The organism is Streptomyces sp. 3330 (assembly GCF_031456635.1).
Taxonomy (GTDB): Bacteria; Actinomycetota; Actinomycetes; order Streptomycetales; family Streptomycetaceae; genus Streptomyces.
Window position 1 is genome coordinate 115344 of the sequence record NZ_JAVDVA010000015.1, and the last position, 57033, is coordinate 172376.

Sequence of the window (57033 nt, forward strand, 5' to 3'; positions counted from 1 at the left end):
TCTCCTTGCCGGGCGCGGCGTCCGTCGTGGTGTCGGCGTTCGCCTCGGCGGCCTCGACTTCGGCGACTTCCTCGTCGCCGGGGGCGTTTTCGAAGGGTTCGCCGAGGTAGGCGGCGACGACGCGTTCGTCACCCTGGACGGTGGCGCTGTCGCCTTCGACGAGTTTTTCGCCCTGGACGAGTACGGCGACCCGGTCGCAGAGGTTGAAGATGAAGCGCATGTCGTGCTCGATGACGAGGACGGCGATGCCCTTGTCGCGGATGGCGAAGACGAGTTCCTCGGTCGCGCGGGTTTCCTGGGGGTTCATGCCGGCGGTGGGCTCGTCGAGGAGGAGCAGGCCGGGCTCGCTGGCGAGTGCGCGGGCGATCTCGAGCTTGCGCTGTTCGCCGTAGGGCAGGTTGCGGGCGAGGTGGTCGGCCTTCTTCTCGAGGCCGATGAACTCCAGGAGTTCCATGGCCCGTTCGCGGGAGGCGGCCTCGGCCTTGTGGAAGGAGGGAAGGCGCAGGACCGCCGACCAGAAGCCTTCCTTGGTGCGGGTGTGGCGGCCGACGAGGACGTTCTCCAGGACCGTCATGTTGGAGAACAGGCGGATGTTCTGGAAGGTGCGGGCGATGCCGGCGGCCGTGACCTTGAAGGACTTGGGCGGCAGGACGGCGCCCTTGTAGCGGACTTCGCCCTCGGTGGGGATGTAGAGGCCGGTGAGGCAGTTGAAGAAGGTGGTCTTGCCGGCTCCGTTGGGGCCGATGAGGCCGACGATCTCTCCGGCGTTGACGTGGAGGTTGACGTCGCGGACGGCGGTGAGGCCGCCGAAGCGCATGGTGACGCCGCGGGCGTCGAGCACCGTCTCGCCGACAGGGGCGACAGGGGCGTCCTTGGTGGTGGTGTCGGTGGTCATGGTGGTCAGGCCCCTGCCTTGGTCAGGACGGTGGGAGCTTCCGCGTCCTCGTGGAATTCGAGCTGGCGGCGCCTGTTGGGGATGAGGCCCTCCGGGCGGAAGCGCATCAGCAGGATGAGGGCGAGACCGAAGGCGAAGAGCTGGTAGTCGCCGAGGAACTGGAGCTTGTTGGGGATGAGGAAGAGCAGTGCCGCGCCGATGAGGGGTCCGCTGATGGTGCCCATGCCGCCGAGGACGACGGCGGCGAGGAGGAAGGCGGAGTTGGGCGGGATGGGACCGGCGAAGAGGTACTGCTCGGGGGTCACCGTGTAGGTGACGTGGGCCTGGACGGTACCGGCGAGTCCGGCGAGGGAGGCGCCGACGGCGAAGGCGATGAGCTTGACGCGGAAGCCGTTGATGCCCATGGCCAGGGCGGCGGTCTCGTCCTCGCGGATGGCGACCCAGGCGCGGCCGATACGGGAGTCGCCGCTGCGCCGGAAGACGAGGACGACGATGGCGGTGATGACGAGCATCAGGAAGAAGTAGTTGGCGAACCGGCCGATGGTGAATCCGGCGATGGCGTGCTCGGCTCCGAAGTCGAACCCGAGGATGTTGAGGTTCGGGATGGAGGAGATGCCGTTGGAGCCGTTGGTGATGTCGGGGCCAGAGGTGCCGTCGAGGTTGTTGGCGGTGATGCGGAAGATCTCGCCGAAGCCGAGGGTGACGATGGCGAGGTAGTCGCCGCGCAGTCGCAGGGTCGGGGCGCCGATGAGGACGCCGAAGACGAGGGAGGCTGCGGCGCCGACGAGGACGGCGGCCCAGAACGGGAAGTGCACGTCGAAGGGCGAGCTCGGGGAGCCGGAGACCATGGCGGCGGCGTAGGCGCCGACGCCGAGGAAGGCGACGTAGCCGAGGTCGAGCAGTCCGGCGAGGCCGACGACGATGTTGAGGCCGAGGGCGACGGTGCCGAAGATGAGGATGTAGACGCCGACGGTGGCGTACTGGTCGTCGGTCTGGGTGAAGGGGAACATCGCGGCGGCGACGAAGGCGCCGCAGATGGTGATGTTCTGGTGCCGGGCGGTGATCTGGCTGGCCTGGGCGACGAGGCCGGACTTGTTCAGTGCGGCGAAGCCGAAGGCGGCGGTGATCAGGAAGCCGATGAAGAGTTCGTCGTACTCGGTGCCGATGCCGTAGGTGAAGACGGTGAGGCCGAGGCCGAGGATACCGACGATGATCAGGATCTCGGCGTAGGAGGGCAGGGTTCCGACGGGGCGGGCGGTGCCGCCGGCGAAGGCTGCCTTGGTGGTGTCGCGGCCGGCGCGGAGGCGGTGGCGGACGAGCTCCCAGCCGGTGTCGTCGGGGTCGTGGGGTTCGGGTTCGGGGCGCTCGAAGGGGAGGGCGAGGGCGCCGAGGAAGGCGGTGAGGGCCGCGAGGGCGGCGATGTAGCCGCCGGGCTCGAGGTTGACGACGCCGCCGAGGTCGACGGTGATCGCGATGACCGTGTACCAGACGGTGGCGAAGGCGGCGAGTGCGGCGAACTTGATGGCGCCGTCGCCGCCGGCCGGGGTGAGCCAGCGCAGGCCCTTGACGCCGTAGGACGAGAGGCCGAAGAGGGTGGTGAGGGCGCCGCCGATGAGGGCGAGGACCTGGAGGCCGCCGGGGTAGCCGTAGACGGTGAGGTCGCCGGGGAAGGCGGAGGTCCACGTCCAGGCGAGGAAGGTGGAGACGACGGTGAGGGCGCCGCCGCCGGTGGCGAGGGCACGGCCGAGGTGCGGCGGGATGCCGATGAGGCCGGTGGCCGGCCCGGAGGCGGGGGTGCTCGGGGTCTCGGGTGCGGTGGTCTGTGTGGTCATCGGTGTCACGCCCTGTCCGCGACGCGCTCGCCGAGCAGGCCCTGCGGCCTGAACAGCAGTACGAGGATGAGAAGTACGAAGGCCCAGACGTCTGCCCAGGACTGGCTGCCGAACTTGTCCATGCCGGGGATGTCGGCGATGTAGGCGGTGGCCAGGGTTTCGGCGATGCCGAGGACGACGCCGCCGATCATGGCGCCGTAGATGTTGCCGATGCCGCCGAGGACGGCCGCGGTGAAGGCCTTGAGGCCGAGGATGAAGCCCATGCGGTAGTCGATCTGGCCGTACTTCAGGCCGTAGGCGACGCCGCCGACGGCGGCGAAGACGGCGCCGAGGGCGAAGGCGATCACGATGATGCGGTCGGTGTTGACGCCCATGAGCTTGGCGGTGTCCGGGTCCTGCGCCGTGGCCTGCATGCCGCGTCCGGTGCGGGTCTTCATGACGAAGTAGGCGAGGACGGCCATGCTGATGGGGGCGGCGGCGAGGAGGAAGATGTCACCGGTCTGGATCGTGACGTCGCCGATGTGGAAGGGGCCGCCCTCGATCTGGGGGAAGGTGCGGGCCGAGGTGGCCTCGGGGTACCAGGCCCAGACCGCCTGCTGGAGGGCCAGGGACAGGCCGATGGCGGTGATGAGGGGGGCGAGGCGGGGTGCGCCGCGCAGGGGGCGGTAGGCGAAGCGTTCCGCTCCGATGGCGACGAGGACGGCGACCAGGATGGCGCCGATGAGCATGAGCGGCAGGGCTATCCACATGGTCGTGCCGTTCGGCAGTACCCAGAGGTAGACGGAGAGAGCCCCGAATGCGCCCGTCATGAAGATCTCGCCGTGGGCGAAGTTGATGAGCTGGACGATGCCGTAGACCATTGTGTAGCCAATGGCGACCAGCCCGTACATGGATCCCAGTAGCAGGCCGTTGACCAGCTGCTGCGGCAGTTCGTTCACCGCATGTCCTCCGAGACGTTCGGATGTTTTCGACGGATGTGTCCGGATGTGAGTCCGCGCGGGGCGCCAGTGGAACAGCGCCCCGCGCGGCTCGTGTGATGCGGGTGGGTCAGCCGGTGTAGGTGCCGGACTTCACCGGCTTCCAGGCGCCGTTCTCGACGGCGTAGACGGTGAGCTGCTTGTTGGTGGCGTCACCGAACTCGTCGAAGGAGACCTTGCCGGTCACACCGTCGAAGGAGACGTTCTGCATGGCGGCGGTGACCTTGGCGCGGGCGTCGTCGGGAAGCTTGCCGTCGTTGTCGTCGACGACCTTCTTCACGGCCTCGATGATCGCCCAGGCCGAGTCGTAGGAGTAGCCGCCGTAGGCCTCGTAGGCCTCCTTGTAGCCCTCGGTCTTGTAGTTGGCCACGAACTCCTTGGCGGAGGCCAGCTCCTCGACGGGGGCGCCGACCGAGGTGGCCAGGTCGCCGGTGGCGGAGGCGCCGGCGAGCTTGATGAAGTCGGCGCTGTAGATGCCGTCACCGCCGACCACGGGGATCTTGGCGCCGGCGGCCTTGATCTGCTTGCTCAGGGGGCCGGCCTGCGGGTACTCGCCGCCGTAGTAGACGACGTCGGCGCCGGAGTTCTTGACCTTCGTGGCGATGGCCGAGAAGTCCTTGCTGTCCGGGTTGATGTGCTCGGTGCCCGCCACGGTGCCGCCGAGCTTCTTGAACTCCTCGGTGAAGGTTCCGGCGAGGCCGGCGCCGTAGGTCTTCTTGTCGTCGATGACGAAGACCTTCTTCTTCTTGGCGTCGTTGATCAGGTACTGCGCGGCGAACGGGCCCTGGATGGCGTCCGTGGTCGCGGTGCGGAAGTACGACTTGTAGACGCGCTTCTTCGAGGTCGCCCAGTCGGTGCCCTGGGTGAGCGCCGGGTTGGTGTTGGCCGGGGAGACCTCGACGAGCTTGGCGTCGTCGAAGACCTTCTGCATCGACTCGGCGACGGAGGAGTTCAGCGGGCCGACCACGCCGAGGACGGATTTGTCGGCGACGAGCTTGGTGGCGTTCTGCTGGCCGGAGGACGGCTGGGCCTGGTCGTCGAGCGCCTCGATCTTGAAGGTGACGCCGTCGACGTACTTCTGCTTGTTGGCCGTCTTGGCGGCGAGGTCGACGGAGTTCTTGATGCCGAGGCCCAGCGCGGACAGGTCGCCGGTCAGCGGGGCGTCGATACCGATGGTGACGGTGGTGCCGCCGCTGTCGGAGCCCTTGTCGTCGCTGTCGCGCGAGCCGCAGGCGGTGAGGGTGAGTGCTCCCGCGGACAGCGCGGCGGTAATGGCGATGAGCGAACGTTGACGCACGTTCCAGTCCTTTCCCTGGGCGGCCCTCCCCCCTGGAAGAAGCCGAGTCGAGCGCTGCGCCGAAGGGGTATTCCAGCCGCGCGGTGACTGGGCGTGACTCTAAGCGGGTGAAGCTGACGGGGAGGAGGGTCTGACCGATGCTGTGACGCTCTTGTTATGACACGAGGTAATGCAGAGCGGTACTTGGTGGGTGGAACAGCTGAATTCAGGCCGATTCGCCCTGTCCGCATGTTGAGAACGTGCAGGACGAACCCGGGTACGTTCAGGTGTCTCGGGCGTTTTGCTGATGACTTGATTCGTTGCTACAGGCGACTTGTAGGGCTTCGGAGAGGTCGTGCGCATACCGCGTGCCGAGGATGAAACTGTGGACTTGTATTGCGCGCGCATTACGTAGAGTTACGTCCACGAAAGGAAGTCCGACGTTCTTCGGCACTTTTCCGCATTCCGTTACCTGCATGGTGATGACGACCTTGCGCGCGGAACCCGCTTTTGTTCCGAAGGGTGCCGGGGGCTCCGAGGTCAGGGAAAGCCCGCTGTAGGGCTGGGCGAGGCGCGTCACGGTGACCGGCGGGCCGGACTCCACGCCGAGCAGCAGCTCGAAGGCGAAGGTGCGCGGTCGGCCGCCGGGCGGTACGGCGACCTCGCCGAGGTAGCTGACGTCCACCACCTGGGACGGGAACGGCGGTGCGGGGACAGCCGGTTGGGCGTCCGGGGGTCGGGTGGCGCAGAGGTAGCCGCCGCCCGTGAGGAGGAGTCCTGCGGCGAGGGCGGCCGACGCGGCCCGGCGGTGGGACGCGCGGCGGGGGACGAGCCGGCGGAGCAGGCGGGCGGCGGGAGTCGGGGCGGTGGCGGGGCGGTCGGCTCCTGGGGCGCGGCCGGTGTCGGGGGTCTCCCAGGCGTGGGTGCCGTCGCCGGGCTCCACGGGGCCCACGCCGCTCACTGCCAGGGCCCCTCGGTCGGGCCGCCCGAGCGGTACCGGTCCGCGCAGCCCCCGGCCGCCTCACGGTCTATCAACTCGTCTGCGGCTGCAGTCCCTTGACGCTTCTTCACGGCCCGCGCGGCGTCCACGACGGTCCGCAGGATCTCGTACTGACCGTTGGACAGCCCCATCGACTGGTAGTCCCCGTAGGCGGTGCTGTCCAGGACCTCGCGCGACCAGTGGGCGACGATGCGGGTGCACAGTTCCTCGGGTGAGGCGGGTGAGGCGGGTGAGGCGGTGGACGGGGGCGGTGGCGGGCTGCCGCCGGCGCCGGCGCTCCCGGAGGCTCCGCAGCCGGTCGCCAGCAGGGCCGCCAGCAGGGCCGCCGACCGGACCGAAGCCCGCGCCGGTCCCTGCGGCCGCCCCGCCGCCCCCGCCCGGGGGGCTCCTGCCGTGGTCATGTCCCGACGCTAGGCCGCCGTGGTGGCGGTGGGCAACGGGCACGCACGCGTGAGCCCCTGGAGCGGGGCGCCGTCAGTCCGCGGCGCGCACCTGCGCGCCGTCGCCGGCCCGTACGTCCCGCAGCAGACAGGTGAGCCGCGCGGTGCACACGCGCCGTCCGTCCTGGTCGCTGATCACGATCTCGTACGTCGCCGTGGAGCGCCCCTGGTGCACGGGCGTGGCGACGCCGGTGACCAGGCCGGAGCGGACCCCGCGGTGGTGGGTGCAGTTCAGGTCGACGCCGACGGCGATCTTGGTGCTGCCGCCGTGCAGCATGGAGCCGACCGAGCCGAGGGTCTCGGCGAGGACCGCGGAGGCGCCGCCGTGCAGCAGGCCGTAGGGCTGGGTGTTGCCCTCGACCGGCATGGTGCCGACGACCCGGTCGGCGGAGGCCTCGACGATCTCCACGCCCATGCGGGTGCCGAGGTGCCCGGCGGAGAACAGGGCCAGTAGGTCGATGCCGAGGGCGGCGTACTCGTCGATGACCTCTTGCGGGAACTTCACGTGCTGCTGCTCGCCCATGGGGCCCGGCTCCGTTCGTCGATCACAGTCCAGCGTGACTTAAGCAAACGCTCAGTCGGTGGCCGATTGTTCCAGACGCACGATGACGGACTTGCTGGCCGGGGTGTTGCTGGTGTCGGCGGTGGCGTCCAGCGGGACCAGGACGTTGGTCTCCGGGTAGTACGCGGCGGCGCAGCCCCGGCTGGTCGGGTAGAGCACGACCCGGAAGCCGGGCGCCCGCCGCTCCACGCCGTCGCGCCATTCGCTCACCAGGTCCACGTACGAGCCCTCGGCGAGCCCCAGCGTGCGTGCGTCCTCGGCGTTGACCAGGACGACCCGGCGGCCGTTCTTGATGCCCCGGTAGCGGTCGTCGAGGCCGTAGATCGTGGTGTTGTACTGGTCGTGCGAGCGCAGCGTCTGCAGCAGCAGCCGGCCCTCGGGCAGTTGGGGGTACTCGACGGGGGCCGCGGTGAAGTTGGCCTTGCCGGTCGGGGTGGGGAAGCGGCGCTCGTCGCGCGGGGCGTGCGGGAGGGTGAAGCCCTCGGGGCGGGCCACGCGCGCGTTGAAGTCGTCGAAGCCGGGGATCACACGCGCGATGCGGTCACGGATCGTCGCGTAGTCCTTCTCGAACTCCTCCCACGGCACCCTGCTGTCCTCGCCGAGCACGCGGCGCGCGAGGCGGCACACGATGGCGGGCTCGGACAGCAGGTGCGCGCTCGCGGGCGCGAGGCGGCCCCGTGAGGCGTGCACCATGCCCATGGAGTCCTCCACGGTCACGAACTGCTCGCCGCCGCCCTGGAGGTCGCGCTCGGTGCGGCCGAGCGTGGGCAGGATCAGGGCCCGCGCGCCGGTCACCACGTGCGAGCGGTTGAGCTTCGTCGACACGTGCACGGTCAGCCGGGCGCGCCGCATGGCCGCCTCGGTGACCTCGGTGTCCGGGGAGGCGGAGACGAAGTTGCCGCCCATCGCGAAGAACAGCTTCGCCTCGCCGTCGCGCAGGGCGCGGATGGCGCGGACCACGTCGAAGCCGTGCTCGCGCGGGGGTGCGAAGCCGAACTCCTTCTCCAGGGCGTCCAGGAAGGCCGGCGCGGGCCGTTCGAAGATGCCCATGGTGCGGTCGCCCTGCACGTTCGAGTGGCCGCGCACCGGGCAGACGCCCGCGCCCGGACGCCCGATGTTGCCGCGCAGCAGAAGGAAGTTGACGACCTCGCGGATCGTCGGCACGGAGTGCTTGTGCTGGGTGAGGCCCATGGCCCAGCAGACGATGGTGCGCTCGGAGGCGAGCACCATGCGCAGGGTCTCCTCGATCTCCGCGCGCGTGAGGCCGGTCGCGGTGAGCGTCTCGTCCCAGTCGGCGGCGCGCGCCGCGTCGGCGAACTCCTCGAAACCGTGGGTGTGTTCGGCGATGAACGCCTCGTCGAGCGCGCCGTCGGTGCCGAGGACGAGCTTGTTGAGGAGACGGAAGAGGGCCTGGTCGCCGCCGATGCGGATCTGGAGGAACAGGTCGGTGAGGGAGGCGCCCGCGGTCAGTCCCTTCGGGGTCTGCGGGTTCTTGAAGCGCTCCAGGCCGGCCTCGGGCAGCGGATTGACGCTGATGATCTTCGCGCCGCCCGCCTTGGCCTTCTCCAGCGCGGACAGCATGCGCGGGTGGTTCGTGCCCGGGTTCTGCCCCGCGACGATGATCAGGTCGGCCCGGTAGAGATCCTCGAGCAGGACGCTGCCCTTGCCGACGCCGATGGTCTCCGACAGGGCCGAGCCGGACGACTCGTGGCACATGTTGGAGCAGTCCGGGAGGTTGTTCGTGCCCAGTTCGCGGGCGAAGAGCTGGTAGAGGAACGCGGCCTCGTTGCTGGTGCGGCCCGAGGTGTAGAAGACGGCCTCGTCGGGGGAGGCGAGGGCGGCGGTCTCCTCCGCGATGATGTCGAAGGCGCGCTCCCAGGTCACCGGCTCGTAGCGCTCCGCGCCCTCGGGCAGGTACATGGGGTGCGTGAGGCGGCCCTGCTGACCGAGCCAGTAGCCGCTGCGCCCGGCCAGGTCGGCGACGGGGTGCGCGGCGAAGAACTCGGGCGTGACCCGGCGCAGGGTCGCCTCCTCGGCGACCGCCTTCGCGCCGTTCTCACAGAACTCGGCGGCGTGCCGGTGCTCGGGTTCGGGCCAGGCGCAGCCGGGGCAGTCGAAGCCGTCCTTCTGGTTGACGCGCAACAGGGTCAGCGCGGTGCGCTTGACCCCCATCTGCTGCTGGGCCATCCGCAGGGAGTGCCCGACGGCCGGCAGACCCGCCGCCACGTGCTGGGGCTCGGTGACCTGGGGAGCGTCCTGGACCGGATCGGCCTTGGGCGGCTTCGTTGCCATCGCGCGCTCTCCTTCTCGCCTGTGCCACACACCTCCTCGATCCTCGCACGAGGCGCCCGCACCGTTCACCCGCGGGCCGGTCGCCGGGCGGGAGCACAGTTTGCGGCCGACGGCCGACCGCCGGGGCCCCCGAGCCGTGGCGGCCGGGACCGAGTGTCAGTGGGGCGTGGCAGGATCGGGGGCGTGGCAGAGACAGCAGCGAAGAAGACCGACACCCCCGCCAGCCGGCCCCGCCTGATGCTCATGGACGGGCACTCGCTGGCCTACCGCGCGTTCTTCGCGCTGCCCGCGGAGAACTTCACCACCGCGACGGGCCAGCCGACGAACGCGATCTACGGTTTCGCGTCGATGCTGGCCAACACCCTGCGTGACGAGGCGCCCACGCACTTCGCGGTCGCGTTCGACGTGTCGCGCAAGACCTGGCGTTCCGAGGAGTTCACCGAGTACAAGGCGAACCGTTCCAAGACACCGGACGAGTTCAAGGGCCAGGTCGAGCTGATCGGCGAGCTGCTCGACGCGATGCACGTGTCCCGGTTCGCCGTGGACGGCTTCGAGGCGGACGACGTGATCGCCACGCTCGCCACCCGGGCCGAGGCCGAGGGCTTCGAGGTGCTGATCGTCACCGGCGACCGTGACTCCTTCCAGCTGGTGTCCGAGCACACCACCGTGCTCTATCCGACGAAGGGCGTCTCGGAGCTGACCCGGTTCACCCCCGAGAAGGTCGTCGAGAAGTACGGGTTGACGCCCGCCCAGTACCCCGACTTCGCGGCGCTGCGCGGCGACCCGTCCGACAACCTGCCGGGCATCCCCGGAGTCGGCGAGAAGACGGCCGCGAAGTGGATCAACCAGTTCGGTTCGTTCGCGGAGCTCGTCGAACGCGTCGAGGAGGTCAAGGGCAAGGCCGGGCAGAACCTGCGCGACCACCTGGAGGCCGTCAAGCTCAACCGCCGCCTCACCGAGATGGTCCGCACGGTCGAGCTGCCGAAGACGGTCGTCGACCTGGAGCGCGCCCCGTACGACCGCACGGCCGTCGCGATGATCCTGGACACCCTGGAGATCAGGAACCCGTCCCTGCGCGAGCGGCTGTTCGCCGTCGACCCGGGCGGCGAGGAGGCCGAGGCGACGCCGGTGATCACCGGCGGGGTGGAGCTGGACGGCACGGTCCTGGGCACCGGCGAGCTGGCCGGCTGGCTGGCGGAGCACGGCGCCGACACCCTCGGCGTCGCGACGGTCGACGCCTGGGCGCTGGGCGCCGGCTCGGTCGCCGAGGTCGCGCTCGCCGCGGCCGGGGGAGCGGCCGCCTGGTTCGACCCGGCGGAGCTCGACGAGGCCGACGAGAACGCGTGGGCGGCCTGGATCGCCGCCGAGGACCGCCCCAAGGTCCTGCACAACGCCAAGGGCGCCATGCGGGTCTTCGCCGAGCACGGCTGGTCCGTCGCCGGCGTCGGGATGGACACGGCGCTCGCCGCGTACCTGGTCAAGCCGGGCCGCCGCTCCTTCGACCTGGACGCGCTCTCCCTGGAGTACCTGGGCCGTGAGCTGGCCCCTGCCGCCGCGGCCGACGGCCAGCTCGCCTTCGGCGCGGACGACGGCGCCGAGGCCGAGGCCCTCATGGTGCAGGCCCGCACGATCGTCGACCTCGGCGAGGCGTTCCGCGGCCGGCTGGAGGAGGTCGGCGCGGCCGACCTGCTGCGCGACATGGAGCTGCCGACCTCCGCCCTCCTGGCCCGCCTGGAGCGGCACGGCATCGCCGCCGACCGCGCCCACCTGGAGGCCATGGAGCAGATGTTCGCGGGCGCCGTCCAGCAGGCCGTGAAGGAGGCGCACGCGGCGGCCGGACACGAGTTCAACCTGGGCTCGCCCAAGCAGCTCCAGGAGGTCCTCTTCGGCGAACTGGGCCTGCCGAAGACGAAGAAGACCAAGACCGGCTACACCACCGACGCCGACGCGCTGGCCTGGCTGGCGGGGCAGACGGACAACGAGCTGCCGGTCATCATGCTGCGCCACCGCGAGCAGGCGAAGCTGCGGGTCACCGTCGAGGGCCTGATCAAGACGATCGCCGGGGACGGCCGCATCCACACCACGTTCAACCAGACGGTCGCCGCGACCGGCCGCCTGTCGTCCACGGACCCGAACCTCCAGAACATCCCCGTCCGCACCGACGAGGGCCGGGCGATCCGCCGCGGCTTCGTCGTCGGCGAGGGCTTCGAGTCCCTCATGACCGCCGACTACAGCCAGATCGAGCTCCGCGTGATGGCCCACCTGTCGGAGGACGCCGGCCTCATCGAGGCGTTCACCTCCGGCGAGGACCTGCACACCACGGCCGCCTCCCAGGTGTTCGGCGTCGAGCCCGGCGCGGTGGACGCGGAGATGCGGCGCAAGATCAAGGCGATGTCCTACGGCCTGGCGTACGGCCTGTCGGCGTTCGGTCTGTCCCAGCAGCTGAACATCGACGCGGGCGAGGCCCGTGGCCTGATGGACGCCTACTTCGAGCGCTTCGGTGGCGTCCGGGACTACCTGCGCCGCGCGGTCGACGAGGCGCGGGCGACCGGCTACACGGCGACGCTCTTCGGCCGCCGCCGCTATCTGCCCGACCTCAACAGCGACAACCGTCAGCGCCGTGAGGCGGCCGAGCGGATGGCCCTCAACGCGCCGATCCAGGGCACGGCGGCGGACATCGTCAAGATCGCCATGCTCCAGGTGGACGCGGCGCTGCGCGCGGCGGAGCTGAAGTCGCGGATGCTGCTCCAGGTCCACGACGAAATCGTCCTGGAGATCGCCCCCGGCGAGCGCGCGGCCGTCGAGGAGTTGGTCCGCCGCGAGATGGCGGGCGCCGTCCGGCTGCGGGCCCCGCTGGACGTGTCGGTCGGCGTGGGCGCGGACTGGGAGTCGGCGGCGCACTAGGCAGCGGCGCGGGAGCGGCCCGCCGCGACCGCAACAGCAGGAGGCAAGGGGCTCCGCCGGCAGCGGCGGGGCCCTTCGCGCGTCCCGTGCGAGCCGGTGCCGTGCGAGCCGCTGCCGGGGAAGTCGGCGGGGCTCCGGCGCCGCCCGCGCGGAGCCCGGTCACCGCCGGTGCGTCCCCCGAAGGGCCCTCACCCGCGTGGCCCCCGAGAACAGGCCTCCGCCGGGTCCGGGCCACCAGGATGCCGCCATGGGTATACGCATGCTCCACCGCCGGAAGGCCCACGCACGCGTTCTCGCCACGTCGGCCGCGGGCCCGCGGTCCTGGCCCCGTGCGGCCTCCCGGACGCGGCCCCGCCCCGCCCTCGCGCCCGGCGCGGCCGTCCCCCGCATCCCGTGGGCTCCCGGCCCGGCCCTGCGCGCGGCCGCCGCCCGGCTCCGCGGCCCGGCTCCCGGCCGGTGGCGGCCCCGGTCGCTGCCCGGCCTGCTGTCCCGCTCGCTGCACCGCCTTCTGCCGGGGGCCCTGAGCCGGTTCCTCGCCGGGTTCGTCCCCCGGGACGACAGCCGGCGGCTCGTGTGGGCCGAGGCGGTACGCGGTCACCTGGGCCTGGCCCTCGGCGTCCTCGGCCGTCTCCGCGGACCCCGTTCGGTCCGCCGCATCCCCCTCTACGTCGCGCCGGCGATCCCCTTCACCGAACGCCCGGACGACTCCGCCGCACGCTGACCCCGTCCGTCCCCGTCCCCGCTTCCGGCTGCCCGGCAGGGGCACCGGGGGCGGCCGGGACGGCCGAAGGAGCCGGACGGGCCGGGCGGGTCGGCGGGGCCGGGCGCCACAGCCGTACTCCGGCCGCGTACAGCAGCACCCCCACCACCAGCCCCGCGCCCGCCCCGAAACACAGCGTCGGGATCAGCTCCCACGGCTTCGCCTCGCGCGCACCCCAGTACTCCCACCACCGCGTCGCCCGCCGCACCGCCGCGACCAGTGCGCACCCGCCGATCACCGCACCCGCACACCAGCGGTCCCGCACCGACAGCACCGCGACCCCGGCCGGCTCCCCGGCCGGCGCCCGGCGCAGCGCGTACGTGACGCACACGGCGAGCACGACCGCCGCCACCGCCGAACCCCCGTACTGGAGGTACCAGTACAGCGGCGAGCCGGCGATGTCCTCGCCGAGGACGGGGAACAGCCGCATGCCCCAGCGGTCGAGGTGGGTGAACGCGTCCCACACCACATGGGTCAGCGCGCCGAGCACCGCGGAGACGTACCACCACAGGACGGTCGACGGCCGTACCCGCGCGCGGGGCGCCCCGCAGCGGGTCAGCGCGGCCGTCCGGCCCTGCCGGGACCGCGGCAGCAGCGCCACCAGCGGCTCGCGCACCAGCAGCCAGAGCCCCACCAGCACCCAGGCGACGCCGACGTCCACCGTGAAGACGCCGGGGAGGGAGTGCGTGACGTCGCCGAACTCCATGGCCCCGGACAGGACACTCGCCGCGTAGTAGGTCATGTCGGGAGCGAAGGAACCGGCGACCAGAGCGCCCGGGACGAGCGGCCCGCGGCCGGTGCCGTCGGCGCGCAGGGCGGGCAGCACGGCCGCCGCGTGACTCAGCGTGAACGGCAACGCGGCTCCCGGAGACGGATGTCGACGGGCCGGGCGGCCCGGTGATCTACGACGTCCAGTATGCCGAGCGCGGTTCCGGGCGGACGGCACATGGAGGGCTGGTGAAATCGGCACCCGAACGGGTGCCGGTGCAAAAGAAGTTGTCGTAGGGTCGCCTGGGTCGGTGTGCCCACGGGCACGTCGAACGGCAGAGCGGAGCAGGGCGAACCGCCCATGAGTGCAACCCTCGGGGCGGGTTGATCGTCACACCGGTGACGGCGGCAGGAGCGGCGACGGCCACTACAGGGGCAGCAGCCGCGACGGCAGGTGCAGGCGAAGACGGACGTACCGCGTCCACGGGAGGGTTTCACTTCATGTCGGCGCATTTCGGCACGAGGCTGCGCAAGGGAGCGGTCAACACGACCGTGGCCGCACTGGCGGTGGCGGCTCTGGCCGCGTCCCAGGCACCGGACGTCACGGCCGACGGCCACGGCAGACAGACCGCCGCCGACACCCCGTCGTCCGCCGACAACGGCACCGGCATCGGTGACAGCGCCACCGGCAACTCGCCGTACTACACGGACCTGCCGCCGCTGAAGAGCCCGAACCCGGCGCCGAGCGAGAGCACCTCCACCGGCCCGGCCGCCACCGGCACCACGGAGGCGGGCATCCCGGCGACCGTCCTGGACGCCTACAAGAAGGCCGAGGCGGAGCTGGCGCGGTCCAAGCCCGGCTGCAACCTGCCCTGGCAACTCCTCGCCGCCATCGGCAAGGTGGAGTCCGGCCAGGCCCGCGGCGGCAGTGTGACCGCGGACGGCACGACCATCTCGCCGATCCTCGGCCCGGTCCTCAACGGCGTCGGTTTCGCGAACATCAGCGACACCGACAACGGCGCGTACGACGGCGACAGCACCTACGACCGCGCCGTCGGCCCGATGCAGTTCATCCCGTCCACCTGGGCGTGGGCGGGCCGCGACGGCAACGCCGACGGCAAGAAGGACCCCAACAACATCTACGACGCCGCGCTCGCCGCCGGCCACTACCTGTGCCGGTACGACTGGGACATGTCGGTCACGTCCGGCATGCGCAGCGCGATCCTCAGCTACAACAACTCGACGGACTACCTCAACACCGTCCTGTCGTGGCTGGAGTACTACCGCAAGGGAACGCACGAGATCCCCGACGGCACCGGCACCGTGCCGGACAACCGCAGCGACGACGGCACGAGCTACACGCCCACCTCGCCGTCCGTCCCCACGACGCCGAGCACGCCCAGCACGCCCTCGACCCCCGACAAGCCCAACACCCCCACGAAGCCCACCCCGACCCCGACGCCGACCCCGACGCCCACGCCGACCCCGACGCCGACCGAGACGGTCGGCCATCTCGAGGACGCGGGCACGGCGAGCCTCACCGCGATGGCGGGCGACGCGTTCACGGAGCGCGTCAGCACCCGCGCGGAGACGGCGGCCGGCAAGGCCGTCGCCAAGGTCAGGATCCGGTTCACCGTCGTCGGCGACACCGACGCCACCTTCGCGGGCGGCGAGAACGTCGCCACGATCGTCACCGACGCCAAGGGCGTGGCCCTGGCGCCCGCCCTCCAGGCGGGGGAGAAGACCGGCGGCTTCATCGTCCGGGCCACGGTCCTCGGCCGCACGCTCTCCGCACTCGACTACAAGGCCACCGTCACCGCCCGCGCCGCCGACACCCTCGCCCGCACCGGCAGCGCCGAGCTGACCTGCGCCGCCGGCGGCGAGTTCGCCGACCAGGTCGAGGTGAAGGCCACCTACCAGGGCACCGTGGCGGACAAGGTCGCGGCGACCGCCACCCTGATCAAGTCGTCCGACGACCCGACCGCGAACGACAAGGGCCCCTACTTCAAGGACGCCGCGGGCAACCCCGTCCGCACCCTGGACCTCCGGACGGACGCGAACGGTCTGCTCCAGCTGCCCAAGCTGTACGCGGACGACACCGCGGGCACCTACCTGCTCCGCATCACCACCACCGGCGGAGCGACCCTGACGGTCGAACTCACCGTCACGGCCGCCGAGACCTCGACCCCCAGCCCCACGCCCAGCGAGTCGGGGACGACGGCCACCGCCTCGTAACCGCCGCTGCGGGCCCCGGCCCCGAACCCCGCTCCGGCCTCCTCTGCACGACGACGCGGCGCCCCGGTCTCCACCGGGGCGCCGCCGTCGTGTGCGACGTGTTCTCATCTCGCCCGCCCGTTGCTACCGTGCCCGACCTGACGTCCCGTCAGCTCCGGGAGGACCGTATGCGTGCCCTGATCGCCGCCGCGACCGGACTCGCCGTCGCGCTCGCCCTGGTCCTCACCCTCACCGCGCTGGGCACACCGGCCGGCACGACCTCACCGAAGCCCCTGCTGACGACGGTCCCCGCACACCCCTAGCCGCCCCGCTCCGCCGGCGCCGCCCGCGAAGGAGGCCGAGATGCGCCGCAAGGCCGCCCTGATCCTGCTCGCCCTCGCCGTGTTCTTCGCGGCGCTGTCCCCCCTGCTGCGCTGGTACGCCTTCCCCCGCCTCGCCAAGATCCCGGCGAACGAATACCAGACCATGGTCCTGGAGGCGAAGAACGCCACCCTCCTCGACTACGGCTCCATGACCGCCCGCACGGTCCCCGAGATCACCATCGTGCAGACCCTCAAAGGCGACGTGGAGGCCTCCGAGAAGATCGAGAGGACGGCCGGCCGGGACGTCGTCGTCTGGGACGGCCTGTCCTACGTCCAGGGCCCCGACGGCAAGATGGTCTCCAGAGTCCCCGAGCGGTACATCTTCGACGCCCACACCCAGGAACCCGTCCACGCCACCGGCGAGATGGTCGACGGCGACCCCGTGCGCCGGGAGGGCATCGAGTTCAAATGGCCGTTCCTGACCGAGAAGCGGGACTACGAGTACTTCGACGCGCAGACCCGCACCACGGCCCCCATCCACTACCGGGGCACCCGGACCTTCCGCGGCCTGGAGGTCTACTACTTCGAACAGACCGTCCCGTGGACCAAGGTCGCCATGCCCAGGACGATGCCGGTCGCGGGCATCACCCCGGAGACCGTCGCCGAGACCGGCACCACCCGCTGGTACACCACGGTCCGCAAGTTCTGGGTCGAACCCGTCACCGGCGCGCCCGTCTACGGCGAGGAGATCCACCGGGAGGAACTCCGCGGCGGCACCCTGCTCGGCGGCCGCGCCAAGGTCACCGCCTTCGCCGGACACGTGAAGATGCGCGAGGACTACATCGAGCACACCGTGTCCGTGGTCAAGTCCAACCGCACCCTGGTCCTCCTGCTGACCGCCCACCTTCCCTGGGGCTTCCTCCTGCTCGGCGCCCTCCTGATGTGCCTCTCCCTCTACCTGGAGGCCCGCTCCCGCCGCCCCGACGCACCCCCCGCCGCCGAGCCCGCCGCACCGCGGCCCGTCACCGCCTGAGCCGCGCATTGGTGAACCTGGTCGGCTCGGCGCCGGCCGGATCCTCCGGCCAGGGATGCTTCGGATACCGACCGCGCAACTCCGCCCGCACCCCCTTGTAGCCGTCCCGCCAGAACGAGGCGAGATCGGCCGTGACCGCGGCGGGCCGCCCGGCCGGAGACAGCAGGTGCACCAGCAACGGCACCCCGGCGACCCGCGGCGACTCCTGGAGCCCGAACATCTCCTGCAACTTCACCGCGAGGACCGGCCGCTCCGGATCGGCGTAGTCGATCCGGATCCTTGACCCGCTCGGCACCGTGATCCGCTCCGGCGCCAGCTCGTCCAGCCGGGCCGCCTCCCCGGACGCCCACGGCAGCAGCCGTCCGAGCGCCTCCCCGGCATCGATCCGCCCGAGATCGCTCCGCCGCCGGGCCCGGCTCAGTTCCGGCTCCAGCCACTCGTCCACCCGCGCGTGCAGCGACGCGTCGGACACATCGGGCCACGGCTCGCCCAGATGCCACCGCAGGAACGCCAGCCGCTGCCGCAGGACGTCCGCGTCCGCCGACCACCGCAGCAACCCCGGCCCGTCCCTCCTCAGCCCCTCGACCAGCGCACCGCGCACGAGCCCGGCGTCGGCGTCGCGGAGCGGACGCACCGCCAGCTCCACGGCCCCCAACCGCTCCACCCGCCGCGCCACGACGTCCCCGTCGGCCCAGTGCACCTCGTCCCGCTCGTCGAGCAGCGCCCCCGCCGCGAACCGGGCGACCTCCTCGTCCACCACCGCCGCCAGCTGCACACGCGCGTGTCCCTTCCCCACCGGCCGGTCGGCGACGGCCACGGCGAGCCACGGCGCCCCCCGCAGCTCGGTCCCCTCACGGACCTCGGCCCGGGTACCGGACACCATCAGATACGAACCCCCGTCGGCCCTCGCGAGCCGCTCCGGGAAGGCGAGAGCGACGACGAGCCCGGCGAGGGCGTCGGACCCGCCGGCCGTCCGGCCTGCGCTCCCTCCGCCCCCGCTCCCTCGGGCGCTGCCGGTGCCGCCCCCTCCGCCGCTTCGTCGAGTACCGCTTGCTCCGCCGCCGGCTTCCCCGGCGGTGGGACCGGCCGGGGCCGAGCCCTCGACCACGGCCCGCAGCCGGCGCACCTCCGTCCGCCACCGCGCACCGTAGGCGTCACCCCCGCGCCGCGCGGACCGCAGAACGGCGGCGAGATCGTCGCCGTACTCCCGCGGCGCCTCCTCGCTCAGCAGCGCCACCACCTCGACGGCCCGCTCCACACCCACCGACGCGGCCCCGTCCAGCAGAGCCCGACCCAACCGCGGATGCAGCCCCAGCCGGGCCAGCCGCAGGCCCCGCGCCGTGGCGCGACCCGCGGAGTCCACCGCCCCGATCGCCGCCAGCAAAGACCTCGCCGCCGCCATCGCCCCACCCGGCGGCGGATCCAGCAACGCCAGCCCCGAAGCGTCGGGATCGCCCCAGCAGGCCGCCTGAAGGGCGAACGCCGTCAGATCGGCCACCCTGATCTCCGGGGCCGGGAACGACGGCAGACGGGCGTCCTCCGCCTCCGCCCAGCACCGGTACACCGCACCCGGCGCCTCCCGCCCGGCCCGCCCCGCCCGCTGCCGGCCCGACGCCTGCGAGGCGCGCACCGTCGCCAGCGCGCTCAGCCCGCGCGCGTGGTCCACCCGCGGCTCCCGCGCCAGCCCCGAATCGACGACCACCCGCACCCCCGGCACCGTCAGCGAGGACTCCGCCACGGAGGTCGCCAGCACCACCCGGCGCCGCTCCCCGGGAGCCAGCACCGCGTCCTGCACGGCCGCCGGCGCCCGCCCGTGCACCTGGAGCACGTCCACCCCGGCCGGCGCACCGAGCAGCCCCGCGACCCGCGCGATCTCCCCGACCCCCGGCAGGAAGCACAGCACGTCGCCCGACCGCTCGGCCAGCGCCCGCCGCACCACCGCCGCGACATGCGCCAGCAACGCCGGGTCCACCCGCATCCCGTGCGGCGGCCGCACGGGCCGCGCCGGAGGCGCCCAGACCACCTCCACACCGAAGACGGAACCCTGGGCCTCCACCACCGGCGCCCCGCCCAGCAGCCGCGCCCAGCCGGCCGTGTCCGTCGTCGCCGAGGCCGCCACCAGCCGCAGCTCCGGCCGCAGCGTCTCGCGCACGTCCCACAGGAACGCGGCCGAGGTGTCCGCGTCGAGGTGCCGCTCGTGGCACTCGTCCAGCATCACCACATCGACGCCCGACAGCTCCTGATCGCGCTGAAGACGCTGGAGCAGCACACCGGTCGTGACGACCTCCACGCGCGTGTGCCGCCCGACGACCCGCTCCCCGCGCACGGTATGGCCCACGCTCTCCCCGGGCCCCTCACCCAGCAGCCACGCCATCCGCCGGGCCGCCGCCCGCGCCGCGATCCGCCGCGGCTCGGCCACGAGCACCCGGCGCGCCGGCCCCTCGCCCAGCAGCCCGGCCAGCGCGAGCGGCACGAGCGTCGTCTTGCCCGTGCCCGGCGGAGCCGCCAGGACGGCCGTGCCGTGTCCGTCCAGAGCGTCGTTCAGGGCGGGCAGGGCGGCCCGCACGGGCAGCGCGTCCAGGGCGTCGTCACGGGAGATCACGCCCCTAGTGTCGTACGCCCCCGATAACGACCCGTCCGCGCGTACGCGTGCGGACACCCCGCGCGTGCGCGTGACGCGCGGGGTGAAGGGAGGAGGGACGGAGCGGAGCACGAGGGAAACGGGAGGGAAGCGGGACGGAGGGGAGGAAGCGAGCGGGAGGCAAGCCGGAGCGGAGGGAACCGGCGGCGGCCCGCTAGTCCCGCTCGCAGACGAACACGGCCGTCCCCGGGATCAGGTTCCCGCGCAGCGGGGACCAGCCGCCCCACTCCGAGGAGTTCCACGCCGGCCACTCCGGCTCGACCAGGTCCACCAGCCGGAAACCGCCCGCCACGATGTCGCGGACCCGGTCGCCCACCGTCCGGTGGTGCTCCACGTACACCGCGCGGCCCTGATCGTCCTGCTCCACATAGGGAGTGCGGTCGAAGTAGGAGGAAGACACGGTCAGCCCCTCCGGGCCCGGCTCGTCCGGGAACGCCCAGCGCATCGGATGCGTCACCGAGAACACGAAGCGCCCCCCGGGCCGCAGCACCCGCCGCACCTCCTTCAGGACCAGCACCGGGTCGGCGACGAAGGGCAGCGCCCCGTACGCCGAGCAGGCCAGGTCGAAGGAGGCGTCCGCGAACGGCAGCGCGCCCGCGTCGGCGCACACCAGCGGGAACGAGCCGCCGATGCGCAGCGCGTGCTGGAGCTGGCGGTGCGAGAGGTCCAGGGCGACCGGACGCGCGCCCTGGGCGGTCAGCCAGCGCGAGCACTGCGCCGCGCCGGCGCCGATCTCCAGGACCGACTTGCCCTTCAGCTCCTCCGGCGGGCCGAGCAGCTCCGCCTCCACCTCGTCCAGACCCTCGGGACCCCACACGAAGCGGTCGTCGCCGAGGAAGGTGCCGTGCTCGATCTGGTATTCGTCCGCGTTGCGGTCCCACCAGCCCCGGTTGGCCCGGGAGCTCTCGGTGACATCGGCGTCACGCCGGGTGGCTTCCGGCTCGAAGGCCGGCTCGGACGATTCAGGCTCTTGGATGATCGGCTCCCTCGTCGTACTCTTCCGTGCAACCCGCCCGACGGTGCCACCCGAGGTGTCACCGACGAGGCCTCCTGCGGCCTGCGTGACCTCAGGAGAAAGGTTGTGTGCCGGGAATGCGGCGATCCGCCCCGGGTGTGCGCCTTCGCGCATTGACCCCGCCCGGCTGCCCCCGTATGCTACAAGTTGCGCTGCGGGCCTGCGCACCTCAGACGTAGCAGGCTGCGCTCGCATCTGTTGTTGTCCCCTCGGTTCTCGAGGCGCCACCACCAGTTTCTGGTGAGGGTGCTTCCTCAGCTGTCCGGCTTCTTCAGAGCGATCACGGGCTCCCGGCGTAGCAGTACCTACGACTCACTGTCCGTACCGGAGCCCTTTCCCACATGACGAGCAGCACCGAGACCACCTCTACCACGCCGCAGGTAGCGGTCAACGACATCGGTAACGAGGAAGCCTTCCTCGCCGCGATCGACGAGACGATCAAGTACTTCAACGACGGCGACATCGTCGACGGCGTCATCGTGAAGGTCGACCGGGACGAGGTCCTGCTCGACATCGGTTACAAGACCGAAGGCGTGATCCCGAGCCGCGAGCTCTCGATCAAGCACGACGTCGACCCCAACGAGGTCGTCGCCGTCGGTGACGAGATCGAGGCCCTTGTTCTCCAGAAGGAGGACAAGGAAGGCCGCCTGATCCTCTCGAAGAAGCGCGCCCAGTACGAGCGTGCCTGGGGCACCATCGAGAAGATCAAGGAAGAAGACGGGATCGTCACCGGTACCGTCATCGAGGTCGTCAAGGGTGGTCTCATCCTCGACATCGGCCTCCGTGGCTTCCTGCCGGCCTCCCTCGTCGAGATGCGCCGCGTCCGCGACCTCCAGCCTTACGTGGGCAAGGAGCTCGAGGCCAAGATCATCGAGCTGGACAAGAACCGCAACAACGTGGTCCTGTCCCGCCGTGCCTGGCTCGAGCAGACCCAGTCCGAGGTCCGCCAGACGTTCCTCACGACCCTCCAGAAGGGTCAGGTCCGCTCCGGCGTCGTTTCCTCGATCGTCAACTTCGGTGCGTTCGTGGACCTGGGCGGCGTCGACGGTCTGGTTCACGTCTCCGAGCTTTCCTGGAAGCACATCGACCACCCCTCCGAGGTTGTCGAGGTCGGCCAGGAAGTCACCGTCGAGGTTCTCGACGTCGACATGGACCGCGAGCGTGTCTCCCTGTCGCTGAAGGCGACCCAGGAAGACCCGTGGCAGCAGTTCGCCCGCACGCACCAGATCGGGCAGGTTGTCCCCGGTAAGGTCACGAAGCTCGTTCCGTTCGGTGCGTTCGTGCGCGTCGACGAGGGCATCGAGGGCCTGGTCCACATCTCCGAGCTGGCCGAGCGCCACGTGGAGATCCCGGAGCAGGTCGTCCAGGTCAACGACGAGATCTTCGTCAAGGTCATCGACATCGACCTCGAGCGCCGCCGCATCAGCCTCTCGCTGAAGCAGGCCAACGAGTCCTTCGGTGCCGACCCGGCCTCGGTCGAGTTCGACCCGACCCTGTACGGCATGGCCGCGTCCTACGACGACCAGGGCAACTACATCTACCCCGAGGGCTTCGACCCCGAGACCAACGACTGGCTCGAGGGCTTCGAGTCGCAGCGTGAGGTCTGGGAGAACCAGTACGCCGAGGCGCAGTCGCGCTTCGAGCAGCACCAGGCTCAGGTCATCAAGTCCCGCGAGGCCGACGCCGCTGCCGCCGCCGAGGGTGGCGACACCGCGGGTGCGGCTCCGGCCGCGTCCGGTGGTGGCGGTTCCTACTCCTCCGAGGGTGCCGACACGTCCGGCGCGCTGGCCTCGGACGAGGCGCTCGCCGCTCTGCGCGAGAAGCTGGCCGGCGGCCAGAGCTGAAGTCCCCCGGCAGCACAGGGTGACCCCCGACGGGGGAAGCCCTGGCCGCTGAGGTCCGGCAGTCAGTCGAGGGCCCGCACCTTTCGAGGTGCGGGCCCTCGGTGCTGCCCGGACACGACATCGCCGCTCACCCGGGCGGCGGGCGTACGGCCCGTACGGCGGACCTCCGGCCAGTACGGCCCGTGGGCCCGGCGCAGCCAGGCCGCTGATCCCGTGACGGCCGCCCCCGCAGGCCGTGATCACCCTCGCGGACCCATGGCCCCCCACCCTTGCCCGCCCCACCACCCCGCCGCGCGCCCGGACCTCCCCTCTCCCTTCCCCTCCGTCCCCCTCTGACGGCTCGCCGTGAGAATCCGGCCGGAGTCACATGATCAAGGGGCCCGGAGCGGGAATGCCCGCGGCCGGACGGGCGTTGGACAGAAGGAACACGAGGGGAGCGGTCCAAGTGCTTGATCCGCAGGGTTTGTACGCATGGGAGCCGAAAGGCCTGGCAGTCGTCGACATGGCGCTGGCCCAGGAGTCGGCCGGACTTGTCATGCTCTACCACTTCGACGGATACATCGACGCGGGCGAAACCGGTGACCAGATCGTCGACCGGCTCCTCGACTCGCTGCCCCACCAGCTCGTCGCCCGCTTCGACCACGACCGCCTGGTCGACTACCGCGCCCGCCGCCCGCTGCTGACCTTCAAGCGCGACCGGTGGACCGAGTACGAGGAGCCCGCCATCGAGGTGCGGCTCGTACAGGACACCACCGGTGCGCCCTTCCTGCTGCTGTCCGGCCCCGAACCGGACGTGGAATGGGAACGCTTCGCCGTCGCCGTCCAGCAGATCGTGGAGCGGCTCGGCGTCCGCCTCTCCGTGAACTTCCACGGCATCCCCATGGGCGTTCCGCACACCCGCCCCGTGGGTCTCACCCCGCACGGCAACCGCACGGACCTCATGCCGGGCCACCGCAGCCCCTTCGACGAGGCCCAGGTGCCCGGCAGCGCCGAGGCGCTCGTCGAGTACCGCCTCATGGAAGCCGGACACGACATCCTGGGCGTCGCCGCACACGTCCCGCACTACATCGCCCGCTCGGCGTACCCGGACGCGGCCCTGACCGTCCTGGAGGCGATCACGGCGGCCACCGGTCTGGTCCTGCCGGGCATCGCGCACGGCCTGCGCACGGACGCCCATCGCACGCAGACCGAGATCGACCGCCAGATCCAGGAGGGCGACGAGGAACTCACCTCCCTCGTCCAGGGCCTGGAGCACCAGTACGACGCCGCCGCCGGCGCCGAGACCCGCGGCAACATGCTCGCCGAGCCCGTCGACATCCCGTCGGCGGACGAGATCGGGCAGGAGTTCGAACGGTTCCTCGCCGAGCGCGAGGGTGAAGGCTGAGCGCTCTCGCCGAGCGTTCCGTAGCGGTTCCGCAGGGGCCTGTCGGGTGCGTCGTCATCGGCAGGCCCTAAGCTTCCGCCCATGCTGAAAGTGGGCCTGACCGGTGGGATCGGCGCCGGCAAGAGCGAGGTGTCACGGCTGCTCGTCGAGTGCGGGGCCGTACTGATCGACGCGGACCGCATCGCACGCGAGGTCGTCGCGCCCGGCACCCCGGGACTGGCGGCGGTCGTGGACGCGTTCGGCACGGACATCCTCGCCCCGGACGGCAGCCTCGACCGCCCCCGCCTGGGCTCGATCGTCTTCGCCGACCCCGCGAAACTGGCGCTCCTCAACTCGATCGTGCATCCCCTGGTCGGCGCCCGCTCCAGCGAACTCGAGGCCGCCGCCCCCGAGGACGCCGTCGTCGTCCACGACGTCCCCCTCCTCACCGAGAACGCCCTCGGCCCCCTGTACGACGTCGTGCTCGTCGTCGACGCGACCACCGAGACGCAGCTCGACCGGCTCGTCCGGCTGCGCGGCATGACGGAGGAGGACGCCCGCGCCCGGATGGCCGCCCAGGCGACCCGCGACCAGCGCCGGAAGATCGCGGACATCGTGATCGACAACGACGTGCCGCTCGCGGAACTCCACCGCCGGGTGAAGGACGTCTGGGGCGACCTCGCGCGCAGAGCGCAGGCGCCGCACGGGACGTCTCCGGAATAGCGGCCCTCGCTCCGTGCGTTGAACCCGTTGAGCAAGGGAAGGATTTTTCCGTGCCCGATACCAGCGGTTCGACCGGACGTACTCCGGAGACACACGTCATCGACTTCCGCGCGGCGGAGCATCTCCTCGCCGCCCGGGACCCGCGGGGCGCGGTGAAGTTGCTCGACGGAGTCATAGCCGCGCACCCCGAGAACACCGCCGCCCGGCTGCTGCGGGCGCGTGCCTTCTTCGCGGCCGCCCAACTACGGCCCGCCGAGCTGGAGTTCACCATCGTCCTGGAGCGCGAGCCGGACAACGCCTTCGCGCACTTCGCGCTCGCCCGCACCTACGAACGCCAGGGCCGGAGCGACCAGGCCAAGCGCCACTTCCGACTGGCGGCCGCACTGGACCCGAACCCGCAGTACCTCAAAGCGGCACGCTTCGAGAACTGACCACGTACGGCCGCGCCCCGCCGGACAGCCGGGCCTTCGGATCACTGCCCTTCGGCCGCTCGGACCTTCGAATCTCCAGGCCTACGGGTCGACGGCTCTCTGGGCTGTGGGCCTCCAGGCCTCCAGGCCTCCAGGCCTCCAGGCCTCCAGGCCTGTGGGCCTGTGGGCCATAGGTCTCCGAACCTCCTGGATCACAGACCTCGGGCCTCCGAATCTCCAGGCCTGCCGGTTCTGGGCGTCCGGTCTCCCAAGCTTCGAACCCCAGCCCCTGCGGGCCTCCTGCTTCTTGCCTCCTGCCTCCTGCCTCCGGTCACCGGTCACCGGGCTCATGGGTGGCGGTGCTCGGGCGGTCGGTACGGCGGGATGTCGCGGCCCGGCTGGTAGTGGGGGCCCTGCCGCCGGTGCCTGAGGATCATCGTCAGGTCGACCGCGGTCACCAGCCACAGCACCCCGCAGGCGGCCGCCCACCCCGGACGCCCCACGAGTGCGAACGCGGCCGTCCCGAAGATCGCCCAGGCCAGGCCCCACAGGGTCAGCCACAGGCGCATCCGCAGCGCACTGCGCGCTGTCACCGGCTCACTGCCCGTACGCATCCCGATCACCGCTCCTCATTGCAACGTACTCCCAGGTCCCGAGGTTCTCCAGCGGGCCGGAGCCTTCGCCCTTGGGCGCTTCGAACAGAGGAGTCATCCCTCGAACGGGTGAACCGCCGAGGGAGGGGAACGGCCGTGCCGGGACGGTCCGTTGAACGGGCATGAAGCTGGAAATGCGAGACGGATACAACGGAACCGGACCCGGTGCGATCACCCCGGACGGCTGCGCGGTCGAGCTCTACTCCCGCCTGCCGGTGGGGGACGAGCCGGAGATCATCGCCGCCGCGGTGCCCGCCGGCGCGCACATCCTCGAGCTGGGCAGCGGGGTCGGCCGAGTGACCCACGCCCTGCTCGACCGCGGGTTCACGGTCACGGCGGTGGACGAGTCCGCTGAGATGCTGGAGCGCGTCCGCGGGGCCCGCACGATATGCAGCCCCATCGAGGATCTCGACCTGGGCGAGACGTTCGACGTGGTGATGCTCGCGTCGTTCCTCGTGCACAACGGCGACGTCGAGTTACGGCGAAGGATGTTGCGGGCCTGCGCCCGGCACGTCGCGTGGGGCGGGTGCGTGCTGATCCAGCGCGAAGGAGCGGACTACCACTCCAACGTGCCGCGCGAGCGCGTCGATCCGAGCGGCTTCACGATCCGGATCGTCTCGGCCGAGCCCATCGGGGACGGCGTCCACTCCGTACGCGCCGAGTACGACTTCCCGGACGCGACGTGGACCCAGACCTTCCGATCCCGGCCGCTGACCGAAGAAGAGTTCGAGGAGGCCTTGGCGGAGGCGGGTCTGAACGTGGAGTGCTATCTGACGGAGGACCGGATGTGGGTGAGAGCGGTACCGGCGACGGAGCAGAGAGGGGGGCGGGGCACAACCGGTAGGAGGTAGAGAGGTAGGCAGATAGGGGGGCGAGGCAGAGAGGCCGACGGGGACCGGCAGGCGGCAGCGGCGAGAGAGGGGGGACAGAGGCGGCGAGCACTGGTCGGAGCGGGAGAGCGGGCGGGAGCGGAGACCACGGCCCAGGGGGGAGAGAACGGCAGGGACGCCAGGGCGGTGCCGTGAGAAGGACCGGCAGGCTGCGATGAGTCCGCCGGCGGAGGTCGGTCTATCTCTTCGACAGCACAACGGACCGCTCACCGCAGGAGACCCTCATGTCCGAGACCACGGCTTCCCTCGCCGGCACCACGTCCGCGGCCGCGCCCACCTCCGCATCCGCGATCGCCCGAGCCCGCCGCGCCCGGATCGCCCTGCGAGGCCTGCAGGTGCTCCTCGCCCTCTTCTACGGCATCGCCAGCGCGCTGCCGAAGCTGATCGCGCACCCGTCGGCCGTCGACGCCTTCGACGAGATGGGCTGGGGCAGCCTGGGCATGTACACCATCGGCGCCTTGGAACTCGCCGGTGCGGTCGCCCTGCTCATCCCGGTGCTCCAGTCCGTGGCGGCGGTGGCGCTGGGGGCGCTGATGGTGGGCGCGTTCGTCGCCCAGGTCGTCGTCTTCGACGGCCAGAACGCGGCGACGCCACTCATCCTGCTGGTTCCGTTGGCGCTCATCGCCTGGAAGCGACGGGAGTCGAACGCTGAGCTGCTGCGGTGGGCACGGCGAGAGATGTGACGAGCTGGGCAGATCCACTGTTGCAGGGGCAAGGGCGGGGTCAGGGGCAACGGGCGGGGGGGAGGGGGGAGGGGGGGAGGGGGCGGGCCCCTTAACCCAACCTTCAGTTCCCAGCCCCAGCCCCCAGCCCGCGGTCCTCACCCTCCGCCTCCAGCCCTGGTGGATCTACCCAGGCTCGCGGGGCTCCGGAGCGGTCTTACGGTGGAGTCATGGACGCCCCCAAGGCCGCCTCCGCCTCCGCCGCTGCAGCCTCCGCCACGGCCGCTGCTTCAGCCTCCGCCTCCACCCTGCCCCTGCTCGATCGGCGTGTCGGGGACTGCCGGGCGTGTCCTCGGTTGGTCGCCTGGCGTGAAGAGGTCGCCCGTACCAAGCGGGCCGCCTTCGCGGACTGGACGTACTGGGGGCGGCCCGTCCCCGGCTTCGGTCCGCCGGACGCCCGGCTGCTGATCGTCGGGCTCGCCCCGGCCGCGCACGGCGGGAACCGTACGGGGCGGATGTTCACCGGGGACCGTTCCGGCGATGTGCTGTACCAGGCGTTGTATGACGTGGGGCTGGCGTCGCAACCCACCGCCGTGTCCATCGACGACGGGCTGGAGCTGTACGGCGTCCGGATCACCGCGCCCGTGCACTGCGCTCCGCCCGCCAACAAGCCGACGCCGGGCGAGCGGGACACCTGCCGGCCCTGGCTCGTCCAGGAATTGAGACTGCTGCGGCCGACGTTGCGCGCGGTCGTCGTACTCGGCGCCTTCGGTTGGCAGGCCGCATTGCCGGCGTTCGCCGAGGCGGGTTGGACCGTGCCCCGCCCGCGGCCCGCCTTCGGGCACGGGACCCGTGTGCCGCTCGGCAGCCTGCCTCGCTCAGACGGCGCTGTCGACGCTGTCGGCCCGAACGGCACTGCCAGTCCTGACAGCCCGAACGGCACTCCCAGTCCGGACAGCCCGAACGGTACTGCCAGTCCGGACAGCCCGGACGGCAATCGGAGCCCGGACGGCATGGACAGCCGGGACAGCCCGAACGGCACTCTCCGTCCGGACGGTCCGGGCGGCAATCACAGCCCGGAAAGCCCGGACGGCACTGACACCCCGGGAGGCATTCGTGCCCAGGGCGATCCGGGCGGTGCCGGTCGTCTGGATGTCTTCGGTTGCTTCCATGTCAGTCAGCGCAACACCTTCACCGGTCGGCTCACTCCCGCGATGCTGCGCGACGTGCTGCGCACGGCCGCGGGAGCGGCGGGGCTGAGGTGAGCTCCGGTCAGACGACGCGTGCCGCGGTGAGCGGGCGGGAGGCCACCGGGTAGGCCTTGTCCCGGGCGGTGTTGACGCTCCAGCGGTAGCGGGAGAACTCGCCGGTGGTGTCGGATGCGTAGAACATCATGTGGCCGATGCCTGCACCCTCGAACTGCTCCTCGGCGAGGAGGCTGACCATGCGGGTGTCGGGATACTTCGGGTAGTTGGTCAGCGCGTACACGCCGTGCGGCTCGGCGGTGCAGTCGACGATCTCGACAGCGTACTGCGTCTCGCCGGTGAAGTCGGCGACCCCGCTGAAGACGCCCTTGACCTCGCGGACCATCACGATGTGACCGGTGTTGCCCTCGACCTGGCCGTTGTAGTCCACCGCGATCAGATCGCCCGGGCGGAGGTCGGTGACCTTGCGGATCTGCTGGAAGCGCGGGCCCGCGGTGCCGTCGGCGAAGGCGCGGCGGTAGTCGGCCGCCTCGGGGATGCGGTCCTGGAAGTACTGGGTGAAGTAGGCGTCGGTGGCCCATCCGTAGGTGTGTCTGAGCACCCAGGTGACGAAGGACGAGCAGCGGGCCCGGGCGATCCAGCTCGTCGGGTCGTCGGGTGCGCCCCAGGTGACGGTCGACGGGGAGCCGATCAGGTAGACGTTGTTGAGGCGGGCGGTGCGGCCGCTGATCAGGGAGACCTCGTCGGCGCTCAGGGCGCGGCCGTAGGCGCGCACATCGTCGACCGAGCCCTTGAGATGGTTCACGTAGGCGCCGTTCCAGCGGGCCCGGCCCAGGTTGAAGCCCTGGGTGGCGGCCCAGGAGAGCGTGGCGTCGGCGGTGCCTTCGGGTACGCCGTTCACGTACAGACGGATGCGGGCGCCGTCCCACACGCCGGTCAGGTGGGTCCACTTGCCGGGCACGGGGGCGGTGGTGGCGAGGGCGGAGATCTTGGCGCTCTGGTCCTCGGCGCGCACCTTGAACGCCCAGGCGCCGGCGGTGTCGTCGTACTGGAGCAGGAAGCGGCTGCAGCCGGCGCCGTCCTGGCTGACCGCCGTGTACATGGTGGTCAGGGCGGCGTCGTCCGCGAGGCGGACCCAGGCGGAGACGGTGAACGGGGCGGTGGTGTCGAGGACGGAGGCGGTGGCGGCGTAGGACGCGTCCAGGGTCAGTTCGCCGCCTGCGCGCAGGGTGGTCCAGCTCGCCCCGGCCCCCGGGGAGACGGGGTGGTCGCGGCCGGAGCGGTCGGCGCCGGAGCCGTCGAGCGGCCAGTGTCCGGTGAGGCCGGTGGGCAGGTAGCCGGCCGCCAGGAGGCGCTGGTACTGGACCATCTGCTCGGCCTGGGCGAGATGGGGTGCGGCGACCGGCGTGAACGGGGTGTCCAGCGGGGCGTCGGCGGCCGCGCTCCCGGCGGCGCCGAGTACCCCGGTCATCGCGCCCGCCCCCACGAGTGCGGCTCCGCTCAGCAGTCCGCGTCTGCTCACCATGGTCGTTCTCCCCGTCCGTTCGCCGCGTGTGCGTCTTCGGACACCTGTCCGAAGGGTCAGGGGATTCTAGGCGGAGCGTGATCGGGGGAGGGCGGGGTTTCCCGAGGGGGCGTTTCGCCGAAGAGGTGCCGGACGGTGGAACGGTAGTTGGCCTGGACGTGGTTCAGGGCGTGGGCGCGGGCGCGGGCCGGATCGCCGGAGGCGATGGCGTCGTACAGGTCCTGGTGTTCGGTGAGGAGTTGGGGCCATTCCTCGTTGCGTCGGGTGAGCCATTGCAGGCGGCCGGCGACCGGTTCCATGACCGAGATCAGCAGGGTGTTGCCGGCCATGGCGAGGAGCCGGTCGTGGAAGCGGGTGTTGATGTCGGTGATGGCCTCGGCGTCCCCGGCGTCGGTGGCGCTCGCCGCGCTCGCCAGGAGGTCCCGTAGTTCCGCGAGGTCCTCCGGGGTGGCCCGGGCGGCGGCCAGTCCGGCCGCGTACACCTCCAACGCCTCGCGCAGCTCGAAGAGTTCCTTCACGTCGGTGGGGCTCAGCGGCCGTACGACGGTGCGGCGGGGGGTCTCGAAGTGGACGAAGCCCTCGGCGACGAGCGCCCGGATGGCTTCCCGGACCGGGACCCGGGAGACACCGAACCGGTCGGCCAGCTCGCGCTCGACGAGCCGGTCGCCGGGACGCAGCCTGCCGGCGATGATCTCCTGCCGCAGGGACCCCAGGACGCGCTCGCGCACCGCGCCGAGGGGTTCGATCTTCGTCATGAGCCCATCTTCGCCGATACGGGAGGGCTTTTACGGAGCCGTAACGGGGCGGACATCGGTCGGAACGCTTGACGGCGGGACCATGTGCGCAGTTTGGTATACCAAACGGTCCGGCCAGAGCAGTCCTCCTCCGTCCCTTCGCCCAGGGAGGCCCCGTGTCCCTCGCCGACAGCGCCGAAGCCACCGGCGCACCAGCGTTCGTCCCCGACCCCCGGCTCACCAACGAAGACCTCGCGCCCGCCGGGAAGCGGAACTGGAAGGTCTTCGACCTCTTCGCCCTGTGGATGTCGGACGTCCACAACCTCGGCAACTACACCTTCGCCGCCGGACTGCTGGTCCTCGGTATGAACGTGTGGCAGGTCTTCACCTCGCTCCTCGTCGGCTTCGTGCTCATCTACGTCGGCATGAACTGGATGGGCCGGATCGGGCAGCGTCACGGTGTGCCCTTCCCGGTGGTCAGCCGCATCAGCTTCGGCGTCTGGGGCGCCAACGTCCCTGCTCTCATCCGCGCCGTGATCGCCATCATGTGGTACGGCATCCAGACCTACCTCGCCTCCGTCGCCGTCAACGTGATGCTGCTGGCGGCCTGGCCGGGCCTGGAGTCCTGGACGCACAGCTCCTTCCTGGGCCTCGACGCGCTGGGCTGGCTCTCCTTCGTGTCCCTCTGGCTGGTCCAGGCGATGATCATCAGTCAGGGCATGGAATCCGTGCGCAAGTTCCAGGACTTCTGCGGCCCGGCGATCTGGCTGGTGATGATCGCGCTGGCGGTCTGGGTGCTGTCCAAGGCGGGCTGGACCATCTCGCTCACCTCGACCCCGCACCCGGTCTCCGTGGGGGAGCAGTGGCGGCAGTGGTTCGGCGCGATCGGCCTGATCCTCGCCACGTACGGCACGCTGATGCTGAACTTCTGCGACTTCTCCCGCTTCGCGCCCGACTACCGCACGGTCCGCCGCGGCAACTTCTGGGGGCTGCCCCTCAACTCGACGGCGTTCGTGGTCGTCTCCGTGATCGTCACCGCCGGTTCGCTGGAGGTGTTCGGCGAGGCCATCACCGACCCTGCGGAGCTGGTCGCGAAGGTCGGCAACACGTGGGTGCTCGTCCTCGGGGCACTCACCTTCGCCATCGCCACCATGGGCGTCAACATCGTCGCCAACTTCGTGTCGCCGGCGTACGACCTGGCCAACGTCTGGCCGCAGAAGATCACTTTCAAGGTCGGCGGCATGATCAGCACGGTGGCGGCGCTCGTGGTCACCCCGTGGAACCTGTTCTCCAACCCCACGGTCGTCAACTACTTCCTCGGCGGCCTCGGCGCGTTCCTCGGCCCGCTGTTCGGCGTGATCATGGTCGACTACTACTGGGTCAAGCGCGGCCGCGTCGACGTGACCGAGCTGTTCGACGCCACCCCCGGCTCCCGCTACTACTACCGCAAGGGCGTCAACCCCAAGGCGCTGTGGGCGTTCCTCCCCTCCGCGGCGGTCGCGGCGGTGCTCGCGCTGGTGAAGACCTTCAGCGATGTGGCGCCGTACTCCTGGTTCATCGGGACGGCCCTGGGCGCCGGACTGTACGTGCTGCTGTGCCGCAGTGAGCGGACCGCCGGGTCCGCCGTCGCCGCCGAGAAGCCCGTGGAGGTCTGAGGAGCGTGCGGAACGTACGGATCGTCGTCACCAACTGCAACACCACGCAGGAGATGACCGAGGAGATCGTGCGAGGTGCCCGGGCCGCGGCCGGCCCGGGCACCACCGTGACCGGACTGACCCCCGCCTGGGGGCCCGAGTCGGCGGAGGGCTGGCTGGACAGCCTCCTCTCCGCCGCGGCGGTCATGGACGCGCTGCGGACCTATGACGGGGCGCCCTACGACGCCGTCGTCATGGCCGGATTCGGTGAGCACGGACGGGAGGGCGTGCGGGAGCTGGTGGACGTGCCCGTCGTCGACATCACCGAGGCCGCGGCGCATCTGGCGTGTCTGCTGGGCCGCCGGTACGGGGTCGTGACCACGCTGGAGCGGTCCTGCGGCCAGATCGAGGACAGCCTGGAGCTGGCCGGGGTGGGCCGCAACTGCGCCGCCGTCGTCGGCACCGGGCTCGGGGTCCTCGATCTGGGCGACCGCGACCGCACCGAGGCCGCCTTCCTGGCGGCCGCCGAGCGGGTCCGGGCGGCGGGGGCCGAGGTGCTGGTCCTGGGGTGTGCCGGGATGACGGGACTGGAGCGGACGGTGGCGGACAAGCTGGGCCTTCCGGTCGTGGACGGGGTGGGCGCGGCGGTGAAGCTGGCCGAGGGGCTGGTCGGGCTGGGGCTGACGACCAGCCGGGCGGGGAGCTTCGCGAAGCCGGTGCCGAAGCGGCGGACGTGGGGCGCCGCGTAGCCGGGACAGTGGGCTGCCCGGGACGGTGGGTCGCCCGGGACGGCGGACCGACCCGGGACGGCAGGCCGACCCGGACGCCGAAGCGCCCGTCAACGCGATGGCTCACCAAGGCCCGCTCCCTCCGTACCACTCCCGTCGTGACGCTCTGTGACGACTTCTCCCATTGAAGCGCGTCCCACCGACAATCGCCCTGCGGCGGATAACCGTTGGACAATTCCGAGCCGTCCTCGCCACGCTGCCGCCCATGCGGAGCAAGCGGCCGGGCCGATTCCCGACGGCGGACTGCCCAGGGGTCCCGCCGGACGTTCCGGCGGGCCACCGGAGGTCTGCCATGTCCCGTACCGTCCACCACGTCCGTCCGCGGCACCGCGTCCAGCCGGACGAGCAGCCGCCCTCACCCCGTGGCTGGAGCACCGGCCACACACTCGGCGAACTGCGGTACAGCGCACGGGAGCTGGCCCGGGCGCGGCGCGAGCGGCGTCGCCCGGCGCCCGCCCCGCTGGTGCGCGTGTTCCGTTCGCACACCTTTCCCCGGTCCCTGAACGCGCGGGTCGACGGCCCGTACGAGTCCCGCGCGCGTGCCGCGTTGTCCGGCGGAGGCGTTGGCAAAGGCAGGCCGTCTCTTCGGTGGATAACCCTTTGGGGTGAAGCCGTGGGAGCCGCTACCGTCCTGGTCGTGGCGAAACTCAATCAGATCATCGCAGTCGAGAAGGGCATCAAGTCCAAGGCCCACCAGGACCTGAGCGCGGCCCAGCACGGACTGCAGAAGCCCGCGCTGCTGGCCGGCATCTCGCGGACCTACCAGCCCAAGGACGAGGAGGGCGAGCAGCTGCCGCCCGAGTCGACGCGGGTGCAGGTGAAGGCCGAGGACGTGCTGCGGGAGACCGCGGCCACACTGACCCGGCTGTTCGACGTGACCGCCACGAAGGACTGGGCCAATTGCGCCGCCCGCGCCGACGTGACGGTCGACGGCCGCGTTCTCGTCGCCGAGGTTCCGGTGTCCTACCTGCTCTTCCTCGAGAAGCAGCTCGTCGAGCTGACCGCCTTCGTGCGCAGGCTGCCCGTGCTCGACGCCTCCGAGTCCTGGGTGCAGGACCCGTCCACCGACGCGTGGAAGACCGAGCCGGTGCGGACGCTGCGGACCAAGAAGGTGCCGCGCAACCATGTGAAGGCGGAGGCGACCGACAAGCACCCGGCGCAGGTCGAGGTGTACTACGAGGACGTGCCGGTCGGTTACTGGACGACCGTGAAGTTCTCGGGAGCCCTTCCCGCCCGCCGGGTCAACGAACTCCTGGCGCGCCTGGAGAAGCTGCAGCAGGCGGTGAAGTTCGCCCGGGAGGAGGCGAACGGCTCCGACGTCGTCGACCAGCGGGTCGGTGACGCCGTGTTCGGCTACCTGTTCGGGTAGCCTTCGAGACTCCCCGGTCCTTCGTGACCGGGGTGCGCGAGGAGCGCAAGCTGAAGCTGAAGCTTGTCGTGACGAGCGAACCGTACCCGCCAGGCATGTCAGGGACGGATCGCGATGAATCTCAGACTCTCGCTCCAGACTCAGCATTCGCCGCCGATCGCCGGAGCGACCGGGCCCAGGCCCCCGGACGTCGAATTGCCGGTTCAAGTCCGGCCCGCGCAGCTCGATGCGCGGTGGTCCAAAGGCAGGACGCGACGACATCACGACTGACCTGGGTCCTCAAGTGCGCCGGTGTGCGACATGGGCGGCTCCACAGGGGCCGGGGGCAGGCTACGCCCCCGGCCCCGCTCCCGTTTCCGGCCTTGCGTTCATAAAGAACGCGGGATTCGGGCCGGCCGTCACCTGGCCGAAACGCAACCGTCCCCGCGTCTCCAGATCCGACCCGTACCGTGGACACCACAGCTCACAGCTGACAAGCCCCGGCCACCGTCGCCCGAAGGCACACCCCGCCCTCGTCCCGACAGGAGCTCCGTGTCCCCGCGCCCGCACCTTCCCGCTCGCGCATCCCGCCCGTTCGCCGCGCTTCCGCCCTGGCTCGCCCACGCGCTGCGCGCCCAGCGCGGCCCCGTCCCGTGGAGCGCGGTCACGCGCGGGGCCCTGGCCGCCGGGCCGCTGCTCCTCGCGTCCGTCCTGACCGGCCGGACCTCGCTCGGGGTCATCGCCGCCATCGCGGCGATGCTCGCCGGGATCAACGACCGGCCCGGCAGCAGGCGCACCGCGGTGAAGCGGCTCGGGGCGCCCGCCCTCGTGGGCGCGGGAGGGCTGCTCGTCGGGACCTACGTCGGGGATCACGTGGGGGCCGTCGCGCTGACGGCCGTCCTCACCGGGCTCGGCCTCCTCGCCGGCGGGGCGAGCGCCATCGGACCCGTCGCGTCCGGCGCCGGGACGCAGCTCCTCGTCGCCTCGGCGATCGGGGCCGGGATGCCGGTCGCGGAGGCCGGGTGGGCGCGCGCCCTCGCCTTCCTCGCCGGGGCCGGATGGCTGCTGGCGCTGCGGCTCGCCCTGCCCACGCCCGGTGCGATGACCGGCGACTTCCGCTTCGACGGCGAGCGGGACGCGGTGGCCCGCGTGTACGACGCCGTCGCGGAGCTGCTCGACGCCACGGGGACCGGGCACGCCACCGCGCGCCGCGCCGCCCTCACCGCGGCCCTGGACCACGCGCAGGACGCCCTCGCCGGACCGCGGCTGCGGCGCGGCGCCGGCTCCTCCGCCGAACGGCGGCTGCACGCCCAGTACGCCGCCGCCCTGCCCCTCGCCGAGGCGGCGACCGCCCTCGCCTGGGCCGCGGAGCCTCTCTCCGGGCGGGCCTCGGCCGGGCCCCGGCGGCTCGCCGCCGCCGTCCGCGAGAACACCCACACCGGGCCGCTGCCCGCGCCCTCCCGGTCCGCTCCCGCGCTGCGCGCCCTCGACGACGCGCTCCTGCACGCCGCCGACGCGTTCGACCAGGGCGGCGGCGGTGACCTGCACGCCCGCCGGCGCGGTGTGCGGGACGTGCTGCGCACCGCGTGCGGAGCGGGCGGCCGCGAGTACGGGCTGCGGGTCGCCCTCTCCTTCGGGGCCAGCGCCGCCGTCGCGCAGGCCCTCTACCACTCCCAGTGGTACGGCCGGCACACGCACTGGTACTGGCTGCCGGCCACGGCCGTCTTCCTGGTCAAGCCGGACCTCGGACCCCTCGTGTCCCGGGTGCTGTGCCGGGCGGCGGGGACCGTGCTCGGGGCGCTGCTGTTCGCCGGCTTCGCCGCCGTGCTGCCCCGCCCGGAGGGGCTGGTGGCGCTGGTCGCCCTGTGCGGGGCGCTCATCCCCGTGTCCACCCGGCACTTCGCCGCCCAGACGGCCGTCGTCACCGTCCTCGTGCTGTCGCTGGTGATGGTCGGCGGCGAGCCCCAGGCCTCCGTGAGCCGGATCGTCGAAACCCTGCTGGCCTGCGCGATCGTCCTGGTCGTCGGACATCTGCCGATGCCGGGGGAGCGCGGCGGCCAGGTGCGCGCCCGGCTCGGCGCCGCCGCGGGCGCCGCGCACGCCTACCTCGCCCACGTGCTCGACGGCTCCGACGACCGTGCCGCCCGCTGGACACTGCGCCGCGAGGCCTACCGCGCGCTCGCGGAGGCCCGCACCGCCATCGCCCTGGCCGCCCACGAACTGCCCGCCGTCGCCCGGCACACGGAGGGCACGGACGAGGTCGCCGCCGTCCTCGAACGGCTCGTCGACACGACCACCGCCTGCGCCGTCCACCTCGACGACACCGGGCGGCTCACCGCTCGGCACCGGGAGCGGCTCGCCGAACTCCTCGGTGAACTCGCGGCGGGGCGGGACCGGGTGGGGCTGCGGACGCCCGTGCCGGATCTGCCGGTGGCGGTGTAGCCCGGCCCGCCCGTCAGCCGATCCGCACCCACACCGGGGCGTGGTCCGACCCCGGTTCGTTCCTGCGTGCCGCCGGGTCGAGCCCGACCGAGGGCAGCCGCAGCTCCGCCCCGGGCCCCGGCGCAGGGTCGGCGCCCGTGCCCGCCGACGTCAGCCGGTGGACCAGGCGGTGGCTCGTCAGCACGTGGTCGATCAGTTCCCGGCGGCCGGAGTCGATCCGCGAGTAGCGGCGGTCGGCGGGGATCAGCGGGGCCACGTCCCACAGACGGGCCGCGTCGCCCTGGTCGGGCGTCTCGAAGCCGCGGGTGCCGAGCTCCGAACCGGGCGGGCCGAGCAGGATCTGCGTGGTCGCCGCCCGGACCTCGTCGTTCAGGTCGCCCAGCACAGCCACGTCCCGCTCGCGGCCGTCGCCGGCCAGGAGATCGTCGGCCAGGGCGCGCAGCGCCGTCGCCTCGGCGGCCCGGCGGTAGAGGGCGTAGGCGCCGTAGCGGGCCCGTTCGCCCTCGTCGCGCGGGAAGAAACGATCACCCGGGTACGACAGCAGCTTCGACTTCAGATGGGCCACCGCCACCCGCAGCGGCCCGGCCGGGGTGACCGTCTCCACCGCGAGGAAGCCGCGGCCGGCTCCGTCCGAGACGGCGCCCGCGTCGTCCGCCTGCACGGGCCGCAGCCCCGCCGGGTACGCGCGCGTGTCGGCCAGTACCTCCAGGGGCGTACGGCTGATCACACCGACCCGGATGCCCCGGCCGTCCGGATGCGCGGACAACGCGGCGTGCCAGGTGCCGCCCACCGTCTCGAGCAGGTCCGTCAGCGCCTCGGGCTCCCCGACCTCCTGGACGCCGAGCACGCCCGGGTCGAGCGCGGTCACGACGGCGGCGAGCGCGGCGAGCTTCGCCTCGTAGGCGGCCTTGTCCTTCGGGCCGAACGGCCCGCCGGGCCGGTACAGGTTCTCGAGGTTCCAGGTGCCGAGGAGCATGGCGGCTCCCTCCAGGAGGTGTCGTGGCGCCAGCGTGCCCGTCCGCCGGGGTCGGCGACAGGTCCGGGACACGATGCGCGCCACGGCTCACCCGCGGGCACGACATCGCCGTACGCCGACGGGATGAGGCCTTCTCCGCCGCCTTCCCCGGAGTGGTCCTCGTCGATCTCGGCGGACCGCACATCCAGCCCGTCCGCGAACTCGGCGCGGCCCCGGTGCACAGCGCCCGCTCGCCCGGCGTGCGCACCACGATCGTCGGCGGAAGTGTGTATGGACGCGCGCCCGGGAACTGTTGACGATCGACGTGCCGGAGACCGTGCGGGAGCCGGGCCGGCGGATGCCCGCGCTCCTCCACCGAGCCCACGGCGGACGTGTCCAGGACGTCCGGGAGCACGCCACCTGACATACGTTCCGCGCCGGCGATGAGTTCCGTTCCGTCCGTGGGTCACCCCTTGGAAGGACCGTCGCAGGACCGTCGCACAGGAGGGGCAGCCCATGGCGCATCCGGAGCTTCCGGAGATCGTCTCGCGCGAGGAATGGCGTGCCGCGCGCGAAGAACTGCTGGTCAAGGAGGAAGCGGTGACACGCGCGCGTGAGGCGCTGGGCGCCGAGCGGCGCGCACTGCCCATGGTCGAGGTCGCTGAGGAATACGTGTTCGAGGGCGGTGACGGCAAGGCCGGGCTCCTCGACCTCTTCGACGGCCGCCGCCAACTCGTCGTCCACCACTTCATGTTCGCGCCCGAGTGGCAGACCGGCTGCCGCTGCTGCGCGGCCTTCCTCGACCAGGTCGGTCACCTCGCGCACCTGCACGCGTACGGCACCTCGTTCGCCGTGGTGTCCAGGGCCCCGTTCACGAGGATCCTGCCGTTCAAGGCGCGCATGGGCTGGACGGTGCCCTGGTACTCCTCGTACGACGACGACTTCAACGGCGACTTCGGGGCGACGGTGGGGGAGCCCGGCGGCTTCGCCGAGCGGCCCGGGGTGAGCTGCTTCCTCCGGGAGGGCGACCGGGTCTTCCACACCTACTCGATGTTCGACGGCGAGCTCGACCGGCTCGGCCCGGCGATGACCTTCCTGGACCTGACGGCGCTGGGCCCGCCGAGCGGCGTGCGGCTCCGCTACCACGATGAGTACGACTTCTGACACGGAGAGTGCCGGATATGTTCGTAAGGCGACCGGATTCTCACACTCCGCGCGGAACGCGTGTCAACTACGTCTCAGTCCCGCAACCGGCCGAGGCCTTCGCCCCCTCCAGAGCGTTAACTCCTACAAGCACGACGCTGAACGGAGGTGCGAGATGGTGAACGGGCGGACCGTGCTCGAGCGCTTTCCCGCGGGCGGGCCGCGGGGTTCGTGGCCGGCGGAGGAGTTCGCGCAGGCGCGACGTAGGGAGGGACTGGCGGCCGAGGTCGTCATGGACCTCGCCACGGACACGTTCCTCGTGGTCGTCCGGAGCGGCGACAGCGCGCGGTGAGCCGTCAGCCCGCCTGTGACGGGGCGGGCACCTGCGCCGTGAACTGCTCGGCCTGCAGCGTGTACAGCTCGGCGTAGACGCCGCCGCCCGCCAGCAGCTCGTCCGGGGTCCCGGACTCCACCAGGCGGCCCTGGTCCAGGACGTGCACCAGGTCCGCGTGCCGGACCGACGCCAGTCGGTGGGTGATCAGCACGACCGTCTGGCCGCTGTCGGCCAGGGCGCGGATCTTCTCGAAGACCTCCAGCTCGGCCCGGGCGTCCAGGGCCGCCGTCGGCTCGTCCACGATCAGGATGCGCCCGCGCCGGTAGGCCGCGCGGGCGATGCCGAGGCGCTGCCACTGGCCGCCGGACAGCTCGTGACCGCCGCTGAAGTGCCTGGCCAGCAGGGTGTCCAGTCCGCGAGGCAGGTCCTCGACCACCTCCTGGGCGCCCGCCTCCGCGATCGACCCGGCCAGCCGCTCTTCGGTGAGCGGTGCGGCGGAACGGCCGATCGCGACGTTGACCCGGGCGGTGAACGGCCACCGCTTGAAGTCCTGCGCCACCATCGCGATGCGTTCGGCCAGCTGGTGCCGGTCCGCGCCCGCCGCGTCCACGCCGTCCCACAGGATCCGCCCCCGGTCCGGCCGGTACAGGCCCGCGAGCAGCTTCACCAGGGTCGTCTTGCCGGAGCCGTTCTCGCCGACGAGCGCGATGATCCGGCCGAGGGGGAGGGAGAGGGTGACGTCGTCGAGCGCGGGACGCGCCGACTCGCCCGGATAGCCGAACGTGACGTTCTCGAAGCGGATCTCGCGCGGCTCCTCCGGCAGGGCCGTGCCGCCCGACGGGATCGCCCGATCGGCGGCCTCCACGTAGAGGCGCTGGAGGTCGCCCACGAACAGGGCCTCCTCGTGCAGCTGGTTGACCTCCAGGACCAGGGTGTTCAGGCTCGCGGAGCCGCTGCGGATCGCGATCACGGCCGTGCCCGCCACCGCCAGCGCCATCGTCCCGGTGAGCAGCAGCCCGCCCAGCGTGGCGTACGTCGCCAGCGTGGCGAGGCCCGTCCAGGTCGCCGCGAACAGTCCGGTGCGCGCCGCGAGCCGGGCCAGCCGGGCCTGCTCCGCCTCCGCCGTCTCCGACATCGCGCGGAAGTGCCGCAGCAGGAAGGGGCCGACGCCGTGGACGCGGATCTCGGGCGCGGCCGCGGGCTCGGTGAGCAGACCGGCGATCAGGTGCCCCGCGCGCGCGTGCTGCACCCAGGTGTGGAAGGACTCGTAGCGGCGCCGGGCGTTGGTCAGCGCGCTCCAGGCACTCGGCAGGGTCATCGTCACCAGCAGCGGCAGCAGGAGCGGGTGCAGCACGGTGAGGACGCCCGCCGAGGCGGCCAGCGAGATCATCGCGTTCACCACGCGCGTGCCGTGACTGATCATGTACCGGCTGGACCGGGCCCCGTACTGCGCGGTGTCCAGCAGTTTGTGGAACGCGTGGTCCTCGATCGCGGCGAGCTCGACCGCGGCCGCCCGCTCCAGATACAGCTCGGTCGCCACCCGTTCCACCTTGGGTTCGAGCCGCCCGGTGGCGTACGTCGACGCGGCCCGCAGCAGCGCCCCGATCAGGAGGACGACGGCCATGGCGGCCAGCGCGGGGGCGGCTCCGCGCAGCCGGTCCTCGATCGGGCCGCCGGTGATGAGCCGGCCCAGCACGGCGTTCATCGCGAGCAGGCCGATCGCCTGCGCCACGCCCCGGCCGATCTCGGCGCGCAGCACGATCCGGGCGGCTTTCGGGTCGGCCTGCCGGGCCAGCCGGAGGCTGGTGCGCAGCAGGGACGGCAGCCGGGTGACCATGGCGCGGAAGTTCAGCTCCAGAAACGCGTCCCGGTGCTGGTTCCAGCCCATGTCGTAGCGGAGCGGGCCGCCGAACAGGAGCCGCTCCGACTCGGACACGTCACGCTCGTCGGGCCCCTGCGGTGCGTGTTCCTTTCCCGTCTCCTGTGCCGTGTCCGCCTCTCGTGCCTCTCCCACCGCCGGCCTCCCCGTTCGCGATAGTCGACGAACGGCCACTATCGCGGGGCGAGCGAGACGGGGGCAGGGCGCGGGGCCGGAGAGCCGGGACGCGCGGGCGTGCGCCGGGACGGCTCCCGGAGCGGCCCGTGGAGGGGCGGCAGGTCAGGCGCTGATCGCCCGCGACCAGGTGGGCGTCGTGCCGGTGAGGCGGCACAGGGCCAGATAGAGGGGGATCGGCGGGGTGTACGGGAGCGTGCCGTCCGGCCGGTGGATGAGGCCGGGGACGTGCGGGGAGTCCGGCAGGCGGGCGCCCGTGGCGTAGTGCGCGGGGGCCGGCCACTCCAGGGCGTAGTCGGAGTCGGAGGGCACCAGCCACCACCAGCGCGCCTCGTCGGCGTAGACGCAGCCCACGCGCGGCAGGCGCGGCATGAGGAGCGGGCCGAGGCGGGCGGGGACGGAGACGGCGTCGCAGCCCAGCGGGGCCGTCATGCCGTCGGGCACGGCCAGCCGGCGCGGCGGCTCGGGGGCGGTCACGCCGCCGGGTCCGCGCGTGAGGCGGACGAGTGTGTCGAGGGTGAGCAGCGGGGGCCTACCGGAGGCCGCGCTCATGCCCTTCCCCGCTCGCGGCCGTGCTCGAGCGGGAGGGATCCGGCGGGGTGACCGGGTCCCGCGGGGTGGCCGGCCGTCCGCCCGTCGCGGCCGCTCTCGTACCCGCCGTGGCCACCGTGGCCACCGGCTGTGCGGTGCCACTGCGGCGCGATGCGGGGGGCCGGAGCGTCGGGTGCGGAGGCAGGGGCGGGCTTGGCGGTGGTGGGGGCGGGCGCGGCCGACGGCACGGGGTGCGGTCGGCGGGCCGCCCGGCCGGCCATGGCGCGGTACCACTGCTCGGCCTGCTCGTCCTCGTCGGCCGGGCCGTCGTCCGGTCCCGGCTTGGGGCGGGAGCCCCAGCCGAGGTCGTTGCGGGGCACGGCCGGGCCGGTGAACGGCTCGGCGGGACCGTCGTGGAACTCGTCCAGGGTGTCGAGGAGCTCGCCCAGCTCGGCGTGGTGCGGCTCGGACGCGTCCAGGCTGTTGCAGGGCTGGGCGGGATCGCGGGGAGCGTCGGCCTTGCGGGTCAGGTCGGCCCAGACCAGCAGGCCGGGCCCGTGCTCCTGGGCGCCCCAGGCGTGACAGAGGGCCTCGACGAGGAGCAGTCCCCTCCCGTGCTCCTCCTCGGGTCGCTGCGGGGAGGGATGGGGTTCACCCGGCGCACAGCCCTCGTCGCGCACGGCTATGCGCACCAGGTCCTCGCCGTCGTGCAGCTCGCAGACGACGATGTCGCTCGCGGTGTGCACGATCGCGTTCGTGACCAGCTCGGATATGACCAGGGCGGCGGTGTCGCAGGTGTCCTCGCACACCGACCAGCCGGTCAGCCGGGCCCTCGTCAGGCGTCTGGCCTGGGCGGGGGAACCCGGATGGGCGGCCAGTTCGAATCGGAACCGGCGCTCGGCAGCGGCCTGGTCGGGGCCTGCTCCCGCGCTGGCACCGAGACCCTGGGGGCGGCCTGCGGCGGCGTCTGTTCCTAAGGGCGCGGACGGAATCACGCTTGCCACTATCTCCCCGCCGTGAACACTTGGCAAGTGTCACTCTGAAAAATGCAGAGTGCTGTGTGACGCGGTGGGGGGCCGTGGCACACTGCTCGCAACAGCACGTTGAACGGCGCCAATTGGGATCGGCGGAGATCCGTACGTATCGGTACAGGTCTTCGAAAGGGATCTTCGAGCGGCGCCGTAAGGCTGTCGGGATTCTTTTCGTGACCGGCCGGGTCGGGGCTCGTGCGGCCCCCGCGTGACCGGCCGGCTCTTCGTGGAGGTGGAGCGTGAGCGAACCGCGGTCCGCGCCGACGGTCGGACAGGTCGTCCTCGGTCGGCGTCTGCTGGACCTGCGGGAACGCGCCGGGTTCAAGCGCGAGGAAGCCGCCCGCATCCTGCGCGTAGCGCCCGCCACGGTCCGTCGTATGGAGATGGCCGAGGTCAGCCTCAAGATTCCGTACCTCCAGCTGCTGCTGAAGGCCTACGGCGTCACCGACGAGGAGGCCGCGGGCTTCGTCCAGCTCGCCGAGGACGCGAACAAGCCGGGCTGGTGGCAGCGGTTCCACGACGTCCTGCCCGGCTGGTTCTCGATGCACGTCAGCCTCGAGGGCGCCGCCGCCCTCATCCGTCAGTACGAGCCCCACTTCGTCCCCGGCCTGCTCCAGACCAAGGACTACGCGCGCGGTGTCCTGAAGTCCGGAGCCATCGGCCAGACCCGCCCGGAGGACATCGAGCGCCTCGTCGACCTGCGCATACAACGCCAGGATCTGCTCACCCGTCAGGACGCCCCCCGACTGTGGGTCGTGATGGACGAGACGGTGCTGCGTCGCCCGGTCGGCGGTCCGGAGGTGATGCGCGCGCAGATCGACACCCTGCTCGAGGCCGCGAAGCTGCCCAATGTGACCCTGCAGATCGCCCCGTTCGAGAACGGGCCGCATCCGGGCACGTACGGGCCCTTCGTGCTGTTCCGATTCGCCATGCCGGAGCTTCCGGACATGGTCTACAGCGAGTACCTGACCGGCGCCGTCTATCTCGACGCCCGCACCGAGGTGGCGACCCACCTCGAGGTCATGGACCGCATGGCGGCGCAGGCCGCTACAGCACATCGCACGAAGGAGATCCTCCGGGATCTCCGCAAGGAGTTGTGAATGAATCACATCAGGACCCAGTCCAGGCCGAGGGTCCGCGCTCAGCGGATCTACAACGGCATGCCCGCCCGGGAACTGGGCAGCGAGGGCTGGCACAAGCCGTGGAGCGGCGGCAACGGAGGCAACTGCCTGGAAGCGATGAAGCTCGCCGACGGCCGGATCGCCGTCCGGCAGTCCACCGACCCCGACGGACCGGCGCTGATCTACACCTCCGACGAGATGACCGCCTTCATCGAGGGCGCCAAGGCGGGGGAGGCCGACTTCCTGCTGTCCTGAACCGACCTGTCCGGCACCTTTTTGCTCAGCGCACCCCCCACCCTCTTCCCCCGCCCCTCTCCACCCCCTCCCCATCCCCCACTCCACTGGTCCTACCCTCACCCGTCCTTCCCCGTCCGCTTTCCCCATCCCCGCTCACCCCTCCCTTGCCTTCTCTCAACTCCCTTAAATTGGTACTGACTTGAACATCATTCGCGTCACATGCTTACGGAGTGCCTCATGACCGGGCAGGACCCCGCCGGAGCCGTCGAGATCGACACCAGCAAGCCCCATCCCGCACGGATGTACGACTGGTACCTCGGCGGGAAGGACAACTACCCCGTCGACGAGGCCATGGGCCGGCAGATGCTCGCCCTCGACCCGCGCGTGCCGGTGATGGCACGAGTCAACCGGGCCTTCATGCACCGCTCCACCCGCTGGCTGGCCGGGAACGGCGTGCGGCAGTTCCTGGACATCGGCACGGGCATCCCGACCGAGCCCAACCTGCACCAGGTCGCCCAGCAGACCGCGCCGGACGCGCGCGTGGTCTACTGCGACAACGACCCGATCGTCCTGGCCCACGCGGCCGCCCTGCTGCGCAGCACGCCGGAGGGCGTCACGGAGTACCTCCAGGCGGACGTCCGTGACCCGGACGCCATCATCGAGGGGGCCGGGAAGATCCTGGACCTCAGCCGGCCGGTGGCGCTGTCCCTGGTCGCGCTGCTGCACTTCGTCGCCGACGAGGACGGCGCGCACGAGCTGGTGGACCGGCTGCTCGCCGCGCTGCCCTCCGGCAGCTACCTGATGATGACCCACGCCACCGCGGACTTCTCCCCGGAGGAGTCGGCAGCGGCCACGGCGAAGCTGAAGGCGGCGGGCGTCACCCTCGCCCTGCGGTCCCGCGAGGAGTTCGCCCGCTTCTTCGACGGGCTCGACCTGGTCGAACCCGGCGTCGCGGTGGTGCCCGAGTGGCATCCCGAGCTCGGCGAACCGGTGCCCGGGCAGGACGACGGCGTCATCCCGGGGTACGGGGCCGTGGGCCGCAAGCCCTGAGACCGCCGCATCCGGGGGCATGCGCGCCGTGGGACGTCCGGGGGACGGCCTGCGGCGCGCGCCTCCCGCGGAGCACGCTCCGGGTCACGCCGGCCCGTCCCCCGGAGCGCCTCACGCGGAGCCGGGCCCGTGCCCGTTCGGCGGCGGCAGGATCCGGCACAACGCGTCCAGCGCGGCTCCGTAGGCGTGCTCCGGCGGCGTCGCGTAGCCGACGACGAGCCCGTCCTCCGGCGCCATGTCGGTCGCCGGATGCCGGAAGGCGGCGAGGCCGTCCAGGGCGACGCCCTGCCAGGCGGCCGCCTTGAGCGCCGACCGCTCGGTGCCGGGCGGCAGCCGCAGCACCGCGTGCAGACCGGCCGCGACCCCGGTGACCTCGACGTGCGGCGCCCGCGCGGCGAGCGCCTCGACCAGCCGGTCCCGGCGGCCGCGGTAGCGCTGCCGCATGCGCCGCACATGACGGTCGTACGACCCGGACGCGATGAAGTCGGCGAGGCTCAGCTGCTCCAGGGCGCCGGCCCAGGCCTCCCGCTCGCCCTTGGCCGCGAGGACGCCGTCGACATACCGCTCGGGCAGCACCATCCAGCCCAGGCGCAGCGCGGGCGACAGGCTCTTGCTCACCGAACCGAGGTAGATCACCCGCTCGGGATCGAGTCCCTGGACGGCGCCGACGGGCTTGCGGTCGTAGCGGAACTCCCCGTCGTAGTCGTCCTCCAGGAGGATCCCGCCCCGCGTGCGTGCCCAGTCGATCACCGCCGTCCGGCGGCTCGCGTGCAGGGGGCCACCGGTCGGGAACTGGTGCGCGGGGGTCAGCAGCACCGCTCGCTCGCGGCCCAGCAGCTCCACGCGCGCGCCGTCCGCGTCCAGGGGCAGCGGAGTCGTCCGCACGCCCGCCGCGGCCAGCAGCCCCCGGTGGAACTCCAGGCCGTACGCCTCCACGGCCAGCGGCCCGCGCGGAAGCCCACCGCCCGGGCCGGACAGGAGCCGCAGCGCGTGGGCGAAGCCCGAGCAGATCACGATGCGACCGGGGTCGGTCCGCACTCCACGCGCGCGTGCCAGGTACTCGGTGAGGGCCTCCCGCAGTTCCCGGCGGCCGGCGGGGTCACCGGGACCGAACACCTCGTGGGGCGCCTGCTGGAGGGCCCGCCGGTAGGAGGCCAGCCAGGCCGCGCGCGGGAACGACGACGCGTCCGGGGTGCCCTGCCGCAGGTCGTGCCGGGGTCCACGCGCGCGTGACGGCGCCTTGACGGGCGTGCGCCCGGCGGGCCGCAGCGGGCCGGTCCGGTCGGCGACCCGGGTGCCGGAGCCCTGGCGAGCGGTCAGCCAGCCCTCCGCGACGAGTTCCGCGTAGGCGTCGGCCACCGTGTTCCGGGCGACGCCGAGGTCGGCGGCGAGCGAACGGTACGGCGGCAGCCGGGTGCCGGGAGGCAGACGCCCGCTCCGCACGGCCTCGCGCAGCGCCCGGATCAGGGCGGCCCGCCGACCGCCCGGACCGGCCAGCTCCACATGCAGGTCGGCGCCGATCCGCTCCGCGGAATTGACCCACGAATCCACCATGGAAATGCACCCTACAGGGGGTCTTTGCGACCCGTAGGTTGAGTGACATGACACCGAACACGACGACGGACATCGCGGCGAGGACGACGGCGGACACGACGGGTACCGCTGGGGCGGGGGAGACGGCGGCGGTGGCCGGCCGGTCGCGCCTCGACTTCGGGAAGAGCGCCGGCAAGGCGTTCCGCGCCCTCATCGGCTTCGACGCCGCCGCCCGCGAGGGCCTCGACCCGGCGCTCGTCGAACTCATCCAGATCCGTGCCTCGCACCTCAACCACTGCGCCTACTGCCTCCACATGCACACGAGCGACGCCCGCAAGGCCGGCGAGAGCGAGGAGCGGCTGCACATGGTCGCCGTCTGGCGCGAGGCCCGCCACTTCTTCACCGAGAAGGAGCAGGCGGCCCTGGCCCTCACGGAGGCCGTCACACTGGTGGCGGACGGCGGCGTCCCCGACGACGTCTACGCCGAGGCCGCCGCCCGCTTCGACGAGCAGGAGCTGGCGCGGATGCTGGCGCTGATCTGCACGATCAACACCTGGAACCGGGTGGCCCTGGCCACGGGAAAGGTGGCCGGGACGGACGAGCGCCGCTGACCCGATCCGACCGCTTGCGGGCCGCCGCCCCGGTCGGTCACCCCGCCCTGGGGGGCCTAACTGGTCATCGGGCGGTCGTACGGGCCGATCGGCATCGGCAGCTGTGTGCTGCCCGTCAGGTGGCGGTCGACGGCCGACGCCACCGCCCGCCCCTCCGCGATGGCCCACACGATCAGCGACTGCCCGCGCGCCGCGTCCCCCGCGGCGAACACGCCGGGGACGTTCGTCGCGAAGCGGCCGTCCCGCGCGATCGTGCCGCGCGGATCCAGCGCCACCCCCAGCTGCTCGACGAGCCCGTCCTCCCGGTCGGGCCCGGAGAAGCCGAGGGCCAGCAGGACGAGGTCGGCGGGGAGCGCCCGCGCGGTGCCCTCCACCGGCCTGCGCCGCGCGTCGACCTCGACGAGGTGCAGCGACCGCACGTGCCCGGTCTCGTCGCCGGTGAAGCGGAGCGTGGACGCGGCGAACAGGCGGGCGTCCGCGTCGGCCGCCGGCGCGGACTCCAGGTCGCGCGCCTCCTCGTGCGCCGCCGAGAGCCGGTAGATCTTCGGATACGTCGGCCAGGGGTCGGTGTCCTCGTCGCGCTCGGTACCGGGCTGCGCGTAGATGTCCAGCTGGGTCACGGACGCGGCTCCCTCGCGCACCGCCGTGCCCAGACAGTCGGCACCCGTGTCGCCACCGCCGACGATGACGACGTGTTTCCCGGCGGCGGACATCGGTGACGACTCCAGGTCCCCCTCGCCCACCCGGTTGGCCAGCGGCAGATACTCCATCGCCTGCTGGATGCCGGTCAACTCCCGCCCCGGCACGTGCAGTTCACGCCAGTCGGTCGCTCCGGTGGCGATGATCACGGCGTCGTGACGGGATCGCAGATCCGCGGCCATCACATCCCGCCCGACGGTGGTCGACGTGCGGAACTTCGTGCCCTCGGCCCGCATCTGCTCGATCCGCCGCTCCAGGTGGTGCTTCTCCATCTTGAAGGAGGGGATCCCGTACCTCATCAGTCCGCCGATCCGGTCGTCCTTCTCGTAGACGGCGACCGTGTGCCCGGCCCGCGTCAACTGCTGTGCCGCGGCCAGCCCGGTGGGCCCCGAACCGATCACCGCGACCGTCTTGCCGGACAGCCGGTCCGGCGGCCGCGGCGGCGTGAGACCGTCCGCCCAGGCCCGGTCGGCGATGGCGACCTCGACGTTCTTGATCGTGACGGCCGGCTGGTTGATGGCGAGGACGCACCCGGCCTCGCACGGCGCGGGGCACAACCGGCCGGTGAACTCGGGGAAGTTGTTCGTCGCGTGCAGCCGGTCGCTCGCCGCCCGCCAGTCCTCCCGGGACACGAGGTCGTTCCACTCGGGGATCAGGTTGCCGAGCGGACACGCCTCGTGGCAGAACGGGACGCCGCAGTCCATACAGCGGTCCGCCTGCTGGCTGACGATGGGCAGCAGCGCCCCGGGGACGTAGACCTCGTCCCAGTCCCGCACCCGTTCCTCGACCGGCCGCCGGGGCCAGTCCTCGCGGGGCGTGGTCATGAATCCCTTGGGATCGGCCATGGGCGTCTTCCTCGCGTACGCGTACGACAGGCCGAGCGTCATCGGGCGGCACTCTTTCGGCCACGATACGTCGCGCAGGCCGCCCACGCAGAGCGGCGGACAGCGCTTTCCGCCGCGGACGTCCGGCGCCCCGCCGGGTACGCGTGCCGGTACCCGTACCCGCGCCCGTACCCGCGTCCGCGTCCGCACCCGTGCCCGCGTTCGTGCCCGCATCCGCGTCCGTGTCCGTGGGCGTGCCCGTGCTCGTGTCGGTCAGACCAGGGCCAGGACGTACACGACCGCCGAGGCCGCGGACCCGATCGCGCGCACGTGGTTCCACCGCGTCCACTGACGCAGGTAGACCGGCCAGTACGTGACGGCCTCCGACGTGCCCGGGGTCAGCTTCGCCAGGGTCTCGTTGCGCGGCACGTTGGCCGTCACGGTCACCCCGAACGCGCCGCACAGATACAGCGCGCTGCCCAGCAGCAGGTGGACCGTCCCGTGGTCCGGCCAGAGCACGAAGGTCACCACGGCGATCACCGCGCACACCACCGCCGCGCCGAGGAACAGGATCATGAACGCCGGTGTCATCGCGGAGGAGTTGATCGCGTTCATCGCCGCGACGCCCTGCGCGGGCGGCAGCGCGGCGAGCCCCCGCATCACCAGGACCGAGAAGGCGCAGAAGACCCCGGCCATCAGCCCCGTCGTCACGGTGCCCACCATCGCGAGCACCTCATAGGGTCCATCGATCATGACAACGTCAACTCCCAGCCGTAGTGCGGCGATCCTGCCCGGGTCCGTCCCTCACCTCAAGTGAAATCCCGTTCATGATCGGTGACCATGGCCGAAACGCGCGGAGTCATGCGCGGACGTCCACCGGGCCGTGGTCCGCGCCGGGCGACGTCCGGCTCCGTCCTTCGCGCCGGGCGAGCGTCGGCTCCCTCGTCCGCGCGGGGCGAGCGCCCGGCCCGGCCCCTGAGCCGGGTGTCCGCCTGGCCCGGCCCCGCACCGCGTGACCGGGCGGGCCGCCCTCCGCACGAGGGGTCCGGCTAGGCCGTCCTGTCCGCTTCCTCCCGCCACGTCCGAATCCGGGCCTCCACCTCCGCCGCGATCCGTCGGCGCGCCTCGTTCCGGGGCACGCCGCTCATCAGCAGCCGGTCGTACGGCGTGTCCAGATGCCGTACGGACGCCACGACCGCGGAGACGACGGCCCCCTCGGACAACGCCCGCCCGGCGGCGCTGCGTCCGACCCGGCCGCTGCCCCGCAGGGAGGCGTGCGCGGCGATCGCGCGCGCCCGGTCCTGCGGGCAACCGGGAAGCAGCCGCAGGATCTCCGCCGCGAACGCCTCCGCGAAGCGCTCGTCCTGCGCCGCCCGGCGTCGCGCGTCCCGGATCCGACGGCGCCGGCGGACCTCGGCGTCCGCCAGGCACCGTTCCTCGGCCCGGGCGAGCGCCGCCTCTTCCACCAGCACGCCCTGGCGCTCGTAACGTGCCTTGCGCCGGTTGAACCGGATCACCACCGCCGACAGTCCGCTCTCCTCCCGCGACCTGCGGGTCAGCGCCGTGTCACCGCGCGGCAGGAACACCAGATGCCCGAGATCGGCGCAGTCGAGACAGCGGGGCGCGGCGTCCTCCATGACCAGCAGGGGCAGCGGCCCGCGACGGCACCCGGCGCACTGCTTCCGCCGGAGCGGCTGGACGACGAGGAGCCCGGTGCGGGGCGCGGGAGCGGTGAGGGCTGCGGCTGCCATGGGGTCTTCATGCCCCCTGACGAACGCGGCGGCACCTGGTCACCGGCCCGGGAGCGCAGGGCCCGCGACCGACCGACCGGACCGGGTCGTGACGAGGGCGGGGCGGTCGGTTCGGCCGCGTCGAGGGCGAGGGAGCCGAGGGAGCACCGGGGGCCGGGCGGAGTCTCGACGAGGGCAGGGCGAACGGACCGGGGCGCCAGAGGCCAGGGCGGACGGGCCGGGGCACCAAGAGGGCGGGGCGGCCGGAGCGGCGCCTGACGCATCATGGGCCCTGTGCGACTCGAAGCGATCACCTGGGAACGGCTCGGCGACCTCCTCGCCGAGCGGCTGCTCGATCTGAAGACCGACGACGGCGTCCGCCGGCCACGCGTGGCCTTCGACGGCGCACCGGCGGCCCGTCCGGGAGACCTCGCCGAGCTGGTCGCCGAAGCCCTGCGCACCCGCGGCCGCCCCTCCCGAGTCGTGGACACGCACGGCTTCCTGCGCCCCGCCTCCCTCCGCCTGGAGTACGGCCATCAGGACGTGGACGCCTACTACGACGGCTGGTTCGACACCGGCGCCCTGTGGCGCGAGGTGTTCGATCCCCTCGAACCCGGCGGCGACGGACGGATCCTGCCCGATCTCCGGGACCCCGTCAGCGACCGCGCCACCCGCAGCCCCTACGTGCCGCTGCCACCCGGCGGATTCCTGCTGCTGCACGGCCCCTTCCTGCTGCGGCACTGGTTCCCCTTCGACCTGACCGTCCACGTCCTCCTCTCCCCGCCGGCCCTGCGGCGGCGCACCCCGGAGGCCGACCACTGGACGCTGCCCGCGTTCGCGCGATACGCCGAGGAGACCGACCCGGCAGCTGCGGCCGACGTCCTCGTCCGCGCGGACGACCCCCGGCACCCGGCCTGGGGCGGCTGACCCCGCGCCGGTGAACCGAGTCGGCGGGGGACGCCGGGCCGGGGGCGTCGTGCTCCGGGTGCGGGCGTCGGGCGGCGCGGCAAGAATGTAGGGCGCCGGGACCAGCGGCGCCCCTCCCCGCGCCGCGCCGGCCGACGGGCACCGGGAGGTACTCCATGACCACCGCCGCAGACATCATGCACCGGGGCGCCCAGTGGATCCCCGCCCACGAGACCCTCGACCGCGCCGCCCAGCTGATGCGCGAACTGAACGTCGGCGCGCTGCCCATCAGCGACGAGAACGAGCGGCTCTGCGGGATCCTCACCGACCGGGACATCGTCGTCGGCTGTGTGGCCATGGGGCACGACCCCGCCCGGGTCACCGCAGGCGAGATGGCCCAGGGCACACCGCGATGGATCGACGCGGGCGCCGACATCGGTGAGGTGCTCCACGAGATGCAGGAACACCGGATCCGCCGGCTGCCCGTCATCGAGAACAAGCGCCTGGTGGGCATGATCAGTGAGGCAGACCTCGCCCGGCACCTGCCCGAGGAGCAGATCGCCGCCTGGGCCGAGACCGTCTACGCCGCGTCCGGACCCGCACGTCACTGACGGGGCGCCGCTCCTGGCAGGCGGCGAGGTCGGCGGTGGCGAGGGGTGACCGTGGCGAAGGGCGGTGACAGTGAGGCGGCGGCAGTGGGGACGGCGGCAGCGGGGACGGCGGCGGTCGCCCGGGCCGGAGCGGTGGCTCAGAGCCAGCCGTTGCGCCGGAAGCCCCGGTACAGGACCCAGCAGGCGGCGGATATCACGCCGAGGACCAACGGGTAGCCGAACCTCCAGTGCAGCTCCGGCATGTGGTCGAAGTTCATGCCGTACACCCCGCAGACCATCGTCGGCACGGCGATCACCGCGGCCCAGGCCGTGATCTTCCGCATGTCCTCGTTCTGCGCGACCGTGACCTGTGCCAGATGCGCCTGGAGGATCGAGTTGAGCAGCTCGTCGAAGGCGGCGATCTGCTCCGTGGCGCGCAGCAGGTGGTCGGAGACGTCCCGGAAGTAGGCCTGTATCTCCGGATCGATCACGCGGACCGGCCGGTCGGCGAGGTCGAGGAGCGGACGGCCGAGCGGCACCACCGCCCGCTTCAGTTCGAGGAGTTCACGCTTGAGCTGGTAGATGCGACCCGGATCCGTGCGGGCGCCGTTCGCCGCGAAGACCTCCGTCTCCACCTTGTCGATGTCCTCCTGCACGGAGTCGATGACGTTGAGGTAGTCGTCCACCACGTGGTCCGCGACGGCGTGCAGCACCGCCGACGGACCCTTGGTCAGCTGAGTGGTGTCGGACTCCAGTTCCTCGCGCAGCGGGCCCAGCGACCCGTGCCGGCCATGGCGCACCGTGATCACGAAGTCCCGGCCGACGAACACCATGATCTCGCCGGTGTTGACCACCTCGCTGGTCGCCGTCAGTTCCTCGTGCTCGACGTAGCAGACTGTCTTGAAGACCGCGAACAAGGTCTCCCCGTACCGCTCGACCTTGGGCCGCTGATGGGCCTCGACGGCGTCCTCGACGGCCAGCGGATGCAGGTCGAAGAGCTCGGCGATGCCCGCGAACTCGTCGTTCGTCGGCTCGTGCAGGCCGAGCCACACGAATCCGTGACCCTGCTTGCGCACCCGCTCCACCGTCTCGACCAGATCGCCGCCGCGCGGGGCCCGGACACCGTCCCGGTAGGCCACGCAGTTCACCACCGAGGAACCCAGCGGGGACCGCGCGGGGTGACTCAGGTCGACCTTGGGCCGTCGCCGGGCCAGCCGCGCCACCCTGCGCAGGCCGCCGACCCCTCCGAGGCCGGTGACCTTCCGCAGATTCCCCGCCATGGTCATCTGGGTCTCCTTGCGTGTATCTCCGCGGGCCGCGCTCCCGCGTCCTGGCGCGCCAGTCTGCCAGGCCCGCGTAGGCCGAGGGTAAGCCTGTGGACAGAGCCGGTTTCGCTGGTTCCGGCCTGTGGACGACGCATGTCCCCGCCCGAGCGGGGCACGGTGGCCGCCCGTTTCCGGTACGGGTTCCCGGCGTCGCCGACAGCATCCCGGCCGGGCTGTCCCGTCCCCCGTCCCGGCCGCGTCGTCGCCCTCCGACGAGCCGGACAACTGGGATGATCGCGGCATGACGCGATCCGACGGGTACCTCCTGGACAATCGGCAGCCCGAGGCGGGGGAACGCTTCGACGCCTTCGCCGCCCTCTTCGACGCCACGACGATCCGCCATTTCGAGGCGTTCGGGGTCGGGGCCGGCTGGCGCTGCTGGGAGGCCGGCGCGGGCGGCACCTCCGTGGTGTCCTGGCTGGCGAAGAAGGTCGGTCCGACGGGCAAGGTCCTGGCGACGGACATCGACACCTCCCGGCTGACGTCGGTCGCCCGTCCGCCGGTCGAGGTACGGGTCCACGACCTCGGCGGACAGGAACCCCCGATGGAGGGATTCGACCTGGTGCACGCACGGCTCGTGCTGGTCCATGTGCCGGACCGGGACCGGGCGTTGCGATCGATGGTCAAGGCGCTGCGACCGGGCGGACGGCTCCTGGTCGAGGACGCCGACCCCGCCCTCCAGCCCCTGCTCTGCCCCGACGAACACGGCCCCGAACAGCAGTTGGCCAACCGCTTGCGGCACGGCTTCCGCAAGCTCCTGGCCGGCCGGGGCGCCGACCTCTCCTACGGCCGCAAACTCCCGCGTCTGCTCCGCGAGGCCGGGCTGCGCAGGGTCGAGGCCGATGCCTACTTCCCCGTCACCTCACCCGCCTGCGCGGCCCTGGAGTCCGCGACCGTCCGCCAGATCCGCGGGGAACTCGTCGGAGCGGGCCTGGCGACCGACGACGAGATCGACCGGCACCTGGCGGACGTGGCCGCCGGGAACATGGACCTGGCCACGGCGCCGATGATCTCGGCGTGGGGGCGCAAGGAGTAGGCGTGGGCCGCGGGGAGTCGGGAGGAGCCCGGAGAGGGGGCGGCCCGGCGCGGTGCCCGCCCTCAGTGGACCTGGGCCCGGTGTGCCGCCGAGGCCGCGCTCTCGCCCCGCGCAGGAGGTCTGCCGCCCACCCGTTCCACCGCCCGGGCCCCCGCCCGGCACCCCTCGGTCGCGGCGGCCCCCGCGTCGGCTCCCGTGAGCAGCGCGGCGAGGAAGGCTCCGGTGAAGGCGTCGCCCGCGCCCGTGGTGTCCAGGGGCGTCGCCGGAGCGGCGGGGACGCGGGCGAGCACGGTGCCGTCCCGGGCCACCAGCGCTCCGTCGGCGCCCTCCTTGGACACCACCAGCGGAACCAGGCGGCTCAGCGCGGCCGCTGCGGACGCTCCGTCGGGCAGCCCGGTCAGCAGACAGGCCTCGGCGCGGCTCGGCAGCAGTACGTCCACGCCCTCGACGAGGGACAGGAAGCGGTCGGCGCCGAGTTCCGTCAGGAATCCCGCCGACGCCGGATCGAGACTCACCGGCACTGCACGCGCGCGTGCCGCGGCCGACGCCGTGCCGACCAGGGCGCGCCCCGACTCCGAGAAGAGCAGGTAGCCCGACAGATGCAGCCGGCCGACGCCGTCGAGGAGGGTGTCCGACCAGTCGCCGGGGTCGAGCCGCAGCGACGCGCCGCTGTCGGTGAGGAACGTCCGCTCGGCCGCCGCACCGGTGTCGACCAGGCAGATCACCGTCCCGGTGGTCGCTTGCGGGTCGACGACGAGCCGCGGCCGTACCCCGCAGGCGGTCAGCTCCCGTTCGTGCCAGGCCGCCGACTCCGCGCCCACCCGGCCGAGGAGCCGGACGTCCGCGCACCCCCAATGCGCCGCCCAGCACGCCACGTTGGCGCCCGCCCCGCCCGGCAGGGTCCGGATCACGGAGGCCGTGTCCGTACCGGCGGCGAGGGGGCCGCGATGACGGGCGACGACGTCCGTCACGACGTCCCCGACGACCAGCAGCGCCCCACCGCCCGGCCGCACGCTCCGGATCGGCTCGCCGGGGGCGACCGGACCGCCGTGCGGGCCGCTGTCCGGGCCGGGTGTGCCGTCCGTGGCGGGCGGTCGGGTGGTCATGCCTCGACCCAGGCCGTCGCGATCCGCGCCGCGAGCCGCACGTTGCCGCGCACCGCCGCCAGATTGGCGCTCAGGGACGCGCCGTCGGTGTGCCGGACGAGGTAGTCGAGCAGGAACGGCGTGACGCCCTGGCCGGTGACGCCCGCCTCCTCGCACGCGTGCAGCGCGTCGGCGAGCACACGCGCGTGCAGCTCGGGATCGAGCTGCTCCTCCCGAGGGACCGGGTTGGCGACGATCAGAGCGGACTCCGGGCCGCCGAGCGCGTCCTGAGCCCGCATCACGTCGGCCACCTGGCCCGGGGTCCGCAGCGTCCAGTCCACGGGATGCCCGGAGTCGGACAGATAGAACCCCGGGAACCGCTCGGTGCCGTACCCGGCGACGGCGACGCCCAGGGTCTCCAGCCGCTGGAGGGTCGCGGGCACGTCCAGGATCGACTTCACCCCCGCGCACACCACCGTGATCCGGGTGCTCGCCAGCAGCCCCAGGTCGGCCGACTCGTCCTGGGTGACCGTCCACTCCCGGTGCACCCCGCCGAGCCCGCCCGTCGCGAACACCCGCACCCCCGCGAGCGCCGCCAGCAGCGCCGTGGCCGAGACGGTGGTCGCCCCGCTCGCGCCCGAGGCCACCGCGAGCGGCAGGTCGCGATGGCCCAGCTTGCGGAAACCGTCCTCGTTCGCGACCCGCTCCAACTGCTGTTTGTCCAGGCCCACATGGGGCCGCCCGTCCAGCACGGCGATCGTCGCGGGGACGGCGCCCTCCGCGCGTACGACCGCCTCCAGCTCCCGTGCCACCTGGAGGTTGCGCGGGCGGGGCAGCCCGTGCGAGATGATCGTGGATTCCAGCGCCACCACGGGTCGACGCGCGTCGACCGCGTCCCGCACCTCTTCCGACACCACCAGCACCACGCGCCCGCCTCCTGTCCGTCGGTCTCCCCCTCATCTCTGGCGGGCGGCGCGCCCGGTCAAACCCTTGCGGCCTGTGGAGCAGGACACCAGCCTGGGAGGTATGACGGACAACACCACACGTCTCGACCACGTCGTCCTGTGGGTACGCGACCCGATCGCCGCCGCCGGCTTCTACGAGAAGGCCGTCGGCCTGGAACCCGTACGGCTCGCGGAGTTCGCC

50 protein-coding genes and 2 pseudogenes (2 of these 52 running past the window's edge) are annotated in these 57033 nt (G+C 72.4%); 27 read left to right on the plus strand and 25 right to left on the minus strand.

The window, feature by feature from the left end; all coding sequences use genetic code 11:
* From J2X68_RS24550 to J2X68_RS24585, 8 genes are all read right to left on the minus strand, one after another.
* A protein-coding gene (locus tag J2X68_RS24550) for an ABC transporter ATP-binding protein (protein WP_310434727.1) crosses the window boundary here: on the minus strand, nt 1–895 show its 5' portion. 11 nt of this gene lie to the left of the window's left edge; the window shows 895 of its 906 coding nt (coding positions 1–895); the start codon lies at nt 893–895; its stop codon lies off the left edge, out of view.
* A 5-nt stretch (nt 896–900) separates the two neighbouring features.
* Entirely contained in the window at nt 901–2727 is a 1827-nt protein-coding gene (locus tag J2X68_RS24555; RefSeq protein WP_310434728.1) for a branched-chain amino acid ABC transporter permease, read from the minus strand.
* A gap of 5 nt (nt 2728–2732) precedes the next feature.
* Nucleotides 2733–3665, minus strand: a complete 933-nt coding sequence (locus tag J2X68_RS24560; protein ID WP_310434729.1) for a branched-chain amino acid ABC transporter permease — start codon at nt 3663–3665, stop codon at nt 2733–2735.
* Nucleotides 3666–3774: 109 nt separating this feature from the next.
* Nucleotides 3775–5001, minus strand: a complete 1227-nt coding sequence (locus J2X68_RS24565; RefSeq protein ID WP_310434730.1) for a branched-chain amino acid ABC transporter substrate-binding protein — start codon at nt 4999–5001, stop codon at nt 3775–3777.
* Between the two features lie 262 nt (nt 5002–5263).
* Entirely contained in the window at nt 5264–5941 is a 678-nt protein-coding gene (locus J2X68_RS24570) for a Tat pathway signal sequence domain protein (protein ID WP_310434731.1), read from the minus strand.
* Nucleotides 5938–6381 (minus strand): hypothetical protein, encoded by a 444-nt coding sequence (locus J2X68_RS24575; protein ID WP_310434732.1) that lies wholly within the window; start codon nt 6379–6381, stop codon nt 5938–5940. Before J2X68_RS24575 ends, J2X68_RS24570 begins: the two co-directional genes overlap by 4 nt.
* Before the next feature lie 73 nt (nt 6382–6454).
* A complete protein-coding gene (locus J2X68_RS24580; RefSeq protein WP_310434733.1) occupies nt 6455–6943 on the minus strand; it encodes a hotdog fold thioesterase in 489 nt (162 codons plus the stop codon).
* Between the two features lie 51 nt (nt 6944–6994).
* Nucleotides 6995–9274: an FdhF/YdeP family oxidoreductase gene (locus J2X68_RS24585; RefSeq protein ID WP_310434734.1), complete on the minus strand. Its 2280-nt coding sequence runs from the start codon at nt 9272–9274 to the stop codon at nt 6995–6997.
* 183 nt (nt 9275–9457) lie between these two features.
* Here J2X68_RS24585 and polA point away from each other — a divergent pair, with 183 nt between their 5' ends.
* Together polA and J2X68_RS24595 are read left to right on the plus strand one after the other, a co-directional pair.
* Nucleotides 9458–12178 (plus strand): DNA polymerase I, encoded by a 2721-nt coding sequence (gene polA, locus J2X68_RS24590; RefSeq protein ID WP_310434735.1) that lies wholly within the window; start codon nt 9458–9460, stop codon nt 12176–12178.
* 247 nt (nt 12179–12425) lie between these two features.
* Complete coding sequence (locus J2X68_RS24595) at nt 12426–12899, plus strand: hypothetical protein (protein ID WP_310434736.1); 474 nt, start codon at nt 12426–12428, stop codon at nt 12897–12899.
* Here J2X68_RS24595 and J2X68_RS24600 read toward each other — a convergent pair.
* The gene (locus tag J2X68_RS24600) at nt 12865–13794 is read right to left on the minus strand and encodes a DUF4184 family protein (protein WP_310434737.1); all 930 of its coding nucleotides are present in this window, start codon (nt 13792–13794) and stop codon (nt 12865–12867) included. The genes J2X68_RS24595 and J2X68_RS24600 overlap by 35 nt on opposite strands.
* A gap of 353 nt (nt 13795–14147) precedes the next feature.
* On the opposite strand from J2X68_RS24600, the gene J2X68_RS24605 reads away from it, so the two are divergent.
* The 3 genes from J2X68_RS24605 to J2X68_RS24615 all read left to right on the plus strand — a co-directional run bounded on the left by J2X68_RS24605 (nt 14148) and on the right by J2X68_RS24615 (nt 17216).
* Nucleotides 14148–15881 (plus strand): lytic murein transglycosylase, encoded by a 1734-nt coding sequence (locus J2X68_RS24605; protein ID WP_310434738.1) that lies wholly within the window; start codon nt 14148–14150, stop codon nt 15879–15881.
* A gap of 167 nt (nt 15882–16048) precedes the next feature.
* Nucleotides 16049–16183 carry an SPW_0924 family protein gene (locus tag J2X68_RS24610; protein ID WP_310434739.1) on the plus strand — a complete coding sequence of 45 codons (135 nt, stop codon included), beginning with the start codon at nt 16049–16051 and terminating at the stop codon, nt 16181–16183.
* A 40-nt stretch (nt 16184–16223) separates the two neighbouring features.
* A complete protein-coding gene (locus tag J2X68_RS24615) occupies nt 16224–17216 on the plus strand; it encodes a DUF3068 domain-containing protein (RefSeq protein ID WP_310434740.1) in 993 nt (330 codons plus the stop codon).
* Here the strand turns inward: J2X68_RS24615 and J2X68_RS24620 are convergent.
* Both J2X68_RS24620 and J2X68_RS24625 read right to left on the minus strand, forming a co-directional pair.
* Entirely contained in the window at nt 17206–19815 is a 2610-nt protein-coding gene (locus J2X68_RS24620; protein WP_310434815.1) for an ATP-dependent helicase C-terminal domain-containing protein, read from the minus strand. The two genes, J2X68_RS24615 and J2X68_RS24620, sit on opposite strands and share 11 nt — an antisense overlap.
* A gap of 196 nt (nt 19816–20011) precedes the next feature.
* A complete protein-coding gene (locus J2X68_RS24625; protein ID WP_399040759.1) occupies nt 20012–20833 on the minus strand; it encodes a class I SAM-dependent methyltransferase in 822 nt (273 codons plus the stop codon).
* A 380-nt stretch (nt 20834–21213) separates the two neighbouring features.
* Here J2X68_RS24625 and rpsA point away from each other — a divergent pair, with 380 nt between their 5' ends.
* From rpsA to J2X68_RS24645, 4 genes are all read left to right on the plus strand, one after another.
* The gene (gene rpsA, locus J2X68_RS24630) at nt 21214–22716 is read left to right on the plus strand and encodes a 30S ribosomal protein S1 (RefSeq protein WP_310434742.1); all 1503 of its coding nucleotides are present in this window, start codon (nt 21214–21216) and stop codon (nt 22714–22716) included.
* A 445-nt stretch (nt 22717–23161) separates the two neighbouring features.
* Entirely contained in the window at nt 23162–24100 is a 939-nt protein-coding gene (locus J2X68_RS24635; protein ID WP_310434743.1) for a PAC2 family protein, read from the plus strand.
* A gap of 81 nt (nt 24101–24181) precedes the next feature.
* Nucleotides 24182–24802: a dephospho-CoA kinase gene (gene coaE / locus J2X68_RS24640; RefSeq protein ID WP_310434744.1), complete on the plus strand. Its 621-nt coding sequence runs from the start codon at nt 24182–24184 to the stop codon at nt 24800–24802.
* A 50-nt stretch (nt 24803–24852) separates the two neighbouring features.
* Entirely contained in the window at nt 24853–25233 is a 381-nt protein-coding gene (locus tag J2X68_RS24645; protein WP_310434745.1) for a tetratricopeptide repeat protein, read from the plus strand.
* Between the two features lie 326 nt (nt 25234–25559).
* On the opposite strand, the gene J2X68_RS24650 is transcribed toward J2X68_RS24645, so the two are convergent.
* A complete protein-coding gene (locus J2X68_RS24650; protein ID WP_310434746.1) occupies nt 25560–25826 on the minus strand; it encodes a DUF6343 family protein in 267 nt (88 codons plus the stop codon).
* Nucleotides 25827–25999: 173 nt separating this feature from the next.
* On the opposite strand from J2X68_RS24650, the gene J2X68_RS24655 reads away from it, so the two are divergent.
* The 3 genes from J2X68_RS24655 (at nt 26000) to J2X68_RS24665 (ending at nt 28682) form a co-directional block, all read left to right on the plus strand.
* Complete coding sequence (locus J2X68_RS24655) at nt 26000–26716, plus strand: class I SAM-dependent methyltransferase (RefSeq protein ID WP_310434747.1); 717 nt, start codon at nt 26000–26002, stop codon at nt 26714–26716.
* Between the two features lie 263 nt (nt 26717–26979).
* Nucleotides 26980–27438, plus strand: coding sequence for a DoxX family protein (locus J2X68_RS24660; RefSeq protein ID WP_310434748.1), 459 nt, complete (start codon nt 26980–26982; stop codon nt 27436–27438).
* 209 nt (nt 27439–27647) lie between these two features.
* The gene (locus J2X68_RS24665; RefSeq protein WP_310434749.1) at nt 27648–28682 is read left to right on the plus strand and encodes a uracil-DNA glycosylase family protein; all 1035 of its coding nucleotides are present in this window, start codon (nt 27648–27650) and stop codon (nt 28680–28682) included.
* Between the two features lie 7 nt (nt 28683–28689).
* Here J2X68_RS24665 and J2X68_RS24670 read toward each other — a convergent pair whose 3' ends face one another.
* A complete protein-coding gene (locus tag J2X68_RS24670; RefSeq protein WP_310434750.1) occupies nt 28690–30147 on the minus strand; it encodes a LamG domain-containing protein in 1458 nt (485 codons plus the stop codon).
* Between the two features lie 56 nt (nt 30148–30203).
* Nucleotides 30204–30902 carry a GntR family transcriptional regulator gene (locus tag J2X68_RS24675; protein ID WP_310434751.1) on the minus strand — a complete coding sequence of 233 codons (699 nt, stop codon included), beginning with the start codon at nt 30900–30902 and terminating at the stop codon, nt 30204–30206.
* Nucleotides 30903–31057: 155 nt separating this feature from the next.
* On the opposite strand from J2X68_RS24675, the gene J2X68_RS24680 reads away from it, so the two are divergent.
* The 4 genes from J2X68_RS24680 to J2X68_RS24695 all read left to right on the plus strand — a co-directional run bounded on the left by J2X68_RS24680 (nt 31058) and on the right by J2X68_RS24695 (nt 37093).
* Nucleotides 31058–32536 (plus strand): NCS1 family nucleobase:cation symporter-1, encoded by a 1479-nt coding sequence (locus J2X68_RS24680; RefSeq protein WP_310434752.1) that lies wholly within the window; start codon nt 31058–31060, stop codon nt 32534–32536.
* A gap of 5 nt (nt 32537–32541) precedes the next feature.
* Complete coding sequence (locus J2X68_RS24685) at nt 32542–33264, plus strand: aspartate/glutamate racemase family protein (RefSeq protein ID WP_310434753.1); 723 nt, start codon at nt 32542–32544, stop codon at nt 33262–33264.
* A gap of 676 nt (nt 33265–33940) precedes the next feature.
* Entirely contained in the window at nt 33941–34672 is a 732-nt protein-coding gene (locus J2X68_RS24690) for a hypothetical protein (protein ID WP_310434754.1), read from the plus strand.
* A gap of 531 nt (nt 34673–35203) precedes the next feature.
* Entirely contained in the window at nt 35204–37093 is a 1890-nt protein-coding gene (locus tag J2X68_RS24695; RefSeq protein ID WP_310434755.1) for an FUSC family protein, read from the plus strand.
* A 13-nt stretch (nt 37094–37106) separates the two neighbouring features.
* On the opposite strand, the gene J2X68_RS24700 is transcribed toward J2X68_RS24695, so the two are convergent.
* The gene (locus J2X68_RS24700; RefSeq protein ID WP_310434756.1) at nt 37107–38069 is read right to left on the minus strand and encodes an endonuclease/exonuclease/phosphatase family protein; all 963 of its coding nucleotides are present in this window, start codon (nt 38067–38069) and stop codon (nt 37107–37109) included.
* A 152-nt stretch (nt 38070–38221) separates the two neighbouring features.
* On the opposite strand from J2X68_RS24700, the pseudogene J2X68_RS24705 reads away from it, so the two are divergent.
* The 3 genes and pseudogenes from J2X68_RS24705 to J2X68_RS24715 form a co-directional block, all read left to right on the plus strand.
* Nucleotides 38222–38472, plus strand: a pseudogene (locus J2X68_RS24705) (amidohydrolase); the annotation flags it as partial.
* A 92-nt stretch (nt 38473–38564) separates the two neighbouring features.
* Complete coding sequence (locus tag J2X68_RS24710; RefSeq protein WP_310434757.1) at nt 38565–39212, plus strand: DUF899 domain-containing protein; 648 nt, start codon at nt 38565–38567, stop codon at nt 39210–39212.
* Nucleotides 39213–39366: 154 nt separating this feature from the next.
* Nucleotides 39367–39543 carry a hypothetical protein gene (locus J2X68_RS24715; protein ID WP_310434758.1) on the plus strand — a complete coding sequence of 59 codons (177 nt, stop codon included), beginning with the start codon at nt 39367–39369 and terminating at the stop codon, nt 39541–39543.
* 4 nt (nt 39544–39547) lie between these two features.
* On the opposite strand, the gene J2X68_RS24720 is transcribed toward J2X68_RS24715, so the two are convergent.
* The 3 genes and pseudogenes from J2X68_RS24720 to J2X68_RS40315 form a co-directional block, all read right to left on the minus strand.
* Nucleotides 39548–41413: an ABC transporter ATP-binding protein gene (locus J2X68_RS24720; RefSeq protein WP_310434816.1), complete on the minus strand. Its 1866-nt coding sequence runs from the start codon at nt 41411–41413 to the stop codon at nt 39548–39550.
* 270 nt (nt 41414–41683) lie between these two features.
* Nucleotides 41684–42130, minus strand: a complete 447-nt coding sequence (locus J2X68_RS24725; RefSeq protein WP_310434759.1) for a hypothetical protein — start codon at nt 42128–42130, stop codon at nt 41684–41686.
* 470 nt (nt 42131–42600) lie between these two features.
* Nucleotides 42601–43113 (minus strand): annotated as a pseudogene (locus J2X68_RS40315) (ATP-binding protein); the annotation flags it as partial.
* A 266-nt stretch (nt 43114–43379) separates the two neighbouring features.
* Between J2X68_RS40315 and J2X68_RS24735 the strand changes: the two are divergent.
* The 3 genes from J2X68_RS24735 to J2X68_RS24745 all read left to right on the plus strand — a co-directional run bounded on the left by J2X68_RS24735 (nt 43380) and on the right by J2X68_RS24745 (nt 45548).
* Entirely contained in the window at nt 43380–44240 is an 861-nt protein-coding gene (locus J2X68_RS24735) for a helix-turn-helix transcriptional regulator (protein WP_310434761.1), read from the plus strand.
* Nucleotides 44241–44516 carry a DUF397 domain-containing protein gene (locus tag J2X68_RS24740; RefSeq protein WP_020131864.1) on the plus strand — a complete coding sequence of 92 codons (276 nt, stop codon included), beginning with the start codon at nt 44241–44243 and terminating at the stop codon, nt 44514–44516. It abuts the gene before it with no gap.
* Between the two features lie 219 nt (nt 44517–44735).
* Nucleotides 44736–45548 carry an SAM-dependent methyltransferase gene (locus tag J2X68_RS24745; protein WP_310434762.1) on the plus strand — a complete coding sequence of 271 codons (813 nt, stop codon included), beginning with the start codon at nt 44736–44738 and terminating at the stop codon, nt 45546–45548.
* Between the two features lie 111 nt (nt 45549–45659).
* Here J2X68_RS24745 and J2X68_RS24750 read toward each other — a convergent pair whose 3' ends face one another.
* Nucleotides 45660–47102 (minus strand): PLP-dependent aminotransferase family protein, encoded by a 1443-nt coding sequence (locus J2X68_RS24750; protein WP_310434763.1) that lies wholly within the window; start codon nt 47100–47102, stop codon nt 45660–45662.
* Between the two features lie 47 nt (nt 47103–47149).
* Here J2X68_RS24750 and J2X68_RS24755 point away from each other — a divergent pair, with 47 nt between their 5' ends.
* Nucleotides 47150–47692, plus strand: a complete 543-nt coding sequence (locus J2X68_RS24755; RefSeq protein ID WP_310434764.1) for a carboxymuconolactone decarboxylase family protein — start codon at nt 47150–47152, stop codon at nt 47690–47692.
* 56 nt (nt 47693–47748) lie between these two features.
* Here the strand turns inward: J2X68_RS24755 and J2X68_RS24760 are convergent, their stop codons facing one another.
* The 3 genes from J2X68_RS24760 to J2X68_RS24770 form a co-directional block, all read right to left on the minus strand.
* Nucleotides 47749–49236 (minus strand): glutamate synthase subunit beta, encoded by a 1488-nt coding sequence (locus J2X68_RS24760; RefSeq protein WP_310434817.1) that lies wholly within the window; start codon nt 49234–49236, stop codon nt 47749–47751.
* A 252-nt stretch (nt 49237–49488) separates the two neighbouring features.
* Nucleotides 49489–49968, minus strand: a complete 480-nt coding sequence (locus J2X68_RS24765; RefSeq protein WP_310434765.1) for an anthrone oxygenase family protein — start codon at nt 49966–49968, stop codon at nt 49489–49491.
* A 296-nt stretch (nt 49969–50264) separates the two neighbouring features.
* Nucleotides 50265–50966, minus strand: a complete 702-nt coding sequence (locus J2X68_RS24770; RefSeq protein ID WP_310434766.1) for a DUF2293 domain-containing protein — start codon at nt 50964–50966, stop codon at nt 50265–50267.
* A 264-nt stretch (nt 50967–51230) separates the two neighbouring features.
* Here J2X68_RS24770 and J2X68_RS24775 point away from each other — a divergent pair, with 264 nt between their 5' ends.
* On the plus strand, nt 51231–51872 hold the full coding sequence (locus tag J2X68_RS24775; RefSeq protein WP_310434767.1) for a uridine kinase: 642 nt from the start codon (nt 51231–51233) through the stop codon (nt 51870–51872).
* A gap of 155 nt (nt 51873–52027) precedes the next feature.
* Entirely contained in the window at nt 52028–52462 is a 435-nt protein-coding gene (locus tag J2X68_RS24780) for a CBS domain-containing protein (protein ID WP_310434768.1), read from the plus strand.
* 137 nt (nt 52463–52599) lie between these two features.
* On the opposite strand, the gene J2X68_RS24785 is transcribed toward J2X68_RS24780, so the two are convergent.
* The gene (locus J2X68_RS24785) at nt 52600–53727 is read right to left on the minus strand and encodes a magnesium and cobalt transport protein CorA (RefSeq protein ID WP_310434769.1); all 1128 of its coding nucleotides are present in this window, start codon (nt 53725–53727) and stop codon (nt 52600–52602) included.
* 280 nt (nt 53728–54007) lie between these two features.
* On the opposite strand from J2X68_RS24785, the gene J2X68_RS24790 reads away from it, so the two are divergent.
* Complete coding sequence (locus J2X68_RS24790; RefSeq protein WP_310434770.1) at nt 54008–54802, plus strand: methyltransferase; 795 nt, start codon at nt 54008–54010, stop codon at nt 54800–54802.
* A 62-nt stretch (nt 54803–54864) separates the two neighbouring features.
* Here J2X68_RS24790 and J2X68_RS24795 read toward each other — a convergent pair whose 3' ends face one another.
* Together J2X68_RS24795 and J2X68_RS24800 are read right to left on the minus strand one after the other, a co-directional pair.
* Complete coding sequence (locus tag J2X68_RS24795; RefSeq protein WP_310434771.1) at nt 54865–55908, minus strand: PfkB family carbohydrate kinase; 1044 nt, start codon at nt 55906–55908, stop codon at nt 54865–54867.
* Nucleotides 55905–56813 carry a pseudouridine-5'-phosphate glycosidase gene (locus J2X68_RS24800; RefSeq protein ID WP_310434772.1) on the minus strand — a complete coding sequence of 303 codons (909 nt, stop codon included), beginning with the start codon at nt 56811–56813 and terminating at the stop codon, nt 55905–55907. The genes J2X68_RS24795 and J2X68_RS24800 overlap by 4 nt, the downstream gene beginning before the upstream one ends.
* 100 nt (nt 56814–56913) lie before the next feature.
* Between J2X68_RS24800 and J2X68_RS24805 the strand changes: the two genes are divergently transcribed.
* Nucleotides 56914–57033: the 5' end (the start) of a VOC family protein gene (locus J2X68_RS24805; protein ID WP_310434773.1), read on the plus strand. The gene runs 309 nt beyond the window's last position; the window shows 120 of its 429 coding nt (coding positions 1–120); the start codon lies at nt 56914–56916; its stop codon lies off the right edge, out of view.

Excerpts from the sequence above, each read along its gene's own strand:
- J2X68_RS24555 (WP_310434728.1), bottom strand. The coding sequence starts at position 2,727 with ATGACCACACAGACCACCGCACCCGAGACCCCGAGCACCCCCGCCTCC.
- J2X68_RS24575 (WP_310434732.1), bottom strand. The coding sequence starts at position 6,381 with ATGACCACGGCAGGAGCCCCCCGGGCGGGGGCGGCGGGGCGGCCGCAG.
- J2X68_RS24580 (WP_310434733.1), bottom strand. The coding sequence starts at position 6,943 with ATGGGCGAGCAGCAGCACGTGAAGTTCCCGCAAGAGGTCATCGACGAG.
- J2X68_RS24585 (WP_310434734.1), bottom strand. The coding sequence starts at position 9,274 with ATGGCAACGAAGCCGCCCAAGGCCGATCCGGTCCAGGACGCTCCCCAG.
- J2X68_RS24595 (WP_310434736.1), top strand. The coding sequence starts at position 12,426 with ATGGGTATACGCATGCTCCACCGCCGGAAGGCCCACGCACGCGTTCTC.
- J2X68_RS24605 (WP_310434738.1), top strand. The coding sequence starts at position 14,148 with ATGTCGGCGCATTTCGGCACGAGGCTGCGCAAGGGAGCGGTCAACACG.
- J2X68_RS24610 (WP_310434739.1), top strand. The coding sequence starts at position 16,049 with ATGCGTGCCCTGATCGCCGCCGCGACCGGACTCGCCGTCGCGCTCGCC.
- J2X68_RS24615 (WP_310434740.1), top strand. The coding sequence starts at position 16,224 with ATGCGCCGCAAGGCCGCCCTGATCCTGCTCGCCCTCGCCGTGTTCTTC.
- rpsA (WP_310434742.1), top strand. The coding sequence starts at position 21,214 with ATGACGAGCAGCACCGAGACCACCTCTACCACGCCGCAGGTAGCGGTC.
- coaE (WP_310434744.1), top strand. The coding sequence starts at position 24,182 with ATGCTGAAAGTGGGCCTGACCGGTGGGATCGGCGCCGGCAAGAGCGAG.
- J2X68_RS24650 (WP_310434746.1), bottom strand. The coding sequence starts at position 25,826 with ATGCGTACGGGCAGTGAGCCGGTGACAGCGCGCAGTGCGCTGCGGATG.
- J2X68_RS24655 (WP_310434747.1), top strand. The coding sequence starts at position 26,000 with ATGCGAGACGGATACAACGGAACCGGACCCGGTGCGATCACCCCGGAC.
- J2X68_RS24660 (WP_310434748.1), top strand. The coding sequence starts at position 26,980 with ATGTCCGAGACCACGGCTTCCCTCGCCGGCACCACGTCCGCGGCCGCG.
- J2X68_RS24665 (WP_310434749.1), top strand. The coding sequence starts at position 27,648 with ATGGACGCCCCCAAGGCCGCCTCCGCCTCCGCCGCTGCAGCCTCCGCC.
- J2X68_RS24670 (WP_310434750.1), bottom strand. The coding sequence starts at position 30,147 with ATGGTGAGCAGACGCGGACTGCTGAGCGGAGCCGCACTCGTGGGGGCG.
- J2X68_RS24675 (WP_310434751.1), bottom strand. The coding sequence starts at position 30,902 with ATGACGAAGATCGAACCCCTCGGCGCGGTGCGCGAGCGCGTCCTGGGG.
- J2X68_RS24700 (WP_310434756.1), bottom strand. The coding sequence starts at position 38,069 with ATGCTCCTCGGCACCTGGAACCTCGAGAACCTGTACCGGCCCGGCGGG.
- J2X68_RS24710 (WP_310434757.1), top strand. The coding sequence starts at position 38,565 with ATGGCGCATCCGGAGCTTCCGGAGATCGTCTCGCGCGAGGAATGGCGT.
- J2X68_RS24715 (WP_310434758.1), top strand. The coding sequence starts at position 39,367 with ATGGTGAACGGGCGGACCGTGCTCGAGCGCTTTCCCGCGGGCGGGCCG.
- J2X68_RS24720 (WP_310434816.1), bottom strand. The coding sequence starts at position 41,413 with ATGGGCTGGAACCAGCACCGGGACGCGTTTCTGGAGCTGAACTTCCGC.
- J2X68_RS24725 (WP_310434759.1), bottom strand. The coding sequence starts at position 42,130 with ATGAGCGCGGCCTCCGGTAGGCCCCCGCTGCTCACCCTCGACACACTC.
- J2X68_RS24740 (WP_020131864.1), top strand. The coding sequence starts at position 44,241 with ATGAATCACATCAGGACCCAGTCCAGGCCGAGGGTCCGCGCTCAGCGG.
- J2X68_RS24745 (WP_310434762.1), top strand. The coding sequence starts at position 44,736 with ATGACCGGGCAGGACCCCGCCGGAGCCGTCGAGATCGACACCAGCAAG.
- J2X68_RS24750 (WP_310434763.1), bottom strand. The coding sequence starts at position 47,102 with ATGGTGGATTCGTGGGTCAATTCCGCGGAGCGGATCGGCGCCGACCTG.
- J2X68_RS24755 (WP_310434764.1), top strand. The coding sequence starts at position 47,150 with ATGACACCGAACACGACGACGGACATCGCGGCGAGGACGACGGCGGAC.
- J2X68_RS24760 (WP_310434817.1), bottom strand. The coding sequence starts at position 49,236 with ATGGCCGATCCCAAGGGATTCATGACCACGCCCCGCGAGGACTGGCCC.
- J2X68_RS24765 (WP_310434765.1), bottom strand. The coding sequence starts at position 49,968 with ATGATCGATGGACCCTATGAGGTGCTCGCGATGGTGGGCACCGTGACG.
- J2X68_RS24770 (WP_310434766.1), bottom strand. The coding sequence starts at position 50,966 with ATGGCAGCCGCAGCCCTCACCGCTCCCGCGCCCCGCACCGGGCTCCTC.
- J2X68_RS24775 (WP_310434767.1), top strand. The coding sequence starts at position 51,231 with ATGGGCCCTGTGCGACTCGAAGCGATCACCTGGGAACGGCTCGGCGAC.
- J2X68_RS24780 (WP_310434768.1), top strand. The coding sequence starts at position 52,028 with ATGACCACCGCCGCAGACATCATGCACCGGGGCGCCCAGTGGATCCCC.
- J2X68_RS24785 (WP_310434769.1), bottom strand. The coding sequence starts at position 53,727 with ATGACCATGGCGGGGAATCTGCGGAAGGTCACCGGCCTCGGAGGGGTC.
- J2X68_RS24790 (WP_310434770.1), top strand. The coding sequence starts at position 54,008 with ATGACGCGATCCGACGGGTACCTCCTGGACAATCGGCAGCCCGAGGCG.
- J2X68_RS24795 (WP_310434771.1), bottom strand. The coding sequence starts at position 55,908 with ATGACCACCCGACCGCCCGCCACGGACGGCACACCCGGCCCGGACAGC.